This is a genomic window from Halalkalibacter urbisdiaboli (assembly GCF_002156385.1).
Lineage (GTDB): Bacteria > Bacillota > Bacilli > Bacillales > Bacillaceae_D > Halalkalibacter_A > Halalkalibacter_A urbisdiaboli.
In genome coordinates, this window is record NZ_MVJM01000002.1 from 641,816 (window position 1) to 699,486 (window position 57,671).

48 protein-coding genes, 1 pseudogene and 3 riboswitches (1 of these 52 cut by a window edge) are annotated in these 57,671 nt (G+C 38.2%); of the genes and pseudogenes, 6 read left to right on the plus strand and 43 right to left on the minus strand.

Annotated features, from left to right (window positions below; all coding sequences use genetic code 11):
- Positions 1-122: 122 nt before the first annotated feature.
- Entirely contained in the window at positions 123-1,493 is a 1,371-nt protein-coding gene (locus B1R93_RS11030; protein WP_245308260.1) for a methyl-accepting chemotaxis protein, read from the plus strand.
- A gap of 142 nt (positions 1,494-1,635) precedes the next feature.
- Here B1R93_RS11030 and B1R93_RS11035 read toward each other — a convergent pair whose 3' ends face one another.
- From B1R93_RS11035 to B1R93_RS11045, 3 genes are all read right to left on the minus strand, one after another.
- Positions 1,636-1,929 (minus strand): methyl-accepting chemotaxis protein, encoded by a 294-nt coding sequence (locus B1R93_RS11035; protein WP_088104021.1) that lies wholly within the window; start codon positions 1,927-1,929, stop codon positions 1,636-1,638.
- Between the two features lie 407 nt (positions 1,930-2,336).
- Positions 2,337-2,687, minus strand: coding sequence for a fluoride efflux transporter CrcB (gene crcB / locus B1R93_RS11040; RefSeq protein WP_088104022.1), 351 nt, complete (start codon positions 2,685-2,687; stop codon positions 2,337-2,339).
- Complete coding sequence (locus B1R93_RS11045) at positions 2,684-3,079, minus strand: fluoride efflux transporter FluC (protein ID WP_088104023.1); 396 nt, start codon at positions 3,077-3,079, stop codon at positions 2,684-2,686. Before B1R93_RS11045 ends, crcB begins: the two co-directional genes overlap by 4 nt.
- Before the next feature lie 279 nt (positions 3,080-3,358).
- On the opposite strand from B1R93_RS11045, the gene B1R93_RS11050 reads away from it, so the two are divergent.
- Positions 3,359-3,763, plus strand: coding sequence for a secondary thiamine-phosphate synthase enzyme YjbQ (locus B1R93_RS11050; protein ID WP_088104024.1), 405 nt, complete (start codon positions 3,359-3,361; stop codon positions 3,761-3,763).
- 70 nt (positions 3,764-3,833) lie between these two features.
- On the opposite strand, the gene B1R93_RS11055 is transcribed toward B1R93_RS11050, so the two are convergent.
- Positions 3,834-4,337: a hypothetical protein gene (locus B1R93_RS11055; RefSeq protein ID WP_088104025.1), complete on the minus strand. Its 504-nt coding sequence runs from the start codon at positions 4,335-4,337 to the stop codon at positions 3,834-3,836.
- Between the two features lie 11 nt (positions 4,338-4,348).
- Positions 4,349-5,818: an FAD-binding oxidoreductase gene (locus tag B1R93_RS11060; RefSeq protein ID WP_088104026.1), complete on the minus strand. Its 1,470-nt coding sequence runs from the start codon at positions 5,816-5,818 to the stop codon at positions 4,349-4,351.
- Between the two features lie 100 nt (positions 5,819-5,918).
- Here B1R93_RS11060 and B1R93_RS11065 point away from each other — a divergent pair, with 100 nt between their 5' ends.
- The gene (locus B1R93_RS11065; RefSeq protein ID WP_088104027.1) at positions 5,919-6,266 is read left to right on the plus strand and encodes a DDE-type integrase/transposase/recombinase; all 348 of its coding nucleotides are present in this window, start codon (positions 5,919-5,921) and stop codon (positions 6,264-6,266) included.
- Between the two features lie 165 nt (positions 6,267-6,431).
- On the opposite strand, the gene B1R93_RS11070 is transcribed toward B1R93_RS11065, so the two are convergent.
- The 27 genes and pseudogenes from B1R93_RS11070 to B1R93_RS11195 form a co-directional block, all read right to left on the minus strand.
- The gene (locus B1R93_RS11070; protein ID WP_088104028.1) at positions 6,432-7,109 is read right to left on the minus strand and encodes a TetR/AcrR family transcriptional regulator; all 678 of its coding nucleotides are present in this window, start codon (positions 7,107-7,109) and stop codon (positions 6,432-6,434) included.
- Positions 7,110-7,118: 9 nt separating this feature from the next.
- Positions 7,119-8,267: an ABC transporter permease gene (locus B1R93_RS11075; RefSeq protein ID WP_088104029.1), complete on the minus strand. Its 1,149-nt coding sequence runs from the start codon at positions 8,265-8,267 to the stop codon at positions 7,119-7,121.
- On the minus strand, positions 8,260-9,027 hold the full coding sequence (locus B1R93_RS11080; RefSeq protein ID WP_088104030.1) for an ABC transporter ATP-binding protein: 768 nt from the start codon (positions 9,025-9,027) through the stop codon (positions 8,260-8,262). The genes B1R93_RS11075 and B1R93_RS11080 overlap by 8 nt, the downstream gene beginning before the upstream one ends.
- An 18-nt stretch (positions 9,028-9,045) precedes the next feature.
- Positions 9,046-9,789, minus strand: a complete 744-nt coding sequence (locus B1R93_RS11085) for an efflux RND transporter periplasmic adaptor subunit (RefSeq protein ID WP_088104031.1) — start codon at positions 9,787-9,789, stop codon at positions 9,046-9,048.
- A 188-nt stretch (positions 9,790-9,977) separates the two neighbouring features.
- Positions 9,978-10,529: a DUF3221 domain-containing protein gene (locus tag B1R93_RS11090; protein ID WP_165763785.1), complete on the minus strand. Its 552-nt coding sequence runs from the start codon at positions 10,527-10,529 to the stop codon at positions 9,978-9,980.
- A 917-nt stretch (positions 10,530-11,446) separates the two neighbouring features.
- A complete protein-coding gene (locus B1R93_RS11095) occupies positions 11,447-12,445 on the minus strand; it encodes a pectate lyase family protein (protein WP_088104033.1) in 999 nt (332 codons plus the stop codon).
- Between the two features lie 465 nt (positions 12,446-12,910).
- A pseudogene (lacZ, locus tag B1R93_RS11100) lies at positions 12,911-16,026 on the minus strand (beta-galactosidase, LacZ type).
- Between the two features lie 146 nt (positions 16,027-16,172).
- Positions 16,173-17,456 (minus strand): ABC transporter substrate-binding protein, encoded by a 1,284-nt coding sequence (locus tag B1R93_RS11105; RefSeq protein ID WP_088104034.1) that lies wholly within the window; start codon positions 17,454-17,456, stop codon positions 16,173-16,175.
- 13 nt (positions 17,457-17,469) lie between these two features.
- Positions 17,470-19,326, minus strand: a complete 1,857-nt coding sequence (locus B1R93_RS11110) for a GGDEF domain-containing protein (protein WP_088104035.1) — start codon at positions 19,324-19,326, stop codon at positions 17,470-17,472.
- A gap of 130 nt (positions 19,327-19,456) precedes the next feature.
- Positions 19,457-19,546: riboswitch (cyclic di-GMP riboswitch) on the minus strand.
- A gap of 140 nt (positions 19,547-19,686) precedes the next feature.
- Positions 19,687-21,513 (minus strand): cellulase family glycosylhydrolase, encoded by a 1,827-nt coding sequence (locus B1R93_RS11115; protein WP_088104036.1) that lies wholly within the window; start codon positions 21,511-21,513, stop codon positions 19,687-19,689.
- Positions 21,514-21,620: 107 nt separating this feature from the next.
- Positions 21,621-24,413, minus strand: a complete 2,793-nt coding sequence (locus B1R93_RS11120) for a glycoside hydrolase family 3 protein (RefSeq protein ID WP_207634150.1) — start codon at positions 24,411-24,413, stop codon at positions 21,621-21,623.
- A 78-nt stretch (positions 24,414-24,491) separates the two neighbouring features.
- Positions 24,492-26,183, minus strand: coding sequence for an ABC transporter substrate-binding protein (locus tag B1R93_RS11125; protein WP_088104037.1), 1,692 nt, complete (start codon positions 26,181-26,183; stop codon positions 24,492-24,494).
- Positions 26,184-26,225: 42 nt separating this feature from the next.
- Positions 26,226-27,059 (minus strand): carbohydrate ABC transporter permease, encoded by an 834-nt coding sequence (locus tag B1R93_RS11130; RefSeq protein ID WP_088104654.1) that lies wholly within the window; start codon positions 27,057-27,059, stop codon positions 26,226-26,228.
- Between the two features lie 87 nt (positions 27,060-27,146).
- The gene (locus B1R93_RS11135; RefSeq protein WP_088104038.1) at positions 27,147-28,106 is read right to left on the minus strand and encodes an ABC transporter permease; all 960 of its coding nucleotides are present in this window, start codon (positions 28,104-28,106) and stop codon (positions 27,147-27,149) included.
- 351 nt (positions 28,107-28,457) lie between these two features.
- On the minus strand, positions 28,458-29,969 hold the full coding sequence (locus B1R93_RS11140; protein ID WP_165763786.1) for a response regulator transcription factor: 1,512 nt from the start codon (positions 29,967-29,969) through the stop codon (positions 28,458-28,460).
- Positions 29,962-31,749, minus strand: a complete 1,788-nt coding sequence (locus tag B1R93_RS11145) for a cache domain-containing sensor histidine kinase (protein WP_088104040.1) — start codon at positions 31,747-31,749, stop codon at positions 29,962-29,964. Before B1R93_RS11145 ends, B1R93_RS11140 begins: the two co-directional genes overlap by 8 nt.
- A gap of 216 nt (positions 31,750-31,965) precedes the next feature.
- Positions 31,966-33,993, minus strand: a complete 2,028-nt coding sequence (locus B1R93_RS11150) for a beta-galactosidase (protein ID WP_088104041.1) — start codon at positions 33,991-33,993, stop codon at positions 31,966-31,968.
- Between the two features lie 180 nt (positions 33,994-34,173).
- Positions 34,174-34,302, minus strand: a complete 129-nt coding sequence (locus B1R93_RS23660) for a hypothetical protein (RefSeq protein ID WP_280949473.1) — start codon at positions 34,300-34,302, stop codon at positions 34,174-34,176.
- Positions 34,303-34,344: 42 nt separating this feature from the next.
- Positions 34,345-34,638, minus strand: coding sequence for a hypothetical protein (locus tag B1R93_RS11155; protein ID WP_088104042.1), 294 nt, complete (start codon positions 34,636-34,638; stop codon positions 34,345-34,347).
- Positions 34,639-34,769: 131 nt separating this feature from the next.
- The gene (locus tag B1R93_RS11160; protein ID WP_088104043.1) at positions 34,770-36,218 is read right to left on the minus strand and encodes a nucleoporin-interacting protein; all 1,449 of its coding nucleotides are present in this window, start codon (positions 36,216-36,218) and stop codon (positions 34,770-34,772) included.
- 87 nt (positions 36,219-36,305) lie between these two features.
- Positions 36,306-37,259: an FTR1 family iron permease gene (locus B1R93_RS11165; protein WP_088104044.1), complete on the minus strand. Its 954-nt coding sequence runs from the start codon at positions 37,257-37,259 to the stop codon at positions 36,306-36,308.
- 13 nt (positions 37,260-37,272) lie between these two features.
- Entirely contained in the window at positions 37,273-38,022 is a 750-nt protein-coding gene (locus tag B1R93_RS11170) for a hypothetical protein (RefSeq protein ID WP_088104045.1), read from the minus strand.
- Positions 38,023-38,265: 243 nt separating this feature from the next.
- Positions 38,266-39,015 carry a glycosyltransferase family 2 protein gene (locus B1R93_RS11175; protein ID WP_088104046.1) on the minus strand — a complete coding sequence of 250 codons (750 nt, stop codon included), beginning with the start codon at positions 39,013-39,015 and terminating at the stop codon, positions 38,266-38,268.
- Positions 39,008-40,459, minus strand: a complete 1,452-nt coding sequence (locus tag B1R93_RS11180; RefSeq protein WP_088104047.1) for an alkaline phosphatase family protein — start codon at positions 40,457-40,459, stop codon at positions 39,008-39,010. The genes B1R93_RS11175 and B1R93_RS11180 overlap by 8 nt, the downstream gene beginning before the upstream one ends.
- Positions 40,443-41,387 (minus strand): lysylphosphatidylglycerol synthase transmembrane domain-containing protein, encoded by a 945-nt coding sequence (locus tag B1R93_RS11185; RefSeq protein ID WP_088104048.1) that lies wholly within the window; start codon positions 41,385-41,387, stop codon positions 40,443-40,445. The genes B1R93_RS11180 and B1R93_RS11185 overlap by 17 nt, the downstream gene beginning before the upstream one ends.
- Complete coding sequence (locus tag B1R93_RS11190; RefSeq protein ID WP_245308261.1) at positions 41,374-42,324, minus strand: GDP-mannose 4,6-dehydratase; 951 nt, start codon at positions 42,322-42,324, stop codon at positions 41,374-41,376. The genes B1R93_RS11185 and B1R93_RS11190 overlap by 14 nt, the downstream gene beginning before the upstream one ends.
- Before the next feature lie 154 nt (positions 42,325-42,478).
- Positions 42,479-43,699: a hypothetical protein gene (locus B1R93_RS11195; RefSeq protein WP_088104050.1), complete on the minus strand. Its 1,221-nt coding sequence runs from the start codon at positions 43,697-43,699 to the stop codon at positions 42,479-42,481.
- Positions 43,700-43,983: 284 nt separating this feature from the next.
- On the opposite strand from B1R93_RS11195, the gene B1R93_RS11200 reads away from it, so the two are divergent.
- On the plus strand, positions 43,984-45,720 hold the full coding sequence (locus B1R93_RS11200) for a methyl-accepting chemotaxis protein (protein ID WP_088104051.1): 1,737 nt from the start codon (positions 43,984-43,986) through the stop codon (positions 45,718-45,720).
- A 226-nt stretch (positions 45,721-45,946) separates the two neighbouring features.
- On the opposite strand, the gene B1R93_RS11205 is transcribed toward B1R93_RS11200, so the two are convergent.
- From B1R93_RS11205 to B1R93_RS11215, 3 genes are all read right to left on the minus strand, one after another.
- The gene (locus B1R93_RS11205) at positions 45,947-46,270 is read right to left on the minus strand and encodes an ArsR/SmtB family transcription factor (RefSeq protein WP_207634163.1); all 324 of its coding nucleotides are present in this window, start codon (positions 46,268-46,270) and stop codon (positions 45,947-45,949) included.
- The gene (locus B1R93_RS11210; protein ID WP_088104053.1) at positions 46,270-46,701 is read right to left on the minus strand and encodes an SRPBCC family protein; all 432 of its coding nucleotides are present in this window, start codon (positions 46,699-46,701) and stop codon (positions 46,270-46,272) included. Before B1R93_RS11210 ends, B1R93_RS11205 begins: the two co-directional genes overlap by 1 nt.
- Before the next feature lie 302 nt (positions 46,702-47,003).
- A complete protein-coding gene (locus B1R93_RS11215) occupies positions 47,004-48,251 on the minus strand; it encodes an ATP-binding protein (RefSeq protein WP_088104054.1) in 1,248 nt (415 codons plus the stop codon).
- 401 nt (positions 48,252-48,652) lie between these two features.
- Here B1R93_RS11215 and B1R93_RS11220 point away from each other — a divergent pair, with 401 nt between their 5' ends.
- Positions 48,653-48,829 carry an aspartyl-phosphate phosphatase Spo0E family protein gene (locus B1R93_RS11220; RefSeq protein ID WP_088104055.1) on the plus strand — a complete coding sequence of 59 codons (177 nt, stop codon included), beginning with the start codon at positions 48,653-48,655 and terminating at the stop codon, positions 48,827-48,829.
- Positions 48,830-49,118: 289 nt separating this feature from the next.
- On the plus strand, positions 49,119-49,352 hold the full coding sequence (locus tag B1R93_RS11225; RefSeq protein ID WP_088104056.1) for a hypothetical protein: 234 nt from the start codon (positions 49,119-49,121) through the stop codon (positions 49,350-49,352).
- A 178-nt stretch (positions 49,353-49,530) separates the two neighbouring features.
- On the opposite strand, the gene B1R93_RS11230 is transcribed toward B1R93_RS11225, so the two are convergent.
- The 8 genes from B1R93_RS11230 to B1R93_RS11265 form a co-directional block, all read right to left on the minus strand.
- Positions 49,531-50,781: an S-layer homology domain-containing protein gene (locus B1R93_RS11230; RefSeq protein ID WP_245308262.1), complete on the minus strand. Its 1,251-nt coding sequence runs from the start codon at positions 50,779-50,781 to the stop codon at positions 49,531-49,533.
- A 152-nt stretch (positions 50,782-50,933) separates the two neighbouring features.
- Entirely contained in the window at positions 50,934-51,284 is a 351-nt protein-coding gene (locus B1R93_RS11235) for a diguanylate cyclase (RefSeq protein ID WP_088104057.1), read from the minus strand.
- A gap of 342 nt (positions 51,285-51,626) precedes the next feature.
- Positions 51,627-51,953: a hypothetical protein gene (locus B1R93_RS11240; RefSeq protein ID WP_088104058.1), complete on the minus strand. Its 327-nt coding sequence runs from the start codon at positions 51,951-51,953 to the stop codon at positions 51,627-51,629.
- A gap of 50 nt (positions 51,954-52,003) precedes the next feature.
- Positions 52,004-52,092, minus strand: a riboswitch (cyclic di-GMP riboswitch).
- A 412-nt stretch (positions 52,093-52,504) separates the two neighbouring features.
- Positions 52,505-53,281 carry a TIGR03943 family putative permease subunit gene (locus tag B1R93_RS11245; protein ID WP_165763787.1) on the minus strand — a complete coding sequence of 259 codons (777 nt, stop codon included), beginning with the start codon at positions 53,279-53,281 and terminating at the stop codon, positions 52,505-52,507.
- A 13-nt stretch (positions 53,282-53,294) separates the two neighbouring features.
- Positions 53,295-54,230: a permease gene (locus tag B1R93_RS11250; protein WP_245308293.1), complete on the minus strand. Its 936-nt coding sequence runs from the start codon at positions 54,228-54,230 to the stop codon at positions 53,295-53,297.
- A 202-nt stretch (positions 54,231-54,432) separates the two neighbouring features.
- Positions 54,433-55,386 (minus strand): CobW family GTP-binding protein, encoded by a 954-nt coding sequence (locus B1R93_RS11255; RefSeq protein ID WP_088104060.1) that lies wholly within the window; start codon positions 55,384-55,386, stop codon positions 54,433-54,435.
- Positions 55,387-55,464: 78 nt separating this feature from the next.
- Positions 55,465-56,655: a GTP-binding protein gene (locus B1R93_RS11260; protein WP_088104061.1), complete on the minus strand. Its 1,191-nt coding sequence runs from the start codon at positions 56,653-56,655 to the stop codon at positions 55,465-55,467.
- A 157-nt stretch (positions 56,656-56,812) separates the two neighbouring features.
- Complete coding sequence (locus tag B1R93_RS11265; protein ID WP_088104062.1) at positions 56,813-57,205, minus strand: (2Fe-2S) ferredoxin domain-containing protein; 393 nt, start codon at positions 57,203-57,205, stop codon at positions 56,813-56,815.
- Between the two features lie 319 nt (positions 57,206-57,524).
- Positions 57,525-57,671: riboswitch (cobalamin riboswitch) on the minus strand; it runs 47 nt beyond the window's last position.

The following is a 57,671-nucleotide window of genomic DNA, read 5'->3' on the forward strand; positions in this document are numbered from 1 at the left end:
GCAATAATTAACCAGTGACTTAAAGTTATCTTGTCTCAATTATTTACAATAAGCTTGCCCATCTAGGAACAACGGTGTACATTTAAAACAATGTGTAAGATTTACCTAAAAATTGAATAGAGGTGGTTTGTTTGTTTTTTAAAAAACAGCAAGTTCTAGACAAAGATAACACCGCAGTAAAAAGTTCTATTGACGGCCAAATACAAGTAGCCGCAGACCAGTTAAAGGGTGTTTCAGAGCAAATGAAGCTCGCAGCTCAGTCTCTCAATCATATTGCTCTTTCTAATAAAGAAACGACAGAAGAACTATTAGAGCATAGTGAGAAAACAGCCGACTATACCGTACAAGTTTCCGATAAAATGAAAAGCATTGAGTCATCCGCTTTAAAAATCGCCTCTGTATCTAAAGACATTCAAGACCATAGTCAAACATCGAATCAAGAGCTTATTCAATCATGGGATTCGTTGCAAAGGCTTCATGAAAAAATGGATCACATTCGTACCAATCACTATACTTTACTGAAACAAATGGAAAGTCTTGTTGAGCATTCTAATAAAGTTGACCAAATCATCCATACGATTGGAGCCATATCGCAAAAAACAAGTATCCTCGCTCTTAACGCATCCATTGAAGCGGCTCGTGCTGGCGAACATGGAAAAGGATTTTCGGTCGTTGCAAATGAAGTTGGAAATCTAGCAAACCAAACCTCCAAAGCAGTAGAACAAACACGAGAAAGTATACAGCTAATTCAGCAAGAAATAAATTTATCAACAGATATGGTTCATGAGGAAACAGAGCAAGTGGAAGAAGGCTCAAAGGATATGACTAAAGTACTAACACAGCTAGAATCCTTTAAAGAAAAGCTTAGTAGCATTACATCAATGGTCACCGATTCAACAGTTGCCGTAAATGAGCAATCTAGCAATGTTCAAGAAATCTCGAGCATTCTCGAGCATATTACAACAATGTCAATTAAAAACAAAGACAATGTCTTCCAAGTAAACGACGATATGGAGCGTCAAAATCACAGCATTGAGCAAATCTTATTGATTAGCGACGCACTGACAAAAACATCAGATGATTTGCAAAGTGTTATCCAAAACGACCAAGTTGCAGCAACAATGCAGCTTGATATGAATATTGTTGAAAGGGTGAAAACCGAACTTAATCGCTTACAACATACAGAAGCCTTTTACCCGATTGTCCCCGAACAACACGAAATGATTTTAAATCATTTCAGTCAAAATCATGATGAAGTCGATGCTATTTGGACAAATCGCCCTGATGGAACCTTTATTCACTCAACTCCACCAGCTGGGCTCGTCAATGCCAAGGCAAGACCATGGTTTGTTGAAGCAATGAAAGGAGAGGTTTATGTATCTCAAGTGTATACGTCAGCCTTAACGAAAAATTCCTGCGTTACAATTTCTTTGCCTATTTATCACGAAAACGAAATTGTTATAATCATTGGAGTTGATTTAGCGTTGAATTAAGAAAGACAACGATACATACTAAATTTCTAGAAATGAATATGCTTATTGCTAAAATACCATTTATACTCTCATAATAAAACAGAAGCCGACTCAATGTTGGCTTCTGTTACAATCCTTCTCTAACTACGTTAATCTTGCTTTATTATATTTTGAACTTCTGAATTTCTTCATTTAGTGTTTCTGAAATCCTCGCTAATTCATTTGCGCTAGCATTTACCTCTTCTACTGTCGCAGATTGTTCTTGGGCTGCAGCTGTAACCTCCTGAGAGGAAGCAGAGGTTTGTTCAATGATACTTGCAGACTCCTTAGCAGCTATCAAAACTTCATTTGAATTTGTCTTTATTTGTTCCGAAACCTGTTTAATCTCTTCAGCGAATTGTTTAGTATCTTGAACTTTTTCCGTTATCTTTTCTAAAGTAATATTGTTTCGATTCACAAGTTCACTTTGATTATTAACTACGTAAACTTGACTTTCTATTGCGCCTATATTGATGTTAATTTCTTTTTGTAAAATAATAATAATATGCTTATAAAACCTATTGATATTTTAGTACCTATCTTTACGTTTTTCATCGTCTCTCCCCCATCCTGTTTTCTTTACTGTTTTATCGTTCCCGAGAATATGTATGTTGTAAGGCTACTTTTCTGGCTCAAATTATCAATCTTAATAGTTAAACCTTCGTCATATCATACGAAAATTTTATAACAAAATTCGACTTTAAAATACATTTCTATATACAAATAACGACAAAATTCGTCGAACTCTATGGGAGGATAGGCAAATTGGGCAAGCTTAATTGCTTACAAATGATCAAAAGAAAGAAGCCTCAAAAGTTGAGGCTTCTAAAGAAAAGCTAGTGCAAAAGCAGCAATCGATCCGATTAAACTAAAACCAACATATAAACTAAACGAGCGCCACTGTTTTTTCAAATAGAGCTGGCTTGCTTCAACACTAAACGTAGAATATGTCGTAAATGCACCAAAAAAACCGGCCCCTATGAGCAAATAGAGTGCCTCGCCTTCTATCTGATAATAGCGCAAGAAAATACCAAGACTAAAAGAGCCGATAATATTTACAATGAGCATCGCAATTGGAAACGGTGGATTGGGATAACGTTTCATAAGGTAGCGACCTAGTTCATACCGGAACATCGCCCCTAAAGCCCCTCCGAGCATGAGAAGAACTACAGTCAACTGTCCCCCACCTCTTTTCGCCTAGACAGTTTTGTTGTAAAGGAATAGCCAATAAGTGCACACACAATTCCGCCTAGTAAAGAGGAGCTCACATAGATTACAGCTTGGAGTAAATGATTTTCAAGCAGGAAAACCGTATCTGCTGCTAAAGTGGACATTGTTGTAAATCCTCCACATAGGCCAACACCAAGACCAAGCCTCACCCATTCTTTAGGGATTCGATACATGAACCAGCCTGTCAAAGCCCCCAAAACAAAACTTCCGATAATATTTGCAAGAAACGTCCCCATTGGATAACCGGTTGAAAAGCCGGTTGCGAGGATGAACCGCAAAAGCGTGCCAATTCCAGCACCAACAGCTATTGAAACTAAATTAACGATGCGCTCTTTCATAACAGCCTCCATCAAATGTATACCATTACTTTACTTGAATCCATTAGACAGAACAAGGATTTATAAAGGTAAAAGCGGATTGAGCTGATAACATCATTAGATCGCAAAATCACAACCCCCTTCACCTTCCCAATCAATAATAGACGACATCTCTTCTAAAATGGTTCTTTCATCATCGACTTAAAATTATTCATAATTTGATTAATAAAAATAAAGAAGTTGTTGATCTTAGAGAGAGCTTTTGATAAGAGTAAATAAGAAGCTGATAGGAGGATGAAGATGGAAACAACATTATTTTTATCAACAAACCGAAGAGATCAAATGATTGATATCACGGATCAAATCGAACAATGGTTAAAGGAAACAGGCGTACAAGCTGGTATTCTTATTGTCACTTCTCTGCATACGACAGCAGGAATTACTGTAAATGAAAATGCTGATCCTGATGTAAAGACTGATTTCCTAAGACGTCTAGATGAAGTGTATCCATGGGAGCATCCTAAGGACCGGCATATGGAAGGAAATACAGCAGCCCACCTTAAAACTAGTACTGTTGGTCATTCACAAACACTAGTGATATCAAACGGGCGTCTCGTATTAGGGACTTGGCAAGGGGTCTATTTTTGTGAATTTGACGGACCACGAAGAAATAGAAAATGCTTCTTAAAGGTCGTAGGTGAATAACAAAAAAATTGAGGGCACTGAAAAAGGGTGGGTTTCCCTTTTTCAGTGCCCTTTGATTCTTACCTTTTTATTACCCTCTATGTAAAAGTTTGCTACCTCCGCAAACAAACAGTACTACACCAAAGGTAAGAATGACGACAACAGGAGAAATAATCATTATGAAGGACAATACAATCATTGTTAGGCCAACAAGGAGATAATGTTGAACTGCATGTAAACGATAGGCCCTCTGCTTAATATGCCAAGCGCGAAAGTACCCTTGCAAAAAACCTAAGCATACCTGTAGTAAAATCGCAATATAAGGTAGAAAATCAACCGAAATGTTGATATTCCCTACAACTAGGTAGACAATACCCATAGCTATATAACAAAAGGCGATTGATGGTTTCCTAATCTTTTCCGATTGAAAAACACAATATCCCCAAGCTGCAGCAAATGAAAAAACGGCAAACAACCAAGCAAATAACGTATAGGTTAAGGAGACCTCTTTCAACCAAATGATATAATAGGGAAAAACAGCCACCTGCCCAACTGTTACAATAAGTGGGATGTACCGCTCGCTTTTATTAACCATAAAAAGCCCCTTTACTTAATATAATGATCATAAAAGAGATTCTGAAAGACCTCGTTAGGGTCTCTGCTTTCCTTTTCCTTCTTAAACTGTTCCCATTGAGGGTATGCCCTCATGAATTGGTCCCTTGATTGATATCGATAATATGGAAGGTAATACGTCCCTCCATGTTGAAGCGTTAAATCTGTCCACTTTTGGATGATCGTTTCTGCATCAGCAACTTCATTTTCCTTCAATCCATGCTGAATTAGGATGACAAGTCCAAACATATCTTCTTTCGCATAGTTTAGATGAGTACCATCATCCTTCGCTGCATAACGGACAGTAATATTATGCACTTTGAAATCCTCGTCCTTATCATTAGCGGAAAGCAATTGTTTAAGGTCATTCATGTATTCTTCATATGAATCTATCGGAACAAAGAACTCTTGGAGCACTTCCACTCGGCTAGGTTTTGTGAATTCCATAAAAGTAGATTCTGAGCGCATGACGTTATTTCGAGTCATCGTCCTTCCATCGATAGAATCAATATATTTTTTTTGAATTTCCCAAAAAAGGTCCTCTAGTTTCCCACCTTGTCTCCCAAGATCTAGCGCCAACTTACTTAGACGTGCTCCGTCCTCTTCTTTTAATGGTGTTACATCGTCCTTCTTGCCCGTATAATCATAGTTAATGACATACATTTCTTCTAAAAACGTCTTCGGGGCCACACTGACTCTTGCATAATGCATCGCAGTCTCTTTATTTGCTAATAAAGACATAAAATAAGCTTCATAGTCTTGCAAGCTTAGCTGCTCTGTTTGAATAAGGTACACATCATTATCGGTTAGTTCTAACGTCACATCCAAAATGACCCCGAACAATCCGAATCCTCCAAACACATACTTCATCCAATCCTCTTGGTCATCACGATTAACAGTCTTAATTTCTCCTGTTGGAGTTAGTAGAGTCATTTCCTTTATCGTTCCTGCCATTGAACCGAAGCGAATATCTCGGCCGTGTGCATTAACAGAAAGAGAACCACCAATCGTAAAAATAGACTGAGATTGAGTTACCTTTAAGGCTAATCCGTGTGAATTTATAACCTCCTGAACATCTTCCCACGTTGCCCCCGCTTCTACCCGGATCGTTTTTGTCATTGGATCAAAAGCTAGAACTTTGTTAAACGTCCGCATATCAAGAACGACACCATCTTTGTAATACGTGTGTCCCCCTTGTGAATGCTGTAGGCCAGCAACTGAAATCTGCCGGCCATTTACTATTGCATCTTTCACAAGCTTTTGCAAATCAGTTACCGCTTCAGCTTTAATGACTCGCTCAACTCGTTCAGGAAGAAGACCTGTATAATCTGTTAAGAGATTATGTTGAGAGAGACCATATTTTCTTTTCTCAATCGGTATATTCCACACTATCCATGCAATCATTAGAAAAACAAGAGACGCGAGAAGCCATGGTTTTTTCATAACTTTAAATACCTTTTGCATAAACACTCCTACTTATTATAATTTATGTAAAATTTACCAACAAAACATTCATCTGTCACTAACATTCTAAATTGTAAATCTTCTTTCGGAAGCGACTAAGGTGATTATTTTATTACAAAACATAGACCATTTTCACTATTTTTTAAAACATAAAAAGGATTTGTTTATAGCATCCCACTTGCCTAGTTCCTTAGAAATGGAATTGGTTTATCAGACACTTGATAAACTTGTAGAAGCCACTGTTCATTTTCATCCAGAGGCAATTCTTCACTCTGATCAGGGAGTCCACTATACGAATCCAATATTTCAGGAGAAGGGAAAGGAATTAGGTATTCGTCAGTCTATGTCTAGAAAGGGAAACTGTTGGGACAACTCTCCAATGGAATTATTCTTTGGTCAATTTAAAGAACACGTCAATTACAAGAGCTCGAAAATCTTACAGAATTAAAGCACGAAGTGAATGAGTTCATAGAAGAATACAATAATCATCGTTACCAGTGGGGATTAATGAAAATGACCCGGCTTAATACCGAGGTCATTTACTAGCTGCTTAAGTCTCTTTTTATTAACTGTCCATTTTATGAGGTACAGTTCAGCCTCTCTTCTTAGCTTTTTACTTTTTAATCCCATTAAGTAATAACTCAATCATTGTTTTAATCATCATATCCTTATCCTTTGTGAAACCCTCATGTTTTAACACTTGATGACTTATCACATATCCAAACATTGTATAGAAAAGCAAATCAACGATTGCCTCGCTATCAACATTTTTAAACTCACCTTCATTTATTCGTTGGTTAACAAATTCGGTCGCTTCTTGCTTAGCAGGGAGTGTAATGTATTTTATAATGGATTGAAGAATTTCCTCATGACTTAACGATTCACGCAATAGAATTCGAAGTACCTTTTCATTTTTCTCTAACAAGTCTAGACGATCCTTCGTCAAATCTTCCAATATCTTCCCAGTATCTTTGTCCTTCTTATTAAATTGAGTTTTGACATCCTTTAAAATAGCGGGAGAACTGATTTTTATTATTAAAGGGGCTAACAAATGATACAACAAATTATTTTTAGATTTAAAATTTCGAAAGATCGTTATCTCCGCGACTCCAGCTTCCTTCGCTATATTAGATGTTGTGCTATTTTCATACCCCTTTTTAGAAAATAACTCCATAGCTGCATTAATGATCTTCATTTGGCTTTTTGAAAATTTATTTTCATTCTCCATCTCTTTAGCGAACTCTTCAATTGCCTGTTGTAAATCGCTCGTATCAATTGGTTCCTCTTTCATTGAACACACCTACTCTAGCCGTTTTTTAAAGCTTAGTATTGTAGCAATACAGAGCAGGATTGTGAAGATTGATAGAATTATCGTTTGATTCCACAGTTCTTCAATACCTACCCCTTTTAAAAATATCCCTCTTAACATTTCTAAGAAATAGGTTAAGGGGATTAAACCACCTAACATTTGGATAACAAGAGGCATCGGGTCTCTTGGAAATACAAAACCAGACAAAATCACACTTGGCAAAATAATCGCAAAGGCCATTTGCATCGCCTGTAATTGATTTTTTGCTAAAGTAGAAACGAGTATGCCCATTGCTAGGGTCGTCACTAAGAATAACATACTTAATAACAACAGTAGTGGAATACTGCCTTCCACAGGAACACCAAACCATAGAATACCTGTGATTAGAACAAATAAAAATGAAAATAATCCAATTCCCACATAAGGAGTTAATTTTCCAAGGATTAATTCACTTGGTTTGATCGGGGTAACCATTAATTGTTCAATCGTTCCCCTTTCCTTTTCTCTTACAAGCGAAAAAGCTGTAAGAATCAATGTAACCTCTTGCATGATCAAGCCAATTAAGGCAGGGATATTAAATTTCATGACCTCCATATTTGGATTGTATAAGACTCGACTTTCTTCTACAAGTGGTTGGTTCATTCCTCCCAACCCTTTTTGATTAATGGCATCCATTTGAATTTCAATAGATTTATTTTGAATGATTAATTTTGAGTTTGATAGGGCCGTTTTCGCAATCGTTGGATCAGAACCGTCTATTATTACTTGGACAGAGGCTTTATCACGAACGATATCCTTTGAATAGCTTTTCGGAATAACAAGCGCTAAACTTACTTTCCCTTCATCAAATAACTTCTCAATTTCGTTATAGGAAAGCGCATCAATAGAATGCTTGAAAAACTGACCATTTACAAAACCTTGGATGAGTTCGCGGCTTTCTGCTGTTTGATTTTGATCCCAAACGGCCATTTCAATATTTTCTACTTCTGAGCTAACTGCGTAGCCTAACAAAAATAAGAGCATTACCGGTAATATTAATGCTATTGCTAGACTTGCTGGATCTTTTTTTATTTGGATAAGTTCCTTTTTTACAATAGCTGCATAACGACTAAACATAAAGGAAGGGGCTTTTTTAGACATAAGTCAAACTGCCTCCTTTTAACGGATTATGATCTTGTTGTTCAACTAGATTAATAAATAAATCATCCAGGTTTTGAACGTGATGAGCCTTTATCAATTCTTCTGGTTGACCTTTAATTAAAATATTTCCAAAGAAGATAAAACCGATTTCATTGCACAACTCCGCTTCGTCCATATAATGAGTAGTCACTAGAACCGTGACACCCTCTTTTGCAAGCTGGGTAATAATATCCCAAAAGATTCTTCTCGACACAGGATCAACTCCTGCAGTTGGCTCATCTAAAATGAGTAGTTCAGGGCGGTGGAGAAGGGCACAACACAGTGCTAAACGTTGTTTCCAACCGCCAGAAAGGGAGCCTGAGCATTGCTCCTCTCGGCCTACTAATCCCGCAAGTTCGATTAATTCATTTTGCCTATCTTTGCTTTCTTGACCTTTTAGTCCGTAAATGCCAGAATAAAATTCTAAGTTTTCTTTTACCGTTAATTCTTCATACAAACTAAATTTCTGTGACATATAACCAATCTTTTGTTTGATACGTTCGGGCTCAGCTTTCACATCATAACCGAGAACTGTCCCTTTGCCCGATGTTGGCTCTAGAACACCACAAAGCATTCGAATCATTGTCGATTTCCCTGAACCGTTTGGACCTAAAAATCCGTATATGTGCCCTTTTGGAATTTTTAAGTCTACTTCATTTACGACTAATACGTTTCCAAATTGTTTTGTTAACTTTTCTGTATGTATCGCTAGTTCACTCAACAGTTTTCACCTCTTTTCTTAAAAATTCACATCTACTGTCATCCCTGGTTTAAGTTCCGTTGCATCAGAAACATCAATCGTGACCGCAAAAACACGTTTCGCTCTTTCTTCTTTCGTTTGAATATTTTTAGGGGTGAATTCTGCTTCTGTTGCAATCGTTTTAATCGTGCCTTTAAAGGTTTTATCTTCATATGCAATTGATTGAATCGTTACTTCTTTTCCTTTCTCAGCTAAGCTAAGGTCTTGTTCAGCAATAAAGACAACCAGTTCTTTTACTGAATCATCAATAATTGTAATAAGGGTTTCACCTGGATTTGCTAACTCCCCGACCGTTATATGTACATCCTGAACGACACCTTCTAATGGGGACTCGATTGATAATTTTTCTTTTTGTAATTCTACTATTTTTAATTGAATTTCTGCTTGTTCGACTGCTCCATTCGCTTGAGCAATTAAAGTGTCTTGATCAGTATCTTCTGCATCGACTTTTTTAGCTTTAGCTATGTCAATCGCTGCTTTTGCGTTGTCAATCTCTAAATCTAGTTTTCTCGTATCTAATGAGAGTAATAAGTCGTTTTCTTTAATTTCGGCTCCGTCCTCAATATGTATGTCATGAACAAGGCCAGATATTTCCGTTTGAATTAAGGTTTTCTTTCCTTCTATGATACCTGAGTAATGAGCAACTTCTTCCGATTCAGTACAGCCAATTAGAGTGGAAAGGGCACCTGCCATAAAATAAGCCAATATTGTTTTCTTTTGCATTTATGTTCATCCTTTCTTCTGTTAAATGTTAGTAAGTACTTACATAGTAATAATAAACTTAAAATCCATAAATTGGATATAGTTCTTTGTACCTGTTTAACTTTTACTCTACATGTAAAAAAGCCGTATCACGGTTGACACGACTTCACTGACTTATTATTTTCTTTTACTAGTGTGACGTATTGCCATTATCCCTTAATTTCAACAAGTTCATCGTTGATCTCAATACTCCAAGTCGCTGTTAAATCATTATAGTTAGCATTCTTCACAACGATAAAAACGTCGTTACCAACTTGATTAATGGCTTTTTCAATCGCCTCGGCTTCAGAAATATTTGAATTTACGGGCTGTGTACTCGGTTGAACAATGATTTCTTTGGCAGTTGCTTGACCAGGATATGAAAAGAGTACTACACCATCAAACCAAACTGCCACTTGGTGACCTACTTTAACATCATCTGTTGAAACATTGACCCAAACAGCATCATAATGTTCCCTCATGCTACTATCTTCACCGTTCTTTTCTAGTTCGGGACTTACCACTAAAACCTTATTTGCCTTTTTGGCTGTCACATATCCGAAAAAATCAGGACTAGTTGATTTTTTGGCATCATTTGAATCATCCGCTACAGCTTCGACCCTATCCACCTTTTCTGCAACACCTTCATTTTGTGGGGCACACCCTAGCAATAAGGTTCCTAAAAGTAAAACGCAAAAAATGATAATCCATGTTCTTTTCATACGTGTGTCCTCCATTTTAAGTGATAATAATGTAACGATAACAAACTAGCTAAGGTTTCTCATTTACTAAAACTCCAAATAATGGTCGTTACATTGACCATGTGAGCGAAAAGGTGGAAGCTGTTATAAAGACAATCGAGTAGTGAGTTTAAAATACTCCGTTACTCAACTTTATCCAAAGCAGACATACAACTATAACTCAACCACTACTCCTTCGTCCCCCTTCACCCTCCATCTAAAAGTTACTTTCCATATTCTTTATCTTTTATTGAAAATTTTTTTAAAAAAGTGGTTTATCCTTTTCAAGATGTGGTATTACACATATTGAGAGCACCTTAGATTATCATCATGAATATTAGGTTAGCATCTCTTAGCATCAAAAGAGTACCATTACGACTGCAAAACATCTCAGAATAACATCACGACTTGCTAAACATCTCAGAATAACATCATGACTTGCTAAACATCTTAGAATAACATCATGACTTGCTAAACATCTCAGAATAACATCATGACTTGCTAAACATCTCAGAATAACATCATGACTTGCTAAACATCTCAGAATAACATCACGACTTGCTAAACATCTCAGAATAACATCACTCAATGACAAAAGAGCCGATACTTAAAAGTAAAGGCTCTTTTGTCATTGAGTTCCTATAAAAATCATTTTAGTAATCGTTTTTACTCCAATAGAAAGAAAAAACAAGCCACCTAAAGAGAGAGCACTGAAAAAGTGGTTTATCCTTTTTCAGTGCTCTTTAAGTAATGTGCGTAGCCGTTGCCCTATTTTTAAAAGCCTTGCTACGAGTGGTTTTCTCGTAGCAAGGCGCGCAACGTGCGAAGCATTACTTCTTCTTCGAGTTACGAAAGAAGGTTTTTCAGTGGCCTCCCTAAAGATGGCTTGTTTACTATAATTATGGTTGAACTACACCTACACCTGCATATTGAGTAACGACTGATTTTACATCTTCAACTGGCGTAAGCGTATAGTTATAAGGAACAGTATAGTTTGTTGTTGATGAAGTTGGTTGACTACCTGTGCTGTTCACATATAGATTATTTGATACATTCCAATACCCAGGCTCACTACTGTACCAATAGCCTAATGGATCATTTGAGTTTTCAAAGACATTGTTTTCAACAAGAAGCTCTGCACCCATCCGTGCATTAATCCCTGAACCACTGATCCCTTCAAAATAGTTGTTGTAAAGGTGACCTTTTCCATAACGGAAGCTAGGGACACGAGAGTTTAAATTTTGGAAATGGTTATGATGAAAGGTAATGTTTCTTTCAGCGTTGTCACTATCAGATGATCCCATTAACATCGCTTTCCAGCCATCATGAACATAGTTCCAAGAGAATGTGATATTATAGGCATTTCGCTTCACATCAAAAAGGCCATCATAATAATCTTTATGAACATCTAAGCTTGCATATAACTCATTATGGTCAACCCAAATATTACTTGAAGGTCCTTCAATATTGATCGCATCTTTATCACCTGTGTTCACTTCATGGATCGTGAGGTTACGAATGATAATGTTATCTGCTCTCCAAATCTTTATGCCAATCCCATCGAGTTCGCCATTTGTACCGACACCTAAAATGGAGACATCGGATACATCTTTTATGTCAATTTTACTAGCAGACGTATTATTAGGAGTAATTGTTCCATCAACATAAATCGTTAATGGTGTATTGCTACTCTTGTTCTTTAATGCCTGTAAAAGTTCATCTCCCGTCGATACAGTAACCGTATCTCCACCTTGACCTCCCGTAGTTCCACCATCAAACGTAGCAAAACCTTTCATATTGAAATCCGGCGTATTTGCGGAAACAGTTTGTAAGGACAACCCAACAAAAAGAGCAACTATTAAACTAGACACAATCACTTTCAACCAACCTGTTCTCATCTTCTACTCACGTCCTTTTTTAATTTTGAACTCAATGGCTTCTTTACTTCGACAGTAGCAACGACTCGGTAGTTACAGGGTATCGATTACGACCATTACAGACCTCCTTTTCGTTAGATTACTTCACATGCTACCACAGTTTTTTCCAGCTAAGATAATCATTATCTCACTTTATGTAATTAATGGTAATTACTTACTATGATAATCAGGATAATGTCTTCTTTTGATTATTCTTTTATCACTTTAGACAGACAAATGTTATTGGTCCAAAAGTAAATCGTTAGACAAGCATCCGACCTTATACTTACTCCTAGTATCGCGCCTAAGATAATGATTACTTTCCTATTCGTTAATATTTTTCCGCTGCCTACTTTTAAAGGGGGAAATTAAACTACTTATCCTTAATAAAGAAAGTAGGCCACTGAAAAAGGGTGCTTTTCCCTTTTTCAATGGCCTTAGATAGGACTAATTTTTCCATATCGCCTTTAATTTAAATGAATAAGCGTATGTTCGATTTGCATATAGCGTAAATTCTGGATGTGTTTTTGCCCCCCAGCTATCATCTCCACCTACACCCATCTGTTTATGATTAATACGAACAACCACTTTCTCACTCTTCGGTAAAGTATAAGGATGATCATGTTCTTCAAGCTCAGAAGGGGTGTACGGTAATGCATTAAGCTCTACCTTTGGTTCACCAATGATTTTCAGCCCGATGCCTTGCTTATTTTGGAGCGTTGCCCAACGAACATCCGTCTTATTTCCACATTCCTGTGGGCGCAAATACGGTGTGAATTGTTCACTAACTGTTCCGGAATGAATGGCAATTTTCGCCCCTTTGTTTCGATCCCAATAATTTTCATGAGCTCCCTTTCCATACCAAGTAAGTTGGTCGAATTCCTGATGCAACATTAGTAACATCCCAATCTCAGGGATTTCCGGTAGGTTCTCACTCGGTTCAAGCACTTGTTCTACTCGAACCTCTCCATTATCAAGCACTGTATACGTTACATAACACTGCGTATTAGCAGCTGTTAGAAGGCGATAACTAACCTCTATTTTCACCATTTTAGGACTTGCATTGATGCTAAGCCTCGTAAGCTCACGTTGTCGTCCTGCCTCTTTCCATAATGCACTACGTTTTTCAAGCTCGTTCCCGCGATCATTATCCGTGCTTGCTCTCCAATAATTTGGGATTAATCCGCTTTTTATTAACTCACTCCCTTGAATTTGAAAGGAATCAAGACTACCTGTTTTTTTATTAAATGTAACTAGAAATTCCTTCCCTTTAACCCGAACGAACTGCTCCTCCTCTATTGTACTTAACTCTGACACCTCTTCTCCGCTGATCGCTTGCTCATCAACCGGGAGAATAAATTGTTGGAATGCAACTTCATGTCCTATATTAGCCCAGAGTGTATCTTCCTTAAGTAAAAACCGAAGCGTTAGCACATATTCTCCCGTAGCCGCTTGTGGAAGTGTATAGTCGAGAGTATAAGTCACTGTGTTAGCTGGCTGTAGATCAATTCGTTTATTTCCCGTTTCAATAATGTGACCATTGCAGCTAATTTCCCAGATAAAATCATAATCATTGAGATTCGTAAATAGATGATCATTGGTGAACTCAACGACTCCTTTTTTCGCATCAACAAGCTTCATTTTTACATTTTCATAGCACTTTTTCACCTCAAAGATCTTTGGTGAAATCGTACCATCAGCGAAAATTAATCCGTTCCCAGAAAAGTTCCCATCGTTCGGTGACTCGCCAAAATCACCGCCATACGCTAAGTATTCCACACCATCCTCTGTTTTCGTTAAAAGTGCCTGATCCTTCCAATCCCAAATGAATGCTCCCTGCAAGATTGGATAACGGTCAAACAGCTCCCAATATTTAAATAGATTGCCACATGAATTTCCCATCGCGTGACTGTATTCACAGAGAATATAAGGTTTTTTCGGATTGTTTTTTGCATAACGCTCAACATCCTCTATTCGAACATACATCGTACTTTCGATATCTGAGGCAGCCTCTGACTTTCGATAATGGAAAACGCCTTCATAATGAACAAGCCTTGTTGGATCATTCTCTTTAAAAAAGGCATACATTTTTAAAAAGTTATCGCCACCAAAAGATTCGTTTCCAAGTGACCAAATAATAATCGAAGGATGATTCTTATCACGCTGAAACATTGAATTACAGCGGTCAAGAACATTAGCTGTCCACTCTACTTTACTTCCTGGTACAGTCTCCTCTTCTTCCTGTTGACCATATCTCCACGTTCCATGTGTTTCCAAATTGGTTTCATCAATCACGTATAAACCGTACTCATCACATAGCTCATACCAAATTGGATGATTCGGATAATGAGATGTGCGAACTGCGTTAATATTAAACTGCTTCATTAATTTTATATCATGAACCATGTCCTCGTATGTAATACCAGCCCGACCTTTTTTCGCATCGAACTCATGACGATTGACCCCTTTAAAGACGATGCGCTCACCATTTAGTTTCATGAAGCCATCCTTTAACTCAAATGTTCGAAAGCCAACTTTACAGCTTTTCGTCTCAATTACATCGCCTTTTTCATTCTTAAGTGTAACGACAAACGTATACAGATTCGGCTGTTCTGCACTCCATTTTAACGGACTTTCAACATGTCTCGTTGCTTGTAAAACAAGAGTTCCACACTCACCAACTGTTTCATTTATCGTCATTGGTTCATTAAAAACAGGTTGCTGTTTCGCATCATACAGCATTCCCTCAAGTGTAACGTTTCCAACATCCTCTCGATAATAATTAACAAGCTTCGCCTTCATCGTCAAATAGCATCTTGATAGTGTTCATCTAACTGCGGGAGGACGTGCAGATCATAAACATGGAGTGCGGGAGTGGCATGCAAATACACATCACGAAAAATACCACTCATTCTCCAAAAATCCTGATCCTCGAGCCAACTTGCATCACACCAACGATACACCTCAACCGCAAGAAGATTTTCTCCTTCCACTAAATAAGGAGTCAAATCAAATTCAGCTGGAGTAAAGGTATCCTCGCTATACCCAACGAACTCACCATTTACCCACACATAAAAAGCCGATTCAACACCTTGAAAACAAATACGAACAGGCTGTTTCTCCCACGTTTTTGGAATGTGAAAGGTTCTTCGGTACTGCCCTACTGGGTTGTACTCAGTCGGGGCAAAAGGCGGTCTAATGTTCTCACGTTCCTCCCATGGATAACGAACATTCGTATAATGTGGATAATCGTAGCCTTGAAGCTGCCAATGCGAAGGAACAACAATCTCGGCCCAGCTACTTGAATCAAATTCACGCTTATAAAAATTCTCAATCCGTTTACTTGGATTTTCAGAAAATGAAAATTGCCAATGGCCATTTAATGATTGATAGTACTGAGAAGCCGTTCGCTCCCCTATTAATGCCTCCTCTAACGTACGATAAGGCATCAAGGTCGCATGCGCTTCCATTCGATTTAATTCAAAAATCTCTGGATTGTTATTCCACTCAGGATAACCATTTTGCGGTGGCTCGTAACGATATTTTTTTAAGTGTTCTCTCATATTCATCCTCCATCATCCCTGCAATGCTATTTTTGTATGAATAACTTCGGCAAATTCTTATTTAATCCTTTGTTTATTGAAGGATTCATCAATTATCCTTGAAATTAAAAAGGATAGAAACCGTTGTAAGTCTCTATCCTCCTAATTTAATCGTTTCTTAATTTTAATAACGCTTGTTTATCTCGTTTTATTCTTTCGTTCACCTGATCTTCAATGACAGAAAACGTTGACTCATTTATGGGAGAACCCATCACGACTTGGTAGAGTCCCAGTTCCCAATAATCATAAGCATAACGATCAAGCGGTGTCGGCTGCCCTCGCATCCCTTCATTTATCAATTCCCAGTAAAAATTATTTGTATCTTGTGTACCAAAAAATGAACTATCAGTCTCGGTTGTATAGCTATACAGCAAACTTTCAGCAGCGATTTCAATAAACTCCCAAGCCAATTCTTTATTTTGGCTACTTGAAGACATTGCCAGTGATTTCCCCGTTTCTTTTTCAATACCCTCTAAACCTAATGGCATTCTTGTTACACGCCATTTGCCAGCTTGTTCAGGTACCCAGTTTTGTAGGTGAAACTCTCCATAAGAAGCTAAATGCACCATGGCAAGTTCACCAGTCCGAAGTGCCTCTTTTCCATCCTCACTCCATAGATTCTTATGTGATGCAAGATTATGTTCGTAGCTAAATTTTGAAACTTCAAACAGGCTTTGAAACTGCCCATCCTCTGCCATCGTATAGTTTAACTGTTCATCAAAATAATTAGTCGAGCGATTGGCACTGAATAATAGTTGAAGAACCCCATCGATTAGGTAATGATTTTTCTCTTTTAAAGCAGTGGACATTTCTAGCCAATTATCCGTATCCTTCATAAACTCTGCTAGCAACTCTGGGTCACTTGGAAACCCTGCGTTTTCTAAAATATCTGACCGATAGTACGTAACATAAGGAAAAGCTGACATCGGAATAGATAATAGCCCATCCTTCATAAAGAATTGATATTGTTTTAATAATGGTTCAGGAAGTCGATTAAAAATATATGACTTACTATAAGGTTCTTCCATTAGGTTTTCAAATCCATCAATTCCCGAAAACTCTCCTAGATCCTTATCTAAGATGACGTAAAGATCAGGTGTATTCTGTTCAATTAAACTATTTAAATATTTATTCACTAGTTCATGTCTATTAATTTCAACAACCTCAACTGTCACATTTGGGAACTTACGATTATATTGCTCCACTAAATGCTGAAAGTCATATTCGCGAGTCCATATCGTCAAAGTGTTAGTTGTTTCATCCTTCCCCAACTCGCTATCTGCATTTGATAACTGAGCTGCGTTATAACCGAAATATTCGAACTGTTCCTGAACGTGACAACCACTAAGAAAAATGATCACAACAATCATACTTAGCCTAAACACATTCATATTTCCCTCCTAACTATCGGCAGAAATTCAACCCATTTTTCCCTGATATCTTTGTTTGATACATTGCATTGTCTGCCCGCTTTAGGATTGTTTCCACATCTTGTCCATCATAGGGGTATATGCTCACCCCAATACTCGCAGATGTTTCAACTTCCTGTTCAAAGATAATTGTTGGTTCTCTCATAAATTCGACGACTTTTTGACAGTAAGCTTCCACTTCGGTTCGATCTGTATCTTCAATCGTGATCACGAATTCGTCGCCACCAATTCGATAAGCTTGAATATGGGTATGATCATCGACAAATGTTTGAATTCTCTCGGAAATCACTTTTAACAATAAGTCACCACCATTGTGACCAAAGGTATCATTTACTTGTTTAAATTTATCTAAATCAATATAGGCTAGTGCAAATTCTTGTTGATACTCCTTAGAAGTTAGTAACAGTTTCTCAACTTTCTCGTTAAAGGAATTGCGATTCTGTAAACCGGTTAGTTCGTCATAATGTGCCAAACGATATAATTGTTGCTCCGAAGCTACTAATTGTTGCGTCTTTTTCATTAATTGTTCATTTTTTGCTTCTGCTTCAACAAATATTTCTTTTAATTTTTTCGCAGCCTTCACAAAATTTTGTCCAAGAGCATCAAACTCATAAATATAACTACCTTTCCATCCGAAATCTCCCTTCTTATTTACACGCTTCGGAAGATCAGAGGTTGCAATTGTTAATTGAGATAACGATTTAGTTAGAATCCGAGTACAAAGAAAGGAGAAACAGCTTGCTAGTATAAATAAACCTATTAACACCTTAAAGTAGAACACATGTGTTTTTGCCAACGATAGGATTTCACTCTTTAACGGCATTAAAATGAATAATTCAAGGTCCAAATTCGTAACAGGAAAGCTTGAGAAATAATACCCTCTTAACCATCCCTCCAACGCTCGACTAGTCGATTGTCTAGGTAACCACAGGTAGAGATTCTGATTCACTTTTGACACATAACGATTTTCAAACATATCAAATCGTTCCCCTGATAAATATGAATCATCACTTGATACGATAATTTTCCCATTTTTATCTAATGCAAAAATGGACAAAGGAGTTTGATTCGCTATGTTTACGAACATTTCAGTAAAATGAGCCTTTTCAACAACCGAACCTAGCTTAAGCTTTTGAATGTCGGTATGATCCATTGTAGATATTCTTTCATCTACTCTTGCAACAGCCGACTCTATCTCATCTGTAAATGTTGTTATCACTTGTTTCTCTTCAAACCATCCATTTACGACTGTAAAGAAAAAAATCGGCATTACTGCAATCAGTAATGTTAACTGTGATAGCATCTGTCCAAAATAAAGCGGTGTTCTTTTCAACTTAGCAGATTTTAACCCAGGTACACGAGGCAAGTAATCAGCTAATATATCTGCTAACAAACCACATATTAACGCATTGACCAAAACTTGGAAATACCACAAATCTGCGACTACTTTTTCAGCGCCTGTTGTCCCCCGCTCTAAAAAAAAGAAATAAAAGGGCAACCAAATAACTACTCCGTAAACGACCGACCAAGTGAGAATATTCCTCCCTTTCCATCGGTATAACGCGCCAATGATTAAAACTTCGAGCACACTGTACCAAATTAATGCTGAGTCTCCTAAGAGAAAATAATTTACTAGATTAATACAAACAATTGAAATCAGCGCTTCCTTATAACCTAAAAGCCGAATTATCGCTAAATAAAACACAGCTGCAAATCCAAAATAAATGTCAAATAAGAGAGGAATTTTATAATGCTGCGTTACGATTCCTAAAATGACTAAACCTGTCCATATTATGAACTTCGTTGTATGACCTGACTGTTTACCGAACATGATTCGCCCTCCTTAGAAACCACTCCAGCTACAATAATAAAGAGAATACACCTACGACTTTTTACCTATAAAAAAAGCAACAAAAAAACTATTCCAGAGAATAGCCTGTTCAAGTCAACGACCCTTTTCTCTTTGCAACTGGCTGGTATATCGCTGTTCAACGACTTAACCCCTCATAGCTTTGCGCCCTAAAGTTTCCCTTAGTTTGCCTATTTTCCGTTACTTCAACTATAACATGAAATAAAATTCATGAGAATCAGTAAATAAAAAGAACAATCTACCACAAGGGCACTCCTTTCCAGTTTCAACTAAACCAAGAGAGGATCCCGTCGGTCCCACCGATAAGATCCTCTCCTACTGTTATTCAGAAACTTTGATTGTCACATCAACTTCTATACCGAGCGGAAAAAATTCAAATGTAATCGTCGAATCCTCTTCGATATAATTTAAAAACCTACTCGTCAAATAGAGATCGCCATCCATCGAATAAAAGTCGTCTTGGTAGTTTGTATATGGAGTCCAACTCCATTGTTCCTCTAGCACTGGAGCACCAGAAGAGTCAACGATCGCCCTAACTGTTGCAAGCTCTGTACCATTTAAAGAAGCGGGAATTTGCAAATCCTCGGATATGACTTCTGATTTGTCTAATGTAAATGAATACTGTGAAAGTTCCGGCTCGTCGTATTGAACAATATCTACTGTTTGACTTGCGCCTTCAGAGAACGTAAATTTCAACGTTTCAGCAACTCCTAATTGAGATGACTGTGTAACATCTGACATAAATGATTCTAGTAACGTGATTTCATTACTTTGTTTATTATAGGTGTAATCCGTGCCTTCCTGTAACGTCTTCATTTCCGTTGCGACTTCAATTAACTGATTTCCATTTAGCTCCAGTTGGAGTATTTCATCTGTTGTAGCTTGTTGCGTATTTACATACAGCCTTGCTGGTTTGACAAATGAATTACTCGTACCTAAACCTGCATGAACAATCATCTCTTTTAGAACCTCATCACGCCATTGGCTCGTTCCCCTATTAAAATGCTCACCATTATCCCAAAACATCGTCGTCATTCCAAATTGATAGGCTGTACGAACAAGATATTCATTATAAACCCATTTGGAAAATGGCTCATTGTTAGCTAATGTTCCAAACTCACCGATAACAACCGGAATCCCTTTACTCACATACGTATCATAAAGGACTTTCATATCTTCATAGATAACCTGTTTATCCTCTTCTGATCCCCATTCGACCTTGCCCCACCAATTAGAAACAAAATCCCAAGGGTTATAATTATGAACGGTTACAATCAGACGTTGATCATTAGGAACAGCTAGACCTTCAACAGTATCCCATGTATCATTATAAAAACCACCAATCATAACTAGACGTTGGTCATTAAATCCTCCTGATGTTCGGATAATGTTAAGGATGTCTTCGTTCGTCGCATTTGTTTCTTGAGCCGTGAAACCGACAGGCTCATTTAATACCTCAAAAATTAGCTTTTCATTTTTATCTTTAAAGCGCTCGGCAATTTGCTCCCATAACTTATAAAACTTAGCTAGCCCTTCAGGTGTTTTCTCTGCTTCCTCAATCCATTGCCATGAATCATGATGGACATTTAACACGACATACATATCTCGTTCTAAAACCCAATCGACGACTTCCTCAACCCGGTCCATCCATTCACTGTCTACTTCATAATTTGGGGCAGAGCCGATATAAGAATTCCAAGTAACTGGAACACGAATACTGTTAAATCCTGAGTTTTTTATATCGTCTATCGTCTGTTCTTCAACCGGATCGTTATTCCATGAAAATTCATACGGAATTGCATCTAATGAATTTCCTAAATTCCATCCTGGTGACATGTTTTTTGTTGCGATCATCGGGTCAACATCAACAAAGTGAGATTCCGTTGGTTCTGGTTGTTCTGTCGGATCTGGCTGTTCCGTTTCTCCTTCAACCTCCTGCCATACTCCCCATTGACCTGTTGTTCCTGGTTCTTCACCTCTCGTCCACCATTGTGCCTCCCAATTTCTTTCTTGATGTAACACCTTATCACCACTATTGTAGATTTCATCAGGCGACCAACTCGGATAAGCGGCAAACGCGGCTGAGGTCAATGTGAGACTGATAACAAAGACGACAATGAACAATAGATAGCTCCGTGTAGTGAACAAAGAATCACTCCTATTTATGATTTAATGTTGACCCTATCAGAATATGACCGTGCTCTCCTCCTTTTTAGTTGAATTAGATAAGGTCAAAATCGATAAACAACAACCACTCATTTCGTATTTTGTAGTAGCTTCAATGAATAGATACTCATGTCCCCATCAACGGTGATAAATACGTTTTGCTCTCCTGAGATTACGGCTAAGCTAATAAAGATAGTTTGATCTTGTTGCTTTGTTTCAACTTGATATGAGCCGACAATCGCTCCTTCTTGCTGGAGTTTAACCTCTATTTTCGAGTTCGTATGAGGGTAGATTGTGAGCGCCAATTCGCTGCTCATTTCGTCGTTTCCAAAGTCCACGTTATGAAAAGAGATCCATCCACCGCCAGGTTTCGTCCGGACGCAATAACCACCCTCTCTCCATTCTTCAATCGTGACATTCTCATACTGGTCATAATTAATCGCTTTAACGACTTCATTTCGTTTTCGGGCTGGAATCATCTCTCCTTGAACATGAACGGTTGAAGTAGTAATAATATTAGTGGCTGAACGGCCAATCATTACCTCATACGTACTGGTCTCGACACAGTAGCGCTCTTGCGTCACATCCCAAATGGCTAAATCGGAAACGGGTATTGAAAATTTGACTCGTTTTCTTTCTCCAGGAAGAAGTGAGACCTTATTGAACCCCTTTAACGTTTTTAATGGGCGCCGCACCCGTGATTCATTTGCCCGTACGTATAACTGGACAACCTCATCTCCGGTAACACTCCCACTGTTTTCAATAAACACTGCAACATTAATTACGTCTGAATTGGTGACCACTTCGAGATCACTGTACGTAAAGTTCGTATAGCTTAACCCGTGGCCAAATGGATAGAGCACATCTCCATCAAAATACTGATACGTTCGTTTTCCTTTAATAATATCGTAATCCATTATATCTGGAAGCGAATCACTCGAACGATACCAGGTCATACTTAATCGACCGGAAGGGTTATACTCCCCGTAGATGACATCGGCAATCGCATGGCCTAGCTCCTGACCTGCATGAGAAGAATAGATAATGGCAGGCACATACTCATCAGCCCAGTTTATAGCGTATGGATAGCTTCCAACGACAACAACAACTGTTTTCGGATTTGCTTTATAGACTTCTCTAATTAATTGTTCCTGTTTTGGAGGCAAGATAATATCCTCACGGTCAACACATTCTTTTCCGTTAATAAACGGGCTATTTCCAACAAAGACGATTGCCACCTCTGATTCTTTTGCCGCTTGAACCGCTGCTGTTATTCCATCTTCAATCACTTCAACTATAAACCTTTGTTCCGTCCATTCAGGTACGACTACTAAAGAACCATCTTCAGATACAGTAACCGATTGACCGTCCCAAGATTGAAGCGTTTCTGTACCGTCATCGTGCGTAACAAACGAAAAGGCTTCCTTTACAAACCAGCCTCTAGCCTCTGCGGATGTAGCAAATAATTGTTGGTTCTCAGTCACAAACTTCCCAGTTGTCACAGATTTTAATGTATGCTGTCCCCATCCCCAATCAGTCCGTTCGAATGTTTCCGCAAATGCCTCCTGTTCAGTTAAACAAAGCTGTTCATTCGTAGGAGCAATGCCCACGTAACAACCACTAGTAGCATCACGTAGTTTTATATAGTCATTTCCTCTTTTTAAGCTCGTTTCAGCCTGATCTACCTTTTCTTTTATCGCCTCATATGGAGTAACCTTATAAGATGGTGTCCCACTGTACCAATCGACATGGACTTCATCCGCTAACGGACCTAGGATTGCAATCTTTTTGAACGTCTCTCGTTGTAATGGAAGTAGGCCGTCATTTTTTAATAACACGACTTGCTCCTGTGCTGCTTTATAAGCAAGCTTGGCATGCTCTGGAGCACAAAGCTTAGAATCAGGAACATGTGCATATGGATTACGATCATCTGGATCAAATTCACCTAGACGAAAACGAACACTAAACGTTCGCTGTAATGCTTTATCTAAATCTTCTTCTTGTAAAAGCCCTTGAGCTAATGCATCATAAATCGCTTGGCACGATACATCAGCGTCATCAGTTATACTATCAATTCCACTTTTAATCGTTGCAGCTAAAGCCGCTGCATACGAATTATAGTACTTATGATCGTTTACAATACCTAACACATCACCAGCGTCACTTACGATAAACCCATCCATGTTCCATGCTTCTTTCACAATCTCTTGTACGTACGGATGTAGCAAAGCAGGTGTACCATTAATGGCATTATAAGCAGTCATCATTGACTTTGCCTTCCCCTCAACGAATGCTGGCTCAAAGGCTTTCAAATAATACTCAAACATGTTCCTAGGATCAATGCTTGCCGAGCACTCTCCTCGGTCAATCTCATTGTTGTTTCCTAAAAAATGTTTTAGCGTCGCCACGGTTTTTAAATAAAACGGATCCTCGCCTTGCATTCCTTGTACAAGAGCCTTTGTTAATTCCCCCGTTAAATGAGGATCCTCACCGTAAGCTTCCTCCGTTCTCCCCCACCTTGGGTCCCTTTCCATATCAACCGTTGGTGCCCATAACGTTAAGCCATGCTTTGCTTTGTCTCGTTGGTAATAGACACGCGCCTCATCACCAATCACTTCACCAATTCGTTTCATAAGGCAAGGATTCCAAGTATTCGATAAGCCGATGTTTTGAGGGAAGACGGTTGCTTCTCCTAACCAAGCAATTCCATGAGCTGCTTCGGTCCCATGCTTATAAGGAGCAACCTCTAATCGTCTCACCTCTGGTTGATACTGCATCATCAATTGAACCTTTTCGTCCAATGTAAATCTTGAAACGAGATCCTTTACTCGATCCTCAAGCGGTAGAGCAACGTCTTGAAATAGATACTTTGTCGTAGACACACCACCAACTCCTTTTTTAAAGATAGGCTTAGCCCCCAAGGTACTCTTACCTAGGGACAAGCCTTTTCTTTTAAATCCTTAATCGTTCCAGAGACGAATTTTCTGTTGTAAAAGCTCGTTATACTCCTGTTCCATCTCCTCTACACCAATTCGATCTAAGTCATTCATAAACTCAGCCCAAACCTCGTCAAACTCCTCAGGCTTCGCTAATATTGCTTCTGGAACTCGTTGGAACATGATGTCCTGTGCACGTTGGAACGTTAACGCGATATCCGAGCCTGAATCCCAGTTGATTTGCCAACCTGCTCCCCACGGTTTTACCGGAAATTCGTCTGCCTGAGGATACAATTCACCCCACCTTTCAACACCGTAATTAGCTAAAACCTCTTTTTCCTTTTCTGTATAATTTTCCGTAAGCTGTTCAGGTGTGTTCACTGTAAATGGCTGTCCTGTTGAATCTAGTACGCCATTTCCGTAATGCGGACCATACGCCTTGAAGACATCAATTCCAGTGCGGCGATTGTATTCACTATCACTTAAACGAGCTTCGCGTTCCTCAGGGGAGATGTAACGATTTCCGTTTTCATCAATCGTGTAATGTTCACCTTCAATGCCCCAGTTGTTTAAAATTTGTGCCTCTTCTGAAGCCATCCAATCTAAGAACTTAATTGCTCGAACCGGGTCAGGATTATCAACACTAATTCCAATTCCCCAACCAGCAAGATAGCCCGCATCTTGGAAATTGGCATGCTTAAATTCCTCAGATAACGTTACTGGATAAATACCATGCATTCTTTCAAACTTACCGTCTTCACGTAAAGCACGTTGAGCATCACTAATTTGCCAGTCAGCATCAATCAAGCCTAGTACACGACCAGAGGAAATCTTAGAAATATACTGGTCATACTGCTGAACAAAGCTTTCTGGGTCAAGTAACCCTTCTGCATTCATATGGTTTAACCATTTAAAGTACTCTTTCTCTTCTGGTCGTCTATAGTGAAACACTGCTTCTTGTGTTTCTTCATCAATAAACCATTCCCCGTCATCTGAACCACCTGTTGAAAAGAATGCTGGATTCGTAACCGAGATTAACATTCTCCAATCATCTGCAATTAATGACAACGGAATTGTAGGTTGTCCGTCAATTTCCGGATGCCTTTCATAGTATTCTCTTATCGCATTTTCAAAGTCTTTTACTGTTCTTATTTCGGGATACCCTAGCTCTTCGACAACGGCATGCTGTAACCAGAAGCCATTTCCTGGAGACCAATACTCCTCGTCAACTGCCGCTGTTCCTAAGTAATAAATCGACTCGTCGTCTTCGCTCCATCTCATCCGTTTTAAATAATCACCGTAGACCTTCTTAATATTTGGAGCATGCTCTTCAATTAAATCCGTTAAATCTAGCATTGCTCCTGCATCAACTAGTAAATCGCCATCTCCTTTAGGGAGAATAAAGTCTGGGTAATTACCACTAGCTGCAAATAAGGCTATACGCTCCTTAGGATCACCGAGCGCAAAGTCAGCCTCTAATGTCACACCTGTCTTTTCAAGAATTTTTTGACCTACGGGGCTTTTCATGCCGTCCCAGCTCGGGTTATTATCAGCTGAGAATAGCGTGAACGTAATCGGTTCTGTTGACGTTTCAACATCAACCTCCTGATTATCATCGTCCTTTGAAACATCCTCATTCGAACTACATGCTGCCATTAAATAAAGCATACTTACGACACATAACCACTTGATAACTTGCATATGACACCTTTTCATTCTAATAACCTCCTAAGTTTTATGCTCGATTCTCATAACCAGTTACTTGACAGCCCCTAAGGTCATTCCTTTCACGAAGTATTTTTGTAGAAATGGATAGACAATGAGAATTGGGACAACGGTTACGATCGTAATCGCCATTCTGACTGATTCTGGTGATACACGCTTCATAAGCTCTACCCCTTGACCACGGGTTGAATCCGCACCTGCATTCGTTGATGTACTTTGTAAAATTTTCATCAATTCATATTGCAATGTCGTTAACGCTGGATTCGAGCTATTATAAATGTACGTATCAAACCACATATTCCATTGCATGACAGCAATAAATAACGCTATCGTTGCTAGTACCGGTTTACAAATCGGCAAAATGATTTTCCAGTAAATAGTAAAGTCGTTTGCACCATCCATCTTCGCTGATTCTTGCAACGCAAAAGGTAGCCCATCCATATACGAACGAATAATAATGATATTCCAAGCACTTACAAGAAGAGGGAGGATATAAATAGCAAACGTATTAATAAGCTGTAAATCACGCATAAGCATATACGTCGGGATTAACCCCCCAGAGAAAAACATCGTTAGTACAATAATGACTGAGACGAACTTTCTCGCCTGGAAATCCTGACGGCTAAGTGTATACGCAATCATCGAACAAACAAATACCCCTAGTACTGTTCCAATCACCGTACGTAATACAGAGTTAATAAATCCTGTAATTAAATGTTCATACTGCATAATGACCGCGTAGTTTGCAAACGTCCATTCCCTTGGCCAAATATAAATCCCGCCGCGAACGGTGTCAGTTGATTCGTTAAATGAAATTGCTAATACATTTAAAAATGGATACAAGGTGACAACAACAACTAGAATCATAAATAGATAGTTTGCGAAGTCAAACAGTCGCTCTGATAGACTTGAATTTGCTACTCTCACTTTTCTTGCCACTTCATTCACCTCCCACTACATCACACTTGTTTTTGTTAGTCGCTTGAAAATCGTATTCGCTATGATGAGTAAAATAATACTAACAACGGAATTGAAAATACCGATTGCGGTCCCGTATGAATATCTCGCTAATCCAATTCCATAATTTAAGGCGTATAACTCAAGAACCTCTGAATAATCACGAACAAGCGAATTCCCGAGCAATAGCTGCCTTTCGAATCCAATACTTATCATGTTGCCAATGGATAGAATTAAAATAACCATAATCGTCGGGCGAATACCTGGTAAAGTAATGTGCCAAATTCTTCGCCATCTTCCTGCACCATCAACGCGTGCCGCTTCATAAAGTTGAGGATCGATACCTGCCATCGCCGCTAAGAAAATGATTGAATTCCAGCCCATCTCTTTCCATACATCTGCTCCTGTCACAATCCACCAAAAGAGCTTTTCTTTTGCCATAAATTGAATCGGCGAGTCGATAATGTTCAACTCGACCAATAGGTCATTGACAATGCCACCATCAGTCGAGAGCATTTTAATGACGATTCCCGCTACAACTACCCACGAGACGAAGTGAGGCAAGTACGAAATCGTTTGTACTGAACGTTTAAACAAAGAGTCCTTTATCTCGTTTAGCAGTACAGCAAAAATGATTGGGACGGTGAAGCCTGCTACGAGTAGCATTACACTCATCGCAATCGTATTTCTTAACACTAAATAAAAATGGTCATCCTGAAACAAATTGATAAAATGTGTAAGCCCTACCCACTCTTGCTCTGTAAACGCTCTTCCTGGTCGAAAGTTTTGAAAGGCCATCGTCCAACCCCATAACGGAAGGTAATTAAAAACGAGCACCCAAATGACAAAGGGGATGGACATTAAGTAGAGCCATTTTTGATTTTTGGCAGTTTGCCAAAAGCTTCTCTTTTTCGGAACGACAATCTCTGAATGCGCTTTCTTTGGCGACACTTCCATTTAAACCCCTCCTCTTTACACCTTTATCTTACCGAATCTCTTTCCCTTTAAATACCTGAAAGATTGCAACGAAAATCATGTACTTTTTTCACTGTGTATCCTGCTACGAACATGAAAGGGGTGTCTTAAAAGGTTCGCTCCCTTTTAAGACACCCCAAAAAAATAAAGCTCTAACAAGAAGAGCACTGAAAAACTACTTCATGTAACTCAAAGAAGAAGTAATGGCTTCGCACGTTGCGCGCCTTGCTATGAGAAAACCACTCATAGCAGGGCTTTCAAAACTAGGCAACGGCTCCACACATTACTTAAAGGGCAATGAAAAAGGGAAACCCACCCTTTTTCATTGCCCTTCTAACAAGGCTTCTTAAGCTGCTGTCGACGATAATTGGATGGTGAACATCCTACATATTTCTTAAATTTACTATGAAAATAATCAACATTGTTATAGCCTACCTTTTCGGCTACTTCATACACTTTTAACCCTTTTACTAGTAGCTTTTTAGCCTCACTTATACGAATCTTATCAAGGTACGTATTAAAGCTTTCACCCGTATAGCCTTTAAACAGTTTCCCTAAATAAGCACGGTTATAGTTAAACAATTCAGCTAATGTTTCTAGCTTTAAGTTTTCACCATATCTCTTATCGATAAAGTCTTTCAATTTTTTTAATTGATGCTCTTGATGATCATCAGCAATCTCAGTCATAATATCCGTTAATATTGTCTTAACGAACGATAGAAGTGCAGTAACTGTTCGCTGCTTATATAAATCAAGAATATACTCTGACGTTTTTAAAAAATAGTCCTGCTTTTCAGGATAAGCCTTAGTTAGCTTTGTAAGTAAACACGTTAGTACATGAGTCACACGCATTTTTACTTCGTTTTCCGAATAAACATGTTTATTTCTCGTTAAAACTAGCGATTTTAAATAAGTCTCTAGCTGTTCGTTTCCACCCATATCGAGCGCATAAAATAACTTATCAATCATCGCAAAATTCGTATAATCTTGGCTATCTGTTGGTTCCATGACCCCGGAGCCCTTCCTTAAATAATTCCCTCGTTCAAAGAAGAATTTCCGTTCAATTAGCTGAATAGCTTCCTGATAAGATTGCGAAATGTCTTTTGGATGATAGATCATGCTCCCTACCGAAGCTGTAAAATCGAGGTGATAAGCTTCAAATACCTTCTCCACTTCCTGATAAGGAGGTGGACGCCGATCAATTATAACAATGAATCCATCATGGCTAAGTACAGTCCCTTCCACACTCCAGGTCACTGCTCCTAGCTCACGCTTAAGTTTGTTCATACAATGGCTTGCCATATCCTTTTCTAGTTTAATACAGATGACTTGAAATTTCTTCCAATTTAATTGATAGCGCACTAGATTCTGTTCCAAATTCTCAGTGTTCCGCTGTAATAAAAGTGACAGCAGAAACTCCTCACGATTTCTTTTTCCATTCTTTATTTCTATTTGCTTCCGTTCTGCTTCTTCGTCTAGATTTGTTTTGATTGTTTCAAGATGCTGTATAAGCTCATCTTCATCAATCGGTTTAAGCATATAGCCAGCTACATGGATGGCCATTGCCTTCTTTGCATAATGGAAATCAGCGTAACCGCTAAGAATAAGGCATTGAACTTCCTCCTTAGCAGCTCGAAGCTTTTGAATAAAATCAAGGCCATCCATTTCAGTCATCTGAATATCGGAAATGATTAAATCTGGTTGTAACTGTTCGTATTGCTCAAGCGCATGAAGTCCATCGTTCGCTGTTCCTACTACTTGATATCCGTATTGCTCCCAAGGGATTAATGTTTTCAATCCTTCACGTACCGTTGGTTCATCATCGACAATGAGCACTTTATACATCAAACTCCTCCTTCTGATTAAGTAATGGTAAGTAAAAATAAACACAAGTCCCCTTTCCATATTCACTATGAATATGTAAGCCACTGTTTGAACCAAATTTCAATATCATTCGTTCATGTACATTCCGGATGCCAATACGATGCTCGTTATCCTCAGTTGAAGACAAAGAAGCTATTATTACAGCCCTTTTTTCCTCTGTCATTCCGATCCCATTATCGAGCACTTGAACTAGCACCTTATCTTCTTCTTTTGAAACAGTTACCGTCACCTTTCCGCCTTCTGATTCTCGGCCTAGCCCATGAATAACTGCATTTTCAACTAATGGCTGAATCACAAGTGGCGGGATATGAACATTTTCAACTAGTGGATCAAGATGGATTTCATAAAGCAACCGATGCTCAAAGCGAAAATTTTGAATTTCTAAATAGGAAGTGACCATGTCTACTTCTTTCTTAATCGTTATCATCTCACCACCAACTTCTAGACTTCTTCGCAATAGCTTGCCTAATCGTTTTACTACTTGAGAGATGTCCGATTCTCCTCGCATATGAGCCTTCATTCGAATCGTTTCTAAAGTATTAAATAAAAAATGCGGATTGATCTGACTTGCAAGCATTTTAAGCTTGATTTCACTTTGATGCTTCTCCAGCTTTCGCTTCTCTTCATTTTTCTCTTCTACCACGTGTAAAAGGTTTTTAATACTAACGGTCATATCATGGAACTTCTTTGAGAGCTGACCAATTTCGTCGTTTCCTTCAATAACTTCATTCGTCTGTAAATTACCTTGAGCTACTACATCAATTTGACTTCGTAGCGTAGATAACCGTTTTGACAAGAGGTGGGAAAACCAATAAATTAACACGAGTGCAACGATAAGGCCAAGCGAAACGATGACCATACCTAGCAGACTTATCTGATTCGCATCTTTATTAATTGTTGCATTAGAGATAACCGAAATGATTCGCAACTCGTTAATGCTGTTGTCAACGACAAGCTTATCTACCATAATTTGTGATGGTTCATCAAAAATAGGCGCTTCAAAAACACCTACGTCGCCCTCAATAATTGCACGCGGAAATTCAATTTCCGTTAAATTAAGACCTATATGCTCGCGATTTTTGGCAGCAACGATATGATTTTGTGAATCAACTATCATAGTAGGTGTCATTTCCTGCGATAAAATCCAATTCAACTGTTCTGTATTAATATCAATCACAAGCATTCCAGTTGAACGAAGGCTTTGATAATTAATTGCACGAATTAAACTTAAATTTTTACGGCCCCTCATTTCATCTTCTGTATAGTACCAGCCAATTAATCCTTTCCCATCGGAAGCACGTTTGTACCAAGATGTCTGTGCAACTTCATCTGAAATCGGAATAAATGTCCAATTGTTTAACATCGTAGGGTTATTGTAGTAAAAACGTATATTAGAAATTTCAGGATAATAACGGATATGATTTCGGAAATCTGAATAGTGGTTATAAGCATGAACAACCTCATACGTTGATTGATATGCTGTATTGACTAAATCCTTTAATCGCTGATCCAAAAGAGCATGATTTGAAACATATATAGGTGGTATGAGTACTTCAGCTGTCCGCTTTTTCACCCGGTCCATATCAATCGTAATCTGTTCAATGGCATTATTTAAAGCCATTTCTCTTAATTGATTTGTTAAAAACACACCGACAATCATGACAGGGACAATGACAACGACGATAAACGAAATGATTAACTTACTTCTAATTTTCATATCATTAAATTTCTTAATCTTCATGTCAATTCCCCATTTTAGTAGAAAGAATACCAACAAAAAGGTAAGCGCTTACAATAAGTATAGCAGACACCTCCCAGAAAAAGTAATAGTTATTTCAAGAAAAAATCATATAAAAATTAGTGATTACTCAATTACTTAAAGAAACAGTTCCAAAAGGGTTGTATCTGACCTTTTGAAACTCCTAGTACTTTTTGGTTATTGGGGCAGCCCAGTATTTTATAGCCTTTCTAACAATGCTACTCCCTTACCTTCTAGAGTTAATTGTTTAGAAATAACCTCATTCGTAAACAGGTTTTTAAAGCTGTGATCGCCTACATTCACAAACTCCTCCTCGGCATTATGGTTAAGAATAAACAAAAATTCCTTTCCGTCCTTCTCTCTCTTCGATACTTCAATTCCTTTTTTCGGTTCCACTAACGGACGAACATCTCGTTTCAAACAAATTTCCCTCATTAATTCATCAACAAATGATTGTTCCGGATCTGTAGCGACATACCATGCTTCTCCTTTTGCAAACGAATGAGCCGTTACAGCGGGGCGACCTTTGTAAAAGTCTTCACCATATTCGGCTATTACTTCTGCCCCTTCTGTGTGGATAAGATCAAAAAGAAGCTGACAGGAATAGGTCCCCTCTAGTGAGCCAAATCTCTGCTTCATGACGATTTGATTCGTATGCTCTGGGGATAGCGAGTCAATCTCCTCTGACCAAATACCGAGAAGGGTTCGAAGCTCTCCGGGATATCCCCCCAATGTCACACGGTCGTTTTCATCAACAATCCCACTTAAAAAAGTCGTCAAAAAGGTTCCACCATTGGCTACAAACGTCTCAATCCTTTTAGCATATCCTGGTTTCACCATATAGAGTACAGGGGCGATGACTATATCATATGAATCTAAACTGGCTTCAACTCCGATCATATCTACTTGAATGTTTTGTTTATATAACGCAGCATAATACTTATGGATTTGGTCAAGATAACGCAAGCTTTCATTTGGACCACTTGAATACTCTAAAGCCCACCAGTTCTCCCAATCAAATACAATAGCAGCCTTGGCCCGAATCGTCGACTGAAGCAGGGTATCAGTTAAATCAACTAATTCTTCACCAAGATTTGCGACTTCCTTAAACACACGCGTCTGTTCATGCCCAGCATGCTCAATGACCGCACCATGAAATTTTTCACAGGCACCTATTGAACGGCGCATTTGAAAATACAGCACAGAATCAGCACCATGAGCTACGGCCTGATAGCTCCAAAGCCGTAAAACACCAGGTCGTTTTAAAGAGTTATACGGTTGCCAATTCGTTTGACTTGGCGTTTGCTCCATTAATAAAAATGGCTGACCTTGTTTTAACCCTCTCATTAAATCATGCATCATCGCTGAATAACTAATCGGTGTATCAATAGATGGATAATTGTCCCACCCAATCACATCCATATGCTTTGCCCATTTAAAGTAATCCAAAGGCTTATAAGCACCCATTATGTTCGTTGTAACAATAGCATCGGGAATTTCCCTTTTTATTTCATGATATTCGAGCAAATAGCAAGCTAGCATACTGTCGGAATTAAACCGTGCATAATCTAAAGAAATCCCTTGAAACATCGTCCGGTTTTCGGCAAAATGCTCGCTAAGCAGAGAAGGAGAAACGATTTCGTCCCACTCATAAAATGTATGTCCCCAAAAACGTGTGTTCCACGCTTGATTAAGCGCTTCTAATGTCCCGTACCTCTCTTTTAACCAAACACGAAACGCCTTTTCACAATTCTTACAATAGCAGGCTCCACCAAATTCATTTGATATATTCCAAAGCATAATCGCCGGATGGTGTTTATACCGTTCAACTAACTTCTTTACTAGCCTCGTTGAAAATTGACGATAGGAAGGGCTATTTGGACACGAGTTGTGTCTGCCTCCAAATTTTCGCTTCTGACCATTAAATTCCGTGCGCAATATATCCGGGTACTTTCTTGCCATCCAAGCCGGATGAGCCGCTGTACTCGTCCCTAACCCAACCTTTATCCCGTGTTCGTACAAAAAATCAAGAACTTCATCTAACCATTCAAACTGATACGTAACTTCATCAGGCTGTGACAATGCCCATGAAAAAATATTCACACGAACAAAGTCAATATTGGCCTTTTTAAACAGGCGCATATCCTCATCCCAAACTGCCCGTTCCCACTGCTCAGGGTTGTAATCGCCACCGTAAACCATTTTCCCCATTCGTTCACTTAACATATAACACCCTCCCATTAAAACGATATTAGCTTGATCTTACCAATGCTTTAAAAGGTGGAATACCATAATAATGTCAGTGATTCTCCGATTAAAATTAGTGATGGCTCAAACTGCCTCACACACTCTCCCTAAAAAAAAATGCCTTCAGTCATCAAAATGACCAAAGGCTTTATCTTCTTATTATCCTGGAAAAAATTCCATACCCAAACCGTAATGTGCAAATAAAAACGCTACAACCATCATCAACAGAGCAACCCCTAATCCGACAAGAGATTCTCGTATCTCTACGTTCGATGACTGCTTTTTCATTGGTTTTCCTCCTTCGAATTATTTTTACATTCGAAGGGTGGACTAAATCACATGACCTCGCTTAATCGTCATTAAATTATATAGCGTTTTTCGTTTAGGTACGACGCTTTCAATATGAGCGTTAGGTTCAAGCACATGGATAGCTGATAGTTCTCTTCGCTCATCCGTTCGCAATATAACGGATTCATCATTTGAACTTGAGCCAAGTTGGTTATATGATGCTACCTCTGTTTCAATACTTGATAACAACTTATCATCAACATTGTTACCCTCATATATTCCATTCGTTTGCCCGAAAAGCGTTGCGAGTATAACAATTATGATTAGTCTAGTCAAATGGACTCCTCCAGCTAAATAATCACAGCTTGATGATGTTATTATACATTATTTTTGAACTAAGTGTTCTTCTTATGTTCCATTACGCTTCAGAGAGCTACGTGAAAGGAGTTTTTCAGTGCCATTTTAGTTTAATCAATCCATTCATAAAGCTCAATCTGCCCGTATACCGGGTCAAATAACGGGTCAGATGTATACACTTTTATCTTCCTAACATGAGCGCTCATATCCGCTCCTTGTTGCTCAAACCCTTTTATGACATGACCGGTTAGATAAATCGTCTTGTTTTTATTTAACTCTACTTCATGTTTAAATTTATCATAGGAATAGACTCTTTTATGCGAAAATGGTGATTGTAAATATTCGAATATTCGCGTTTCCTCCCAAGTATAAACGACCGTATCCTCTATCCCCCGTAAATCCTGCTCAAGCTGATAAACAGCCGGTAATTCAGTTGCTTGCTTCTCCAAAAGCCGAAAACCATGATAACTATGAATCACAATCCATAAACATAATAGACAAATCATGCTTTTCTTTTTTGTTTGCACGGCGATGAAAAACATTAGTAAAAGAGCTATCGGTAATATATGTCTCGGTTTTTCGAGATTCTGAGCAAATAATGCCCAAAGGAAGTAACATGTTGTAGAAGTGAGTATAAGATAATATGGAAATAATCGATTTTGACGAAGGACGGACTTCCTTTGATAAACGAGCAAGATAGAAATGACAATAAATAAGCCCATTAAAATCATATTTTCAGTTAACAGCCCGACCCAAATAATATTTATAAACAAAATCGTAATGAGTCGCTCTACTAGAGGCGCGCCTTGCCCCGCAGTCCCTCCCCATTCTGTGAAATGCCCTTCCGAAAACCCAATCGCTACATTCCATAATGTTTCAAATCCACCCGTATTAACAGCTAACGCCCCTACCCAGGCGAGCTGGAATAGCAGCATAAACAAAAGGTAAATAACAACTTGAATCGTTTTAAATCGCGAATTCCGTCTCCATATATGATAAATATGAAACGCCAAGCCAATCCCAAACGCGATATATGATAGGCGAATGCCTAGAAGGAAGCTAAATAGGAAAAATGGCAGTAAATCGATGAATAAACTATCTTTCTTATAAGCAAAAACAATGCTCCATAAAAACCAGAATACAACAGCCAAGGCTGCGCCTTCTGACATCGGTTGAGCAATCATGACGGTCGAATAGCTTAATGATTGAACAGCTAGTACAACAAGCAAGCTTTGCCTATGCGATACCCATTCCCGTGCTAATAAATAAACCGGGATGCAGCTTGAGAGCACCATAGTATGATTAAAAATTGACAAGCTTTCCGGTCCAAAATTGAACGCCTTCGCAAACAGGAGCCCCCCTAAAATAAAATAAGGATAGCCTGGAAAATGCGGCTGCATCTTTAATAAATCAAAATCGCCCAGTGCTAGAACAAAGTCAACTTGATCCCATGTGGCTGCAAAAGGGTATAAATACACCAGGCGGTAGTAATATAAAAATATCAATGCAATGACGACTAAGAGCGTTATCGTTTGATTTTTATACCATATGTTTCTCATAGGTGGATCCTTTCTGCTGAACTACTAGTTTTTCAAAAATGAAAAGACTCGTATCCATGTACGAGCCTGTAATCTGAATAACTTTATTTACGAATTTGTAATCGTTTTTTTCGAAAACGCTGGGACTTTGCCTTTGTTTTCCTTTCTCCTAAGAAATCTTCCAGAATTAATAACCTTAATCCACATGTACACTAAACCGAAATAACCCCAATACACTAAGATTTGCTCGACGGAAGGATTATGACTATACCCGAACATCGCTGCCATAAACAAGCCGATTTGACCACTGATTAATACTTCCTGACCTGTATCTCGTTTATAATGTGCTTCATCTTGATAATGCTCTGGCATGATGTGAACAATGTTATAGACTTCAGCAGGCTTTCCTTCAGCCGTTGTATAAACAGAACCAAGCTTACCAAGATCCTGTAAAACCCCAACACCTTGAACGAATAAGCCAGCTGCAATGAACATAATAAAGATACCCGTAACATTGAAAAATGCTTTTAATGATATTTTCATTGTTCCAGAGAAGAAGAGATAACCAATAATTAAGGCTAGTAATAACCCACTTACTGCTCCAAAGCTTTGAAACACCTTCGTAACATCACCATTGCTAATCGCAGCAAAGAAAAAGACCGTTTCTACCCCTTCACGTACGACGATTAAATAGGAATGAATAATCATTGCTGACACACTACCTGCAGTAATTGCAGCGTCAATTTTCTTTTGCATATCGCTATTAATTTCTTTTGCCTGCTTCTTCATCCAAACAACCATATGAGTCAATAAAAAAACCGAAGCAAACATTATTCCGACCTTTAAATAAATTTCCGAACCAAAGGTCGCAAACCCGGTGAAGATAACCTGAAATAGTAAAGCGACTAAAAAGCTTGTTACTAATGCAAGGACAACACCTAAATATACCCATTTCTTATACTGATTAGCATTAAGACGAGTTAAATAAGATAAGATTAATCCAACAATTAAGATTGCTTCTAATGCTTCACGTAATGTAATCAAAAACGCCTGAAAATCCATTAGTAACCCTCCCTTACTTCTTATTACGAGCTTTATTCACAACAATTAAAAGAATCAACAACACAAGCAAACCGATTGTAAACCACAGCCAAAAGGAGGAAGCACCGAATTCATCCATTTCAAATCCAAGATCAAGATTATCTTCTGTTAAATGGCTTTCATCCTTATCTAATTCTGAAGGTAAGAGAAAAATCTCTTCCAACTCTGAAATTATGTATTCATTCTTCTCCTTAAAACCTTCAGGATCATTTTCTTTACTACCGATACCGAAAAGGCCAGGATTACCTAATGCTACTAATGCATCATCAAATGCTTGATAAATAGACGCTACTGTCTCTTCACCCTCACGCTCTTTAGCAAGTGACTCAAGTACCGAAAAAGTCCCTCGTGCTTTGGCTAATAACAGCTTCGCTTGACCATAATCATCAAAGCTATCTTCTGCAAAATGTAAACGTCTCTCTATGTTTAAACGAAGTGCTGCTTCATAGCTCATAAGCACAAGCTCTTTATCTTGTTCTTCAATGCCTCTTTCTAAATCAGGCTGAACCTTCGTAAAATATAAATCAAAATCTTTTTTATATGTTTCATAAATTAATTGAACGTTTTCCCAATCGTCACTATTTACATAGTTAACTAACTCTTTATAAGCCTCTGCTAAAGCTTCTTCACCAGGATCACCATACGAATAGGCAAATCCCTTTAGCTGAGAAAACGGACTGAAAATGAATATCAGTGTCAACCAAAAAAATAATAGCTTTTTCACTTTATCTCCCCCTACATGACAATGATAATAATTATCAATCCCATTGTCAATGTCATTTATTTTAGTAAGTCGGTATTTTCCTAGACAATAGAAAAAACGAGTGCATTGAAAAAGGGAAAAGCACCTTTTTCAGTGCACTCGAAAAACCAACCTTTTTCTATTTACCAATGGCTTTGCTGTTGCTCGCCCAACTATGAGTAGCACCCATAGTTGGGCTTTTAAAAAATGCAACGGCTTCGCTCATTAACCCGCCTTTTTTTTCGTTGTTCGTAATCCTGAATGAGATGAGACTCGTTTCACAGGACGTCTCATTTCATTCCAGATCGCAGGTAAAACCGATGTCATATACGCTTTAAATTTTATAAAAGATTGACCTGTTGTTCTAACCTGATATTGAATCGGGACTTCCTTCATTCGAAACCCTTTACGAATCAGGTTAAGTGTTAACACCTGTGCATAGTTATAGTCGTGAATAATTTCAGCATGCTTGAGTGCTTGACGACTAAATGCGCGCATACCAGACTGGCCATCAAAAATCACTTTTCGAAGTAATAACGATTGTACCAAAGTAAAACAATAATTACCTAATCGACGATGGAGCTTCATACCATTAATGGTCCCTAAAAACCTCGAGCCCATCGTATAATCTACTTCTCCCGTAAGAATAGGTTCAACAATGTCAGGGATTTGCTCAGCTGGATACTCATTATCAGCATCAATCATCACTCCAACATCTGCCCCAAAATCATAACAGCTTTGCAGGCCTTGCCTTACAGCAGCCCCAAGTCCTTTGTTTGATTCTAAAGAAACAATTCGATCTGCTCCCGCCTCTTTCGCAACAGTAACCGTTCGATCGGTCGAGCCATCGTCAATGACGATAACCTCAACTTCAACCTCCTTGTGAAAGTGGCGCGGGACACGCTTTATCACTTGGTCAATTACTTCTTCCTCATTATAAGCTGGTAAGAACACAATCACTTTTCGTTTACTCACGTCGCCCCCCCTCCCTTATGGCTTCTTTTAAGACTGGGCCTCGACTATGACTCGGAATTGGCGCCCCCATCAAAAAGGCAATCGTCGGCGCCATTGAAACGAGACTTCGTTTTTCCTGAACCTTCACACCTTTTTTAATATGTGGTCCAACCATGAAGAAAGGTACGAAGCGCTCTCCTTCATCCAAATGTCCATGTCCACCAATTCCATCAGCTTGTCCGTGGTCTGCACAAATCATTAATGTCGTATTTTTCATTTTCCCATCATTCTCTAAATACTCGACGAACTCTTTTACGAGCGCATCGGCTTCCTCAATTTTTTCAAGATACTCATCATATAAAACGCCACGGCTATGACCAATTTGATCTGTACCAATGAGCTGAACAATAAATAAATCTGGATCCTTTTCATCCATTATTCTTTTCGCCTTATCAATGATGTTCCGATCGGCTTTATCCTTATGCATAACAGCTGTAACAGTATCAACATCATCACCAAATGAGTCAACTAGATGCGCGATCCCGAGCATCCTTCCTATTTTTCCAATTTTACGAAGCGAATCAAAAATACTTTCAACCTTTAACCCGAGCTTCCATACCATATTTGATGTAATTCCATGCTCAAACGGATACGTTCCTGTAAACATTGATGAGAAACAAACAACTGTACGAGCTGGATAGACGGTTTCCATATTCATATATTCAGTACCAGTCTCTTTTAGCTTGTCTAGAAAAGGCGTATTCGCTTCATAAAAGCGCTCCTTTCTCATCCCATCAATGACGATAACTACAACACGCTCGCTCATTGCTGTTTGCTCGGAACGGTTCGTATATTCTTTATATGCTCTCGGCTTCCAATCGAATAAATAGCGATGCAGGATGTAGGCTAGTACGAAAATACCGACGAAAAATCCGCCATAAGATTGTAACGGTAGCCTCTCTCCTTGGACGATAGCACTAAGCAACAGCTCCCAAACCGATACGAGTAAAAGCACTTTTGGTAGCTGCTCCTGGGCATTTCCACTTGTCGAATCACTATTTTTCAAAACTAGCTTCCAAAACCTCGTAAAGTTTAACCATGACGTTCCAATTCTCAAATGATAATAAAGCGTTCCCCAGAAAAATACGGTAAAGAAAAAGTACAAACCAATCACTAATAACCATAATGAAAGCGGTGGCTGCTGCCAAATAAACAAATAGCCAATGACTGGAATCCAAAGATAGTTACGTAGGAAAAGGGGAAAGTCATAACAAAAATACAAAATAAAAAGAGGTAGCGTCATAAGCCAGCTTAAAAAAAACGGAAGAAGCTGACCTGAAAACAACGATTCAACATGATAAATCGCCATCGTTCCGAAAACAAAAATCGGGGTGAATGGCTTTCCCTCATTTAATAAATTCCAGCATCGCGCTGCAACTTTTTCAAATTTAGATGCGCTTTTCATTCTTTTTCACTCCTTTCAATTGAACCCATTTTTTCATTTGAGCCATCGTCAACGGGTACCGAAAATAGACATACAGTCCAACTAAATAAGAAAACATAAATTTTAGTGCATGGCTATATAGTGCCAGCATAAGTCCTTCTTTCGCATCAATCTGTAAGAAGGTCAACATATAGGTCATAATTGCTTCATACGTCGTAATCCCACCAGGTGTAAATTGAAACGTTTGCCCGATAATCGTAACACTATTGACCCAAATCGCCCCAATCGCTGGGAGTGGTTCAAATACAATCATAGCGACCCCAAATAGCACAGCACCTTCAAGAATCCAGCTTAACAAGACGAATGAAAAAATAACGAGCCCATTCAAATTTGAAAAAGCATGCATCAATAACTTTACGTTTCTCTTAAAGAAGTGGGGAAACAAAAACCTGACTAATATAACAGAGCCCACTCCAAATAAGAGCAGGATAAAATAAAAATAGAAAGGAATCGATACAACCGGCTGGTAATATAGCATGCCTAAGCCCGCGATCATCGCTAAGCAAATAATATCTAGCATCCGAAGGACCACAACAGAATGAAAGGATTGCTCCGTTGTAATCGTCTCCCGATTTGATAAAACCATTGCCCTTACGACGTCACCTACTTTTAGAGGAAGAAGATGATTAATAAATAAACTATAAAAAATTCCATATAGACTACTAGTTAAAGAGATATTCCCTCTAAAATAAAGCTTCCATGCGTAAGCCTTCAATAAAAACGAAAGATAATAGGCTAAAAAAATCACCATAATGCTAATCGGGGTACGAAATAGCTCTAGACCAATTCGGATAAAGGTTGTCCATTCAAAAGCGGTCAACACTAAATAAATAAAAACAAGAAAAATAACGAAGCGAATAAACCATTTCCCTAGCTTAATAACGTTCATACTGCTTCGCCCACTCAACCGTTCTCGCAATCCCCTCTTGAAAAGAGATTTTAGGTGTATAGCCTAATAACGCTTTACTTTTTGACAAATCCGACCAGGTTGAATAGACATCACCTACTCGTCGCTCTAACACGTCGGTTACAAGATGAGGAAAATGCTTCGCCAATTCACGAAGAAGCTCGTCCATTGAAACGGGATGACCGTGACCGAGGTTGAAAATGGTTTGATCACCGTGATAGTGTAACGTTTTGTCAATTCCGTCAATGATATCGTCAATGTACGTATAGTCACGCGCATTGTTCATATCAAAAATCGGCAGCGTCTCACCGTTCATTAACTTCCTAATAAACGTGCCGATTGCCATATCCGGTCGCCCCCAAGGTCCGTATACTGTAAAAAAGCGTAATATGGCGATTTCCATATGATATAAATGCTTGTATACGTGACAAAAAGACTCCGCACTATATTTAGAAGCCGCATAAGGTGAGATGACTTCACTGTTTGCCATTTCTTCACTAACTCGTCCTTGCATCCCTTTATTCCCATATACAGACGAGGAAGAAGCAAAGATAAACTTTTTAACATTCGCCTTCCCACTTGCCTCTAAAATATTTATCGTTGCTTTTATATCATAATCTACATACTCAAGAGGGTGGCTGATTGAATAGGCTACTCCAGGAAGCGCAGCTAAATGAACAACAGCATCAGGCTTTATCTTTTCCAGTAACTCTTCTGTTGCTTTCTTTTCAAGCAAATTAATCTGATGAAATGTAAAATCACCAGCCTTTTTTATATCCTTTAAATGCTGTAATTTCCGTTCTGGCGTGTAATAATCATGCAAGCAATCAATAATAAAAATCTCGTGGTCTTCACGAATCCACCTTTTTGCAAGATGGCCCCCAATGAACCCAGCTCCCCCTGTAATGACGATTCTCAACAAGCTCCCCTCCTCCGCACAAAGTACGTATATTTTAACACCAAGGATCTTTGATTTAAAGTACTGTTCCATTAATTAAACGATGGTAAATTAAGCTTACGTGAGAAACACGTTAATAAACAAACAAAAAGCCGCATTACGCGGCTTTCATCTATTATAGTTCATTAACTACAGCCAATACTGCTTCACTTAATGTTTTTGCTTCTTCTGCGTTTTCTTCAGAAATTGCTTTAAACCATGCTTCAGCATTTTCAAATGTTTCAGCTGCCTTCTCTTCACCTAGAGCCTTCACTAATTCAATTTCGATCATTTTTAAGAACATATTACCTTCAAGTGATTGTACGCGTGCATCTGTCACATTTCCTTCTTCTAAAGAAACAGGTGCTTTTTCATGGTAACCACTTACTTTTCCAACGATGGCTTTCACAAATAAACTACTTACTTCTTCAGGGTCAATATCAACAGCATTCGTTTGATCTAGAGCGAAAATCGTATCAAGCTTTGTTGCAGCTTCTTCGTCGCCACCAGACAATGAACCTTTAATTGCTTGATAGAATCCAAATGCTTCAGCTTGCATATTTTGAAGATCTAGCTCTTCTTTACCTTCCTCTACAGCTGTAGCAATTTTTTCAGCGTATGAATTAGAAGCCAAATAGTAGCTACGGTAGATTGACTTATCTGTAAGTTGTACAAATACTTTAAATTCGTCTGTATTTCCAGCGTTTAGTGCTTCTTCTTGTGCAGCAAGACCAGCGTTAATATTTTCTTCTAAACTAGCGCCACCACTTAGTTCATAATAGCCATCACGCTTCACAGCAGTAGGAATAAATAGCTCAGTAGAAAGATATTTAATTTGTTCAAATGCTTCCTTCGCCGCATCAGCATTTCCTTCTTCTAGTGCTGTTGCAGTCTCTTTCTGTAAGCCTTTTTGTACTTGGTAGAAGTATGATTGTGTCGTTTTATCAACTAATTGCTTTGCGATAATTCCTTCAATTTCACCATTTTTACCGCCTTCAATTGCCGCTTGAATCATTTGATCAAGATCACCAGAAACTGTATTCACAGCTGATTGTAGGTCGTTTGTATATGTTGTCGATGCTAACTCCCAATCAACCTCTTGACCTTCGCTAGCTTTAGCAAGCTCTTCTGTAATAGCTTTATAAGCTTGTAATTGTGTTGCAGCAGCTGATTCTTCTACATTAAATTCTTCTGCTCCTTCTGTTTCCTCTGAAGAAACCTCAGTTTCAGCTTCTGCTGTTTCTTCAACTGGAGCTTCTTCAGTCGTTGCGTCAGAATCAGTAGATGAGCACCCTACTAAAACAGCTCCAGCAATTACTGCTCCAGCTAACATACGTGTTAATTCACTCTTTTTCATTTTTGAATCCCCCTAATTTTACTATGTACATTTTCCTTCATCTAAAAGATAATGATTTTCATTTACAACTGTGATTATATCGATAATGATTTTCACTGTCAATAATGTTTTTATAATAACTTCAAATCTATTTCATTGCAGTAAAATTTGGACTCTCAAACCAGTAAAAGGAAGCGCTTTAATCAATAAAAATACTGCTATTAATATATCTTTTCTAATGTTAAAATCTAATTAGAAAGCGTTTTCTACTTATATTAAAATACTAAAAAAAGGAAGGTAAATCTATGAAGTTAACAATTAAAACAAAGCTGACTTTTTTCTCATTACTGCTGCTTACCATTCCCATCATCACGATTGGAATAATAAATTATCAATCCTCCAAAGACGCACTAGACGATTCGGGAAGAAATGAACTTAAAACATCCATTCGAATGTCGATCGAATTGATTGAATCTTTAGATAAATTGGTACAAACTGGTGAAATCTCCTTAGAGGATGCACAAGAAATAGCCAAAAGCCAATTACTCGGCCCAAAAGCCGCTGATGGTAGTCGTCCTATTAATGAAAACATTAAAATTGGCGAAAGTGGGTATCCTTTTGTTATCGATGAAGAAGGTCTTTTACTCGCTCACCCATCATCAGAAGGAAATAATATTTGGGATTCCGAAGATCCGAATGGTGTAAAGGTTGGGAAATCTATCGTTGAAGCTGCACTTAATGGAGATGGATACTCCTACTACAAATGGCCATTACCTTCTGATCCTGATACAATCGCACTCAAGGTTACCTATGCAGAAGTCGACCCTTATTGGGGCTGGATTCTTAGCTATGGTACCTACATGCAAGATTTCAATTCAAAAGCTGATGAAATCTTTACAGAGATTCTAGTAATCTTAGGATTATCCCTTATAGTCGGAATTGGTGTGACCTTACTCTTTGCAAAAAAATTAGCAGACCCAATCACGAAACTTTCCCTTCAAGTAAAGGAAGTGGCAAATGGAAACTTAACTGTTAAACCATTAGAAATAACGACAAAGGATGAGGTTGGAAAACTTACACAAGACTTTAATACGATGACCTCAACTTTAAGAAGCACAATGGAGAAGGTTTCCGCATCAGCACAACAAGTTGCCGCAACTTCTGAGGAGTTAAATAGTGGTGCTGAAGAAAATAGTAAGACAATTGAACATATTACAAATGCAATCCAGGAAGTAGCAGCCGGGACAGAACAACAATCTGAAAGCTTTAAGAACTCTGTCCAATTTGTAAATCGAATTTCAGAAGATACACATGTTATTTCACAACAGGCAAACATCGTTTTTGAAGCCTCAAAACAGGCCTCATTGTCATCAGATAAAGGTGAAGATATTATTACACAGCTCATTTCGCAAATGGATCATATAACTGATAGCACACGCGATATTAGCAGTATTATTAATGAACTAAATACTAAGTCACTTGAAATTGGCAAGATCATTTCACTAATCACCGCTATATCTGATCAAACAAATTTACTTGCCTTAAACGCTGCGATTGAAGCCGCACGCGCTGGAGATCACGGTAAGGGATTCGCAGTCGTTGCTGAGGAAGTTCGCAAACTTGCAGAGCAATCGAATGATTCTGCATTACAAATTCAAAACCTAATTAAAGAAATTCAAGAAAAAACAGACACTGCTGTTGATTCAATGAAAAATGGAGAATTGACCGTTTCTGAAGGAAAAAATTTAGTCGATCAAGCCGGTACTTCATTTAAAGATATCTCATTATCGGTTGATGAAGTTTCCAAACGGATGGTAGAAGTCACAGATTCTGTTGAAAAAATTAACGATGAAATGACTCGATTAAAGCATTCAATGAATGACATGAACGATATTTCAGAACAAAATTCTGGTTATTCTCAAAATGTAGCTGCTTCCATCGAACAGCAAAATGCCTCTACCCAAGAGGTTACTGCATTTAGTGAAACACTTGCAAAAATGGCAGAGGAACTTGCAAATACAGTAAAGCAATTTAAGATATAATTCATTACCTTGTGAACAAACCTTGACCAATGAGGTTAATAATTGATGTCATATTCCAGGGAGTGCCCAAAAAGGATTGTTTCTAACCTTTTTTGGAGCACTCCCTTTCTTTTTACACACCATTTAAAAATACCTATTGACTTCAACTCTGTCTGTTATAATACAATTTTGACAAGAGGCCACGGTTCTGCTCTTATAATGAACCCCTGTGGTGTTGACTAGCTATTCATTCAGCATCCTCTTCCATAAGGTGTTTAAGCATCGAAATCTTGTTGTCCCAAAACTGTTCATAAAAGGAAAGCCAATTCTTTACTTCTAATAATGCCTCTGGTTGAAGTGTATAACGTTTTTCTTTCCCTACTTTCTCTACACTCACAAGATGTGTTTCCGAGAGAATACGCAAATGCTTAGAAACGGCCGTACGGCTTATTGGAAAGTGGTTACTTAGTAGAGTAATGGATAACTCCTTATCTGCCATGATTTTAAGCATTTGACGCCGCGTAGGGTCCGCAATCGCTTGAAAAACATCATGCTTTTGTGCAGCAGACATCACTGTTCAACCACTTTACGAAGTTTTTCATGCACAATTGATTCCCAGCCATTATTCATACGATTTCGAATTTCTGCATTCGTTTGAGATGGCCCAGGGATAAGCGCATCAGGAGCTCCCCAACCAGAGTGAATCAAAGTAAATTCTGTCTTGTTTCCTAAATCCTTGAGTTCAAATGTTACGTTCCAGCCAAATTCTCCCCACGAAAAAACTAGTCGATTGGGTGGCTCTAGTTCTAAAACTTTACAGGGGGTCGGCCCAAAAGGTGATTGAATCGTAAATTCATGACCAATCTCTTGTTTGAAATCATTAGGCATAAACCAAGAATCGATCCCTTCTGAGGTCGCTACAGCATTCCATACCTTTTCAATCGTTGCATTAAATATTGCATGTTTACGTATTTCTGGTGTAACTGATTTGTTTTCACTCATTACAATTCCTCCAAATATCATATACGAAACCTTTTGGTTGCACGTTAATTATATGAAACCTTTTGGTTGCATGACAATGAATTCAATGTTTTGTAGTTCCTATATTAAGCTCACTTTCATGTTTCCTGATGACTTTTTCATCGATAAGCCATTTTTAGTAGAAAATGCTGACATCAAACCACTTATCAATTCACTGATAAAACTCTTCAAGACTTTACCATAGAATATAGGAAAAGGAGGTCTCCCAAAAGATTTGTTTCTAAAGAGACACCCCGATGAAATATATATTATTGTACACACTACTACTTATCCTTAACAGGGAGCGTTATTGAAAACGCAGTACCTTTCCCTATTTCACTAGTTACTTTAATATGTCCGCCAAGTTTATGAATGGTACTATAAACCATTAACATCCCAAGACCAGTTCCATCTTTTTTCGTTGAGTAATACGGTTTTCCTAACCGTAACACGTCCTCCTTTGACATCCCGATTCCATCATCTTTTATTTTAATAATAATCTCTTTCCCCTCACTCGACACGTCGATAGCAAGAGTCCCGCCTTTTTCAACCATTGATTCAATTCCATTTTTATATAGGTTAATTAAGCACTGCTGAACCTGATTCCTATCATAATGAGTTATTAATTCGTTTTTAAAACTACATTGCAAATCGACTTGATGAATATTAGCGTAAGGAACCATAATATTATTCACATACTCTAATTCGTCTTTTAAGTTAGAATCAACCATATTGCTCGCTTGAGGCTTAGCAAAAGACAGAAAGTCACTAACAATTTTTTCTGCTCGTCCTAATTCACTTAATGAAAAATTAAGATATCGTTTTTCTTCCTGTGATAAATTTGTTGATTTGACTAACAGTTGAAGAAATCCACTTGCTACAGTTAGGGGGTTTCTTATTTCATGAGAAACACTAGCTGATAACTCACTTATGACGCTTAATCTTTCTGCATCGATAAGTTTTTCTCGTTTTTTGGCGTTCATAATAATTTTCTCGATTAGAGTTATAATAATGAGCATACCTATAACGTTGATGACGAGCACATTAATCGTGATAAGCCAAAATTCTTTATTTAAGGCCTCAAAAAATGAACTGAGCGTGAAAAGATAAAAGGCCATTGTCAAAAAAGAAAGAATCCCTGCGATGATAATTCGCTTCTTCTCGTTTTGTTTGATAAACGTTTTATTCAATAAAGGAACCAAAAGAAAAACAATTGTTGAAAAAAGGAGCGAATAGATCACACCATCCCCACCGATAATAAAACGATAGACATTTAATACTATATACAGTGGAAAGGCAATTGGGTATCCGCCATAAAGAGCAGCTATTAAAAAAGGAATGTACCTTAAATCAAAAATAAAGCCTAGTTCTATTTTAATAGGGAATGTCATACATAAAATCATCGTCAACGATAAAAGAAAAAAAGTAACAGCTTTATGACTGAAAAATTTTAAACTTTCTTCAAAAAATATTAGGTATATCATGACAGGTAAAAGTAGAAAAAGAAAATTTATTAGTAAAATTTCTAACAACCTGTCTCCTCCTTCCCTTACGTTAATCCATCAATTAATCCCCTCCCGGATTACATGTTTAAAATTTATATATCACAAACATAATATTATGTTTGTGAACACAATTAACTTTCGCCATTTCATCTCAAAAAGGATAACTACATTCATAATATCATACAATATACCTATACATACAAAGAGTTATTGCCACGCTAATATGGGATTTAATATATTTTTAAAAACAAATAAATGATTTTTCAGTATAAATACATCTTGTCCTCATGCTTGGTATTTATTACAACGATATTACATTTTTTTAGTGAATTTATAATTTTGACCAAAACTGTTAACAGTTTTCACTGGTTATATTATAATAATGTTACTGACTAATTTAGAGACTTTTCTATAACTTGGAGATATTTATGGAGCAAACCAATGGAGCGTTATTATTACAATTAGAATCAAAAATAACGTATTTACGATTAAAGTTGATCTCCACAGGTCAAATGAAAGGACTTAACCACCCTGACACAATTAAATGTAGCCAAGAATTAGATCATATTTTAAATGAATACGAACGGGTTAAAAGACGTGTATAAAAAAGACTTCCGCACATGTACACCTTACCCCATTAAAAAACGAAGTTATCCAGCTATCTTTCCTCGTTAACAGAGCATCCTCCTCTTACAGAAATACCTACTAAATGTATATCACCCCTATCATAATTTTAAATTCCGCTTTATTTTAGACCTTTAGAATATTCCCTCCAAATATGGAACAGCTAGTAGCATTAATTCAATATTGTACAGTCTTAACAGTAGAACAGCCCGTACACATCTATATTTACTACATAAGCTATATTACGAAATGCAAAGGAGGTGGAACACAATGACTTGTCCTGCAGAAACGAATAGAGACATTCTTCGAGTAGTATTAGATCAGGAAGAGCCTATTATAGAATTGCTTGGATTAGAGGTTTTTCTTGAATTGTGTCTAGTAATAAGAACAGAGGAAGGTTCACTTATTGACCCAGATAATTTAACCCCTGAACAAATAATGGAAATAAATAGATTGCTACGACGCATTCGCAGAATTTTGGTCAGTACTTTACCAAGATTATAATCTTATAAAAAGTTCACAGGATATTTTCGCCGCCTTAATATAAAGGCGGTCTTTTTAACCGCACCATTTCATGTCGTTATGAATGTTAAAACCATACAGATTTCTAAATGAAAAGGGCCGAAATCCTTGGGCTACCCCCAAAAACTTCAACCCTTTTGATGTTACCTTCAAAGTCTCGTTAGCTTTGTCTCTCATAGACCTTTTTCAGGATCGCTGCCATTTGTGCTCTTGTAATCGGCTCGTTTGGTCTGAATGTACCATCTCCGTACCCATTAATAATCCCTTCACTTCGCATCGTTTCAATAGCAGTTAAGGCCCAATGTCCATGTGGGATGTCACTAAAGTCGCTTTGTGTCCAGCTCGAAGGTGTACGATATTGCCTAGCATTATATAAAATTTGTACCATTTGTGCTCTTGTGATTGAGGTATTAGGGGAAAACCAATTTTGATCGGTACCATTCATAACTCCATTTTGTGCAACTAGAATAATAGACTGCCTCGCCCAAAAGGTTTGCGAAACATCATGAAATGAATGCATCGCATCCGTTGGCTTTAGATGTAAGAAGTTCACCATAACAGTCGCTGCCTGAGCCCGCGTTAATGGGTTATTCGGCTTATAGGTTCGATCAGAATAACCAGTAATCCAACCTTGTTCCGCCACAAACTGAATCGATGATTCTGCCCAATGACCTTTTATATCTCTTAGATGATCCCCACCATCATATTGATAAAGGTTCCACTGTCCCATAATTTTCCCGACGGTTCGGCGATAATAATCGCCACCTAGGTGATTATATCCAGCGTTACCTATATCAAATAGATATTGTCTTGACGCATCCTCAACACTCCAACCATCATTCATTCTTTGTTGATAGCTATTTCGTGCAAATCCATATCTACTATTTAATAATAATGTACCTGCCAAGAAATTTACGGCGCCTTCATAAGAAGAAAAGACACGGTACCAGTTATCTCTTCGTTTTGTTTCATCAAAAATTAATCGGTCAGTGCCCATATTAGAAAGAACGGAAATGGCCATTTCAAAGTCTTCATCGGGCTGCCCTACTAACTGCCACGCATTAGGAGGGTTAACGCCCCATACTTTAATTCCAAATATATTATTTGCGAACTGTGAAGTACGTGTTGTCCCGTATCCACTTTCGAGTATTGCCATACCAATGATTGCGCTAGCTGGTATTCCCCATTTTTCATTCGCATTTACAGCGTATCCGGCAATTTCACTTATAAAGGCTTCACGTTCCTTTTGAGTCGTTCCGTCACTACTCGGTAAATACGCATGACTATTTCTTCCGTTTACAGAATCCTCTTGTGGAATAGGGTAAAAAGTAGCGGCAAAGCTTAAATTAGAGTTTAAGGGTACTAATGAAAACATGATAGCAACAACAATGATGTACGTACGATATTTCACTCTCTCTCCCCTTCTCTTAATCTATTATTTGATATAAGAATCATAGCATAATTTTTTTAAAGAAAATCACCTTTTGAATATTTAAGCCATGCCAATTTATTCAAAAAAACAAAAGAGTGACATTGGAAACTAGGCTAAAGCGAAGCCTCAAACTAATATCGAACTTGGTTTCTCCCCTCTTTTTTTGCACTATACAAAGCCTCGTCTACTCTATTCATTAAAGTTTCCGTTGTATCTCTGTCATCTGTACTAGTCACACCAAAACTAGAAGTAACTTTACCAGCTAATGAGAATGGATGTGTTTCAATCCCCTTTCTCAACTTTTCAGCTAATTCAATCGCTTCTTGCTTATTTCTTTTAAACGTAAGGATAACGAACTCCTCTCCGCCCCAACGTCCAAATAAATCAGTTTCCACTAACATATTTTCTACCAGTGCTGCCATCTCAACTAATACTTTGTCACCTACAACATGTCCAAGTTCATCATTTATTTTTTTTGAAATGGTCTATATCGAAAAAGATTACCGAAAATGGTCTCCCCTTCGCTAACTCATTTTCTAGCCACAAGTATACTTTTCTTCTGTTTGCTATTCCGTTAGTGAATCTTCATAAGCGATTTTTTCTAACATTTCTGATTTTGTTATACGTACTAATAATATGACGACCAAAAAATAAAAAAATAAAATAGACTAAGTTGGATGAATAATATTGAATAAGTGACTGATTTCCATAGAGAGGGATATGATCCCATTTGGAGATTCCTATCATTACAGTCAAAGCCCAAAGACCAATAGAATAGAATACAGCCTTTTTTCCTACTATGGTAACAAAGATAAAAACGAAAACTAGTGGTGTCCAATACGTACCACTTCCTGTAGAATACTTTCCTTTATCGCCATTTCGACATAGACTATTTCATAGTTTTTTAATAAATGAATCATACTTATTAAAAATAAATTGACAAGTTCTACATATTTAAACCACTTTCGGTAGTATACTAGGAACCAAGATATACTGTAGGTAAGGGTAAGCAATGGTAGAACGATCGAATTAAACGGATCATGTTCCTCATAATAGAAAAAGCTACTAACCAACGCCACTATGATTATAGGTAAGGTGAATAAATATAATTTACGCTTCAATTCTTCTAATTTACTTAATTGATTTATCATCTTTATCGTCTCCTAATAAAAAAACTAATCAAACCGATTAGTTTTTAACAATCGGTAACTGGCTAGCTTATTCTATATTTAGAACTTAGCCCCTTTAGCTTTGCGTATCCACCTTTCAGTGAACTTGCCTTTTACAATCATTATTAGGTTTTAGGTTTTAGGTTTTAGAAAATCTCTATTGCTACTTCTCATAGAACGGCATAACGAATCAAGACTTTTTTCCTACGTGAATTTAAAAATAAAAAACTATTCCGTAGAATAGCCTATCTTATCTTAAAATAACGTAGCACCCTTAAGTCTCTGATAACTTCCATCCTAAGACTTCTCGTAGTTTGCTAGTTATTTAAATATATCATAAAATAACGATACTGAAAATGCTTACATCGAAATACGGTTAGGCATTAAAGATACGAACCTGGAATTACAAGTTCAGAACGTTCACATATAAAAGGGCGACCCCTCACCCAAATTATTTCAAACTTTAGGATGATGCTCTTACAAACAAGGCACACAGTCGAAGAGGTTTGGCACGCTCCACTGTGTTGAATAAATTACGGATACACATATTGAACAACGGGAGGGGCTATTTCCTCAATGCTACTTACATTCACAGCAGGAATAAGCAGGTCACCGCTTCTTTTTACATGCAAATTCCCTTTGACACGAACCCATGTATCATTAGGATGCTGAAGTGATACTCCGTCAATGATTAACCCAGTTACGTGGGCGTCGGCAACACAATGGGTTACGAGAAACCTTGCAATGACGGTATGCCTTTGTGAGAGATAATCATCTTCTAGTAGAAATCCCTCTATCTCAATTGATTTTCCTGCAAACAGCTGTGGATACGTCGTTACCGCTCTAATATAGCTTGCAAACTGTTCATTAGTAAAATCGAGTACAGGCAGATCTAACATCTCTTGTACTTTTTTATCGTCCTCACTATAATGTTCATGTTCTAAAGAGGTATAACTAATTCCACGGTTTAAAGCCTCTGCTGCTCCAAATTCTTTATAAGGGAAAAACAGTCCTGTTAAAAGTGGTAGAGTAATGACAGCATAGGATAAAACGGATCTTAAAGAGAGCTCCTCACCGTCATGGTCACACCCCCATGGACCACATTGGCTATGGTCATGTTCGGTACCTTCTGAAAAAATTCGTGGCACTTGAACAAAAAATAAAAACATAAAGAGCACAGAAGCAATTTGGCTAAAATATAGATAATCAGGATTAACGAAACGGGCAATTTCCCCATTGTGATGAAGAATGAAAATAAAGACAGAAAAGAGTAATAACACAAACGCCTTCAATGCTTGCCTTCCTTGCACAAAAACACCTCCTTTACAGCCATGGATGAATCATGACCAACGTTGCTAAAACAACAGTTGTTATTAGCAGTATCAAGACGAGTACAAATCGAAATTTAAAAACAGCGAGCATCATGAAAGTATTCTTCAAGTCAAGCATTGGGCCATAAAGCAAAAAGCCAAGTAAAGACGTTTCCGGAAAAAGATGACGAAAGGAGGCAGCAATAAAGGCATCCGCCTCAGAACACAACGAAAGCAAAAAAGCCAGTCCCATCATGACAAGTGTAGAGGCAAGAATCCCCTCACCGATCCCTAAAATTGATTTAGTTGAGACATACGTCTGAACTAAGGCCGCTAAAGTGGCACCAATAATTAAAAATTTCCCCATACTAAAGAACTCATCAATTGTATGTTCAACCATCGCCTTAAATCGTTGTCCAATTGGCGGTTTCGCAATAGCTGTTTCGTTGTTTGCATACATTGACTCTTTCGTTTGTTTTAGCTGATTTGTTTTAAATAGTAGGCAAATGGCTGCAATAACAAGTGCAATCACAAACCCTAAGCTCATTCTTAGAAAGGCCATTTTACTATCCTCACCAAAGGCCATATAGGTAGAAAAGACAACAATTGGATTAATTAAAGGTCCTGTTAACAAGAAGCCTACTCCTGCAAATAACGGCACCCCTTTGGCAATCAGCCTTCGAACAATCGGAACAATCCCACATTCACAAGCAGGAAATAGAGCACCAACAAAGCAGCTCATAACTACAGCGAGCCATTTCGACTTCGGGATCACTCGCTTTAAGTGCTCCTCTGTAACAAATACTTGAATCGTTCCCGCAATGAACACACCAATTAGTACAAATGGAATTGCCTCAATTACTATACTTAGAAAGATCATATTAAAGGTTTGCAATGAACTCGGAATATGCAAGTTGTTTATTTTCACATGCTCATGATATAAAATCAGTAAGCATGCTAATCCAAGAAATAGATACCCTGTTATAGCATGATGTTTGTTCCACACAAGCAGCTCCCCTCCTCTTATGTATAGTTCACTATATGCGGACAAGGCGTAATCATGTATAATAAATCAAAATAATTACGATTAACAAAACAAGAGGCTGTGCCACAAGGTTGTTTTTTAACCTTGTGGCACAGCCTTACACGCTTTAAGCTTTTGAGACAGCCCCAGCTACACGTCCCCATTCCTTTTTCAATTGCTCCTCTTGTAGATCCATTCCAATGAAAACGAGATATAGCTCTCCTTCATACAGTGTTTTCTCCCAACTGACACGCTTCATGACATGCTGCATTAAGTACGTATCCTCTCCTAAACGAACATACCCTTTCGCCCGCAAAAGACGAGTCTTCCATTTTTTAAGAAACGCCTCAATGTCAGCCTTTGTTGTTTGAGATGACAGTGGTAGCGTTATACTTGAGATACGAGAATACGAGTGACGATGCTTATGCTGTTGTTTAAGCTCACTTCCTGAAACCTGAACCGTTAACTGACTAGTTTTTAGGTCACTTAAAAAGTCTAGGTCAACTTGACTGTAGGTTGTGAATGAATACTTTGCATTAGGATTATGCTTGAGTAGAAACTTTTTCACCTTCTGCTTTTTGGCTTCTGAAACAAAATCGATTTTATTCACAATTAAATAATCCGCTACTTCCACTTGCCTTCTCGTCGTTCGTACGAGTTCACGGTCTGATTCAAATACATTATTATAGGAAAGCACATGTTCCGCATCAACGACGGTTATGACTTTTTCCAAATAAACCAAATCAAGCAACGCCGGTTCCGTTAAAGAATCCGCCACCTCCTCTGGATTCGCGATACCAGTCAGTTCAATAAAAATAACATTAGGCTTTCCTTTTACTAGCCTCTCCATGCTTTTTGTTACTTCACTTTTTTTATTGCAGCAAATGCAACCGTCTAATAGCTTCTCGATAACCTGCTCTTTCGCTAAGCTTTTTCCATCCGTATCGGTTTCACCAATTTCATTCATTAGTACAGCTGGCTTTAGCCTTTTAGTTGAACATGCTTCTAATAGGCGATGTAACAGCGTCGTCTTCCCACTTCCTAAAAAACCGCTTAAAATAAAGACAGGCACCTTATTCATCTTCAACCCCCTACATGATATTCTTCAACTATTTTACTAGAGCTAAATCAGAATTATTCCTAAAATGATTCGCTACGTTTATGCCTTCTGTAAAAACCACTCAAACGGATCTTCTAGCGCATTCCAATCACTATCAAACTCGGATTCTGTTAGTAGGCATTTATCCAATTCTTTTATGATTTCATCTTTGTCTAAATCGGTTCCGATAAATACTAGCTTTGTATGTCTGTCGCCAAATTCTGCATCCCAATCATCTAGTACTTGTGGATTTTTCTTCATAATATTTTTTTGTTCAAAGGAAGGGAGACTCGCAACCCAAAAGGAAATGGGTTCAATCGAGACAGACGGCCCCGCTTGTGACAAGAGTAGCGCTACGTTATTTCTTGTAGCACACCAAACAATCCCTTTTGCTCTCACAATTTGACTAGGCATCGACTCGATCCAATTCTTAAAGCGAACCGAGTGAAAAGGTTCTCTTCTAAAATAAACAAAAGACGAAATCCCATACTCCTCCGTTTCAGGCGTATGCTGTGCTGTTAGTTCACGAAGCCATCCAGCTGATTGGCTTGCCTCTTCAAAATTAAACAAGTGCGTATTCAAAATTTCTTGTGGGTCCACCTTTGCATGCTCAGAACGGATAATCGTTGCTTTTGGCTGTAACGTTCTTAATACGACTTCTAGTTTTTCTAGTTCTTCCTCTGTCACTAGGTCACACTTATTGACGATTAGCACATCACAAAATTCAATTTGCTCAATGAGTAAATCAGCAATTTCTCTCGTATCATCCTCACCTAATGATTGTTTTCGGTCTAGTAGAGTATCACCAGAGTGAAAATCATGCCAAAAGCGATAAGCATCGACAACGGTAACCATCGTATCTAGACGACAAAATTGTGTTAAATCAATGTTTAATTCCTCGTCTATGTAAGAAAATGTTTTAGCAACAGGCGTCGGTTCGCTAATTCCTGTCGATTCAATAACGATATAGTCAAGATTACCAGCACGCGCTAATTTCTCGACTTCAATTAATAAATCCTCTCGAAGTGTACAACAAATGCAGCCATTAGACATCTCTACTAGCTTTTCCTCTGTTCGAGTGAGTTCCCCACCCTGCTTAATTAGCTCCGCATCGATATTGATTTCACTCATGTCATTTACAATAACGGCAATTTTTAGTTCCTCTCGATTTTTTAAAATATGATTAAGCAATGTCGTTTTTCCTGAGCCAAGATAGCCACTTAACACGGTTACGGGAATTTTTTTATCCATATTCGCCTCCAACTATTCCATAATACAAATCGTAATAATTACTATTTGTAGATTTTAATGGATGATTTAGGAAAAGTCAAAGGATTTCGCTAAACAATGGTCATTAAAAAAGGTTATTCCTTAAAGCTTCTATCAGCTTAGGAACAACCCGCGTTATCTAAAACGTTTTTGACACTTTTTTCACGATTGCGACATCTTTTTCCACCCCTGCTACCGTCCCATCTGTTCGTTCAAAACATGTCCCATTATAGGCGTGACTTACCTTATCTTCTCTGCTAGCACCTGTGATCAGAGTATCGACAAACCAAGCTGCATCCTCACTCGTCACCTCCTTATACCAGCGGCCCTCAGGGTAAGCGATTACGACACATTTATCCTGACAGCGTCCATTACAAAGCGTCCTTGAAGTATGTAAAACAGGGTCTAAACCTCTCTCCGTAATCTCTTGACGAATCGATTGAGTCACTTCCTCAGCTCCCGCCTTTTTGCAGCTACTTCCATTACAAATCAAAATATGTTGTTGCGTACTCGTTAAATTCCATGTCGCCATTTCTTCCGCCTCCCATATTTTTAAGCTTCTACTCTCTTACATTAACAGAACAAATCCCGCAAAGCGGTTTGTTTAATACAATGTACAGAACCCCAGCCTCGTTTTAAGCTCTCTACAAGTAGGGTTCATTGTAGAGAAGCTCGTGGCGTTTGGATTCTTCGATTATGCTTTCACTTATTCACAACCCAATCATCCATAGTTTCCAAAACAAAAAAACTCCTCCAGCTTCGGAAGAGTTGATAAAACGGTACAAAAATAGCATGACCCAGATGCGAGTTCAGCATCCCACCGTTTTTGATTCTTACTCCCCGAAGAATGAAAACATTTGAAAGAACAGGCAGGTCTCCTGACTTGTGCTTCACCCTACTCTGAGCCTTCCCATACAAGCTTTAAGTAGCTTATACAGTGGTTCCCTCATTTCATCCACACTTACAGTTGCGGGGACAGTTCTGGATTCTCACCAGAT

Bases quoted from the DNA above. Each gene is read 5' to 3' on its own strand.
- B1R93_RS11105 (WP_088104034.1), bottom strand. From the start codon at position 17,456: ATGAATGTGTTTAGGCTAAGTATGATTGTTGTGATCATTTTTCTTAGT.
- B1R93_RS11130 (WP_088104654.1), bottom strand. From the start codon at position 27,059: ATGATTCTAGTTGTTGTTGTCACCTTGTATCCATTTTTAAATGTATTA.
- B1R93_RS11195 (WP_088104050.1), bottom strand. From the start codon at position 43,699: ATGAAAAAGAGTGAATTAACACGTATGTTAGCTGGAGCAGTAATTGCT.
- B1R93_RS11225 (WP_088104056.1), top strand. From the start codon at position 49,119: ATGACTTGTCCTGCAGAAACGAATAGAGACATTCTTCGAGTAGTATTA.
- B1R93_RS11200 (WP_088104051.1), top strand. From the start codon at position 43,984: ATGAAGTTAACAATTAAAACAAAGCTGACTTTTTTCTCATTACTGCTG.
- B1R93_RS11090 (WP_165763785.1), bottom strand. From the start codon at position 10,529: ATGAAAAGAACATGGATTATCATTTTTTGCGTTTTACTTTTAGGAACC.
- B1R93_RS11240 (WP_088104058.1), bottom strand. From the start codon at position 51,953: ATGATAAATCAATTAAGTAAATTAGAAGAATTGAAGCGTAAATTATAT.
- B1R93_RS11075 (WP_088104029.1), bottom strand. From the start codon at position 8,267: ATGTCTAAAAAAGCCCCTTCCTTTATGTTTAGTCGTTATGCAGCTATT.
- B1R93_RS11205 (WP_207634163.1), bottom strand. From the start codon at position 46,270: ATGTCTGCTGCACAAAAGCATGATGTTTTTCAAGCGATTGCGGACCCT.
- B1R93_RS11255 (WP_088104060.1), bottom strand. From the start codon at position 55,386: ATGAATAAGGTGCCTGTCTTTATTTTAAGCGGTTTTTTAGGAAGTGGG.
- B1R93_RS11265 (WP_088104062.1), bottom strand. From the start codon at position 57,205: ATGGCGACATGGAATTTAACGAGTACGCAACAACATATTTTGATTTGT.
- B1R93_RS11220 (WP_088104055.1), top strand. From the start codon at position 48,653: ATGGAGCAAACCAATGGAGCGTTATTATTACAATTAGAATCAAAAATA.
- B1R93_RS11060 (WP_088104026.1), bottom strand. From the start codon at position 5,818: ATGCAAAAGGTATTTAAAGTTATGAAAAAACCATGGCTTCTCGCGTCT.
- B1R93_RS11145 (WP_088104040.1), bottom strand. From the start codon at position 31,749: ATGAAGATTAAGAAATTTAATGATATGAAAATTAGAAGTAAGTTAATC.
- B1R93_RS11085 (WP_088104031.1), bottom strand. From the start codon at position 9,789: ATGCAAAAGAAAACAATATTGGCTTATTTTATGGCAGGTGCCCTTTCC.
- B1R93_RS11165 (WP_088104044.1), bottom strand. From the start codon at position 37,259: ATGGATTTTCAGGCGTTTTTGATTACATTACGTGAAGCATTAGAAGCA.
- B1R93_RS11050 (WP_088104024.1), top strand. From the start codon at position 3,359: ATGGAAACAACATTATTTTTATCAACAAACCGAAGAGATCAAATGATT.
- B1R93_RS11125 (WP_088104037.1), bottom strand. From the start codon at position 26,183: ATGAAAAGGTGTCATATGCAAGTTATCAAGTGGTTATGTGTCGTAAGT.
- B1R93_RS11135 (WP_088104038.1), bottom strand. From the start codon at position 28,106: ATGGAAGTGTCGCCAAAGAAAGCGCATTCAGAGATTGTCGTTCCGAAA.
- B1R93_RS11140 (WP_165763786.1), bottom strand. From the start codon at position 29,969: ATGTATAAAGTGCTCATTGTCGATGATGAACCAACGGTACGTGAAGGA.
- B1R93_RS11095 (WP_088104033.1), bottom strand. From the start codon at position 12,445: ATGAGAACAGGTTGGTTGAAAGTGATTGTGTCTAGTTTAATAGTTGCT.
- B1R93_RS11185 (WP_088104048.1), bottom strand. From the start codon at position 41,387: ATGAACGTTATTAAGCTAGGGAAATGGTTTATTCGCTTCGTTATTTTT.
- B1R93_RS11045 (WP_088104023.1), bottom strand. From the start codon at position 3,079: ATGAAAGAGCGCATCGTTAATTTAGTTTCAATAGCTGTTGGTGCTGGA.
- B1R93_RS11110 (WP_088104035.1), bottom strand. From the start codon at position 19,326: ATGTTCGGTAAACAGTCAGGTCATACAACGAAGTTCATAATATGGACA.
- B1R93_RS23660 (WP_280949473.1), bottom strand. From the start codon at position 34,302: ATGAAAAAGCAGTCATCGAACGTAGAGATACGAGAATCTCTTGTCGGA.
- B1R93_RS11150 (WP_088104041.1), bottom strand. From the start codon at position 33,993: ATGTTAAGTGAACGAATGGGGAAAATGGTTTACGGTGGCGATTACAAC.
- B1R93_RS11070 (WP_088104028.1), bottom strand. From the start codon at position 7,109: ATGAAAGAGGAACCAATTGATACGAGCGATTTACAACAGGCAATTGAA.
- B1R93_RS11180 (WP_088104047.1), bottom strand. From the start codon at position 40,459: ATGAAAAGCGCATCTAAATTTGAAAAAGTTGCAGCGCGATGCTGGAAT.
- B1R93_RS11260 (WP_088104061.1), bottom strand. From the start codon at position 56,655: ATGGATAAAAAAATTCCCGTAACCGTGTTAAGTGGCTATCTTGGCTCA.
- B1R93_RS11210 (WP_088104053.1), bottom strand. From the start codon at position 46,701: ATGAGTGAAAACAAATCAGTTACACCAGAAATACGTAAACATGCAATA.
- B1R93_RS11160 (WP_088104043.1), bottom strand. From the start codon at position 36,218: ATGAGAAACATATGGTATAAAAATCAAACGATAACGCTCTTAGTCGTC.
- B1R93_RS11055 (WP_088104025.1), bottom strand. From the start codon at position 4,337: ATGGTTAATAAAAGCGAGCGGTACATCCCACTTATTGTAACAGTTGGG.